56 protein-coding genes (2 of these 56 cut by a window edge) are annotated in these 56866 nt (G+C 63.7%); 10 read left to right on the top strand and 46 right to left on the bottom strand.

Annotation, left to right across the window (positions count from 1 at the left end):
• The 15 genes from B0G82_RS13175 to ndk all read right to left on the bottom strand — a co-directional run.
• A protein-coding gene (locus tag B0G82_RS13175; protein WP_106279507.1) for an adenylosuccinate synthase crosses the window boundary here: on the bottom strand, positions 1-97 show its beginning. The gene continues 1250 nt to the left of window position 1, outside the view; only the first 97 of its 1347 coding nucleotides appear in the window; the start codon lies at positions 95-97; the stop codon falls past the left edge of the window.
• A gap of 202 nt (positions 98-299) precedes the next feature.
• Positions 300-1451 carry an ATP phosphoribosyltransferase regulatory subunit gene (locus tag B0G82_RS13170; protein WP_116140161.1) on the bottom strand — a complete coding sequence of 384 codons (1152 nt, stop codon included), beginning with the start codon at positions 1449-1451 and terminating at the stop codon, positions 300-302.
• Positions 1452-1723: 272 nt separating this feature from the next.
• Positions 1724-1915, bottom strand: coding sequence for a DUF2065 domain-containing protein (locus tag B0G82_RS13165; protein WP_106313426.1), 192 nt, complete (start codon positions 1913-1915; stop codon positions 1724-1726).
• A gap of 44 nt (positions 1916-1959) precedes the next feature.
• Positions 1960-2862 (bottom strand): protease modulator HflC, encoded by a 903-nt coding sequence (gene hflC, locus B0G82_RS13160; protein WP_121307601.1) that lies wholly within the window; start codon positions 2860-2862, stop codon positions 1960-1962.
• 12 nt (positions 2863-2874) lie between these two features.
• On the bottom strand, positions 2875-4275 hold the full coding sequence (gene hflK / locus B0G82_RS13155) for an FtsH protease activity modulator HflK (RefSeq protein ID WP_121307600.1): 1401 nt from the start codon (positions 4273-4275) through the stop codon (positions 2875-2877).
• Positions 4276-4324: 49 nt separating this feature from the next.
• The gene (gene hflX, locus B0G82_RS13150) at positions 4325-5539 is read right to left on the bottom strand and encodes a GTPase HflX (RefSeq protein ID WP_199730082.1); all 1215 of its coding nucleotides are present in this window, start codon (positions 5537-5539) and stop codon (positions 4325-4327) included.
• A 30-nt stretch (positions 5540-5569) separates the two neighbouring features.
• Positions 5570-5806: an RNA chaperone Hfq gene (hfq, locus tag B0G82_RS13145; RefSeq protein WP_006051315.1), complete on the bottom strand. Its 237-nt coding sequence runs from the start codon at positions 5804-5806 to the stop codon at positions 5570-5572.
• Positions 5807-5959: 153 nt separating this feature from the next.
• Positions 5960-7297: a ribosome biogenesis GTPase Der gene (gene der / locus B0G82_RS13140; protein WP_121307599.1), complete on the bottom strand. Its 1338-nt coding sequence runs from the start codon at positions 7295-7297 to the stop codon at positions 5960-5962.
• 457 nt (positions 7298-7754) lie between these two features.
• Positions 7755-8900 (bottom strand): outer membrane protein assembly factor BamB, encoded by a 1146-nt coding sequence (gene bamB, locus B0G82_RS13135; RefSeq protein ID WP_116117690.1) that lies wholly within the window; start codon positions 8898-8900, stop codon positions 7755-7757.
• An 86-nt stretch (positions 8901-8986) separates the two neighbouring features.
• Entirely contained in the window at positions 8987-9616 is a 630-nt protein-coding gene (locus B0G82_RS13130; protein WP_116140153.1) for a tetratricopeptide repeat protein, read from the bottom strand.
• 78 nt (positions 9617-9694) lie between these two features.
• A complete protein-coding gene (hisS, locus tag B0G82_RS13125) occupies positions 9695-11035 on the bottom strand; it encodes a histidine--tRNA ligase (RefSeq protein WP_121307598.1) in 1341 nt (446 codons plus the stop codon).
• Positions 11036-11055: 20 nt separating this feature from the next.
• Entirely contained in the window at positions 11056-12372 is a 1317-nt protein-coding gene (gene ispG, locus B0G82_RS13120; protein ID WP_116140149.1) for a flavodoxin-dependent (E)-4-hydroxy-3-methylbut-2-enyl-diphosphate synthase, read from the bottom strand.
• A gap of 86 nt (positions 12373-12458) precedes the next feature.
• A complete protein-coding gene (locus B0G82_RS13115; RefSeq protein ID WP_121307597.1) occupies positions 12459-13550 on the bottom strand; it encodes a helix-turn-helix domain-containing protein in 1092 nt (363 codons plus the stop codon).
• Between the two features lie 216 nt (positions 13551-13766).
• The gene (rlmN, locus tag B0G82_RS13110; RefSeq protein ID WP_121308681.1) at positions 13767-14918 is read right to left on the bottom strand and encodes a 23S rRNA (adenine(2503)-C(2))-methyltransferase RlmN; all 1152 of its coding nucleotides are present in this window, start codon (positions 14916-14918) and stop codon (positions 13767-13769) included.
• A 160-nt stretch (positions 14919-15078) separates the two neighbouring features.
• A complete protein-coding gene (gene ndk, locus B0G82_RS13105) occupies positions 15079-15504 on the bottom strand; it encodes a nucleoside-diphosphate kinase (RefSeq protein WP_012433533.1) in 426 nt (141 codons plus the stop codon).
• Positions 15505-15796: 292 nt separating this feature from the next.
• On the opposite strand from ndk, the gene B0G82_RS13100 reads away from it, so the two are divergent.
• On the top strand, positions 15797-16495 hold the full coding sequence (locus B0G82_RS13100; RefSeq protein WP_106279488.1) for a Bax inhibitor-1/YccA family protein: 699 nt from the start codon (positions 15797-15799) through the stop codon (positions 16493-16495).
• A 129-nt stretch (positions 16496-16624) separates the two neighbouring features.
• On the opposite strand, the gene B0G82_RS13095 is transcribed toward B0G82_RS13100, so the two are convergent.
• The 9 genes from B0G82_RS13095 to B0G82_RS13055 all read right to left on the bottom strand — a co-directional run bounded on the left by B0G82_RS13095 (position 16625) and on the right by B0G82_RS13055 (position 24787).
• On the bottom strand, positions 16625-17398 hold the full coding sequence (locus B0G82_RS13095; RefSeq protein ID WP_121307596.1) for an MBL fold metallo-hydrolase: 774 nt from the start codon (positions 17396-17398) through the stop codon (positions 16625-16627).
• A gap of 7 nt (positions 17399-17405) precedes the next feature.
• The gene (bamC, locus tag B0G82_RS13090; protein ID WP_121307595.1) at positions 17406-18545 is read right to left on the bottom strand and encodes an outer membrane protein assembly factor BamC; all 1140 of its coding nucleotides are present in this window, start codon (positions 18543-18545) and stop codon (positions 17406-17408) included.
• A gap of 133 nt (positions 18546-18678) precedes the next feature.
• Complete coding sequence (gene dapA / locus B0G82_RS13085) at positions 18679-19605, bottom strand: 4-hydroxy-tetrahydrodipicolinate synthase (protein ID WP_121307594.1); 927 nt, start codon at positions 19603-19605, stop codon at positions 18679-18681.
• 43 nt (positions 19606-19648) lie between these two features.
• Positions 19649-20251: a class I SAM-dependent methyltransferase gene (locus B0G82_RS13080; protein WP_121307593.1), complete on the bottom strand. Its 603-nt coding sequence runs from the start codon at positions 20249-20251 to the stop codon at positions 19649-19651.
• Between the two features lie 17 nt (positions 20252-20268).
• Positions 20269-21471, bottom strand: coding sequence for a tryptophan--tRNA ligase (locus B0G82_RS13075; RefSeq protein WP_106279479.1), 1203 nt, complete (start codon positions 21469-21471; stop codon positions 20269-20271).
• A 6-nt stretch (positions 21472-21477) separates the two neighbouring features.
• Positions 21478-22140 (bottom strand): site-2 protease family protein, encoded by a 663-nt coding sequence (locus B0G82_RS13070; RefSeq protein ID WP_106279477.1) that lies wholly within the window; start codon positions 22138-22140, stop codon positions 21478-21480.
• 47 nt (positions 22141-22187) lie between these two features.
• Positions 22188-22823: an L-threonylcarbamoyladenylate synthase gene (locus B0G82_RS13065; protein WP_121308680.1), complete on the bottom strand. Its 636-nt coding sequence runs from the start codon at positions 22821-22823 to the stop codon at positions 22188-22190.
• Between the two features lie 130 nt (positions 22824-22953).
• Positions 22954-23784 (bottom strand): 3',5'-nucleoside bisphosphate phosphatase, encoded by an 831-nt coding sequence (locus B0G82_RS13060; protein WP_116117699.1) that lies wholly within the window; start codon positions 23782-23784, stop codon positions 22954-22956.
• Between the two features lie 118 nt (positions 23785-23902).
• Positions 23903-24787 carry an alpha/beta hydrolase gene (locus B0G82_RS13055; RefSeq protein WP_116148340.1) on the bottom strand — a complete coding sequence of 295 codons (885 nt, stop codon included), beginning with the start codon at positions 24785-24787 and terminating at the stop codon, positions 23903-23905.
• Positions 24788-25120: 333 nt separating this feature from the next.
• On the opposite strand from B0G82_RS13055, the gene B0G82_RS13050 reads away from it, so the two are divergent.
• The 3 genes from B0G82_RS13050 (at position 25121) to B0G82_RS13040 (ending at position 27248) form a co-directional block, all read left to right on the top strand.
• The gene (locus B0G82_RS13050; protein WP_106279473.1) at positions 25121-25645 is read left to right on the top strand and encodes a gamma carbonic anhydrase family protein; all 525 of its coding nucleotides are present in this window, start codon (positions 25121-25123) and stop codon (positions 25643-25645) included.
• A 55-nt stretch (positions 25646-25700) separates the two neighbouring features.
• A complete protein-coding gene (gene hslO / locus B0G82_RS13045) occupies positions 25701-26651 on the top strand; it encodes an Hsp33 family molecular chaperone HslO (protein WP_012433546.1) in 951 nt (316 codons plus the stop codon).
• A 207-nt stretch (positions 26652-26858) separates the two neighbouring features.
• Positions 26859-27248 carry a hypothetical protein gene (locus B0G82_RS13040; RefSeq protein ID WP_121307592.1) on the top strand — a complete coding sequence of 130 codons (390 nt, stop codon included), beginning with the start codon at positions 26859-26861 and terminating at the stop codon, positions 27246-27248.
• Positions 27249-27384: 136 nt separating this feature from the next.
• Here B0G82_RS13040 and ftsB read toward each other — a convergent pair whose 3' ends face one another.
• From ftsB to B0G82_RS12990, 10 genes are all read right to left on the bottom strand, one after another.
• Positions 27385-27822, bottom strand: coding sequence for a cell division protein FtsB (gene ftsB / locus B0G82_RS13035; RefSeq protein WP_106279469.1), 438 nt, complete (start codon positions 27820-27822; stop codon positions 27385-27387).
• A gap of 107 nt (positions 27823-27929) precedes the next feature.
• Entirely contained in the window at positions 27930-29213 is a 1284-nt protein-coding gene (gene eno, locus B0G82_RS13030; protein WP_012433549.1) for a phosphopyruvate hydratase, read from the bottom strand.
• A 217-nt stretch (positions 29214-29430) separates the two neighbouring features.
• The gene (gene kdsA / locus B0G82_RS13025) at positions 29431-30285 is read right to left on the bottom strand and encodes a 3-deoxy-8-phosphooctulonate synthase (RefSeq protein ID WP_121307591.1); all 855 of its coding nucleotides are present in this window, start codon (positions 30283-30285) and stop codon (positions 29431-29433) included.
• On the bottom strand, positions 30282-31955 hold the full coding sequence (locus B0G82_RS13020) for a CTP synthase (protein ID WP_116140138.1): 1674 nt from the start codon (positions 31953-31955) through the stop codon (positions 30282-30284). The genes kdsA and B0G82_RS13020 overlap by 4 nt, the downstream gene beginning before the upstream one ends.
• Before the next feature lie 232 nt (positions 31956-32187).
• Positions 32188-32991: an alpha/beta hydrolase gene (locus tag B0G82_RS13015; protein WP_116140136.1), complete on the bottom strand. Its 804-nt coding sequence runs from the start codon at positions 32989-32991 to the stop codon at positions 32188-32190.
• A 117-nt stretch (positions 32992-33108) separates the two neighbouring features.
• The gene (locus tag B0G82_RS13010) at positions 33109-35721 is read right to left on the bottom strand and encodes a DNA internalization-related competence protein ComEC/Rec2 (RefSeq protein ID WP_121307590.1); all 2613 of its coding nucleotides are present in this window, start codon (positions 35719-35721) and stop codon (positions 33109-33111) included.
• Positions 35722-35832: 111 nt separating this feature from the next.
• Positions 35833-36621 carry a TatD family hydrolase gene (locus tag B0G82_RS13005; RefSeq protein ID WP_121307589.1) on the bottom strand — a complete coding sequence of 263 codons (789 nt, stop codon included), beginning with the start codon at positions 36619-36621 and terminating at the stop codon, positions 35833-35835.
• A gap of 47 nt (positions 36622-36668) precedes the next feature.
• The gene (gene lolD / locus B0G82_RS13000) at positions 36669-37412 is read right to left on the bottom strand and encodes a lipoprotein-releasing ABC transporter ATP-binding protein LolD (protein WP_106279458.1); all 744 of its coding nucleotides are present in this window, start codon (positions 37410-37412) and stop codon (positions 36669-36671) included.
• Positions 37405-38658, bottom strand: coding sequence for a lipoprotein-releasing ABC transporter permease subunit (locus B0G82_RS12995; protein ID WP_106279456.1), 1254 nt, complete (start codon positions 38656-38658; stop codon positions 37405-37407). Before B0G82_RS12995 ends, lolD begins: the two co-directional genes overlap by 8 nt.
• A gap of 376 nt (positions 38659-39034) precedes the next feature.
• On the bottom strand, positions 39035-39280 hold the full coding sequence (locus B0G82_RS12990) for a hypothetical protein (RefSeq protein ID WP_106279454.1): 246 nt from the start codon (positions 39278-39280) through the stop codon (positions 39035-39037).
• A gap of 133 nt (positions 39281-39413) precedes the next feature.
• Here B0G82_RS12990 and B0G82_RS12985 point away from each other — a divergent pair, with 133 nt between their 5' ends.
• The 5 genes from B0G82_RS12985 to B0G82_RS12965 all read left to right on the top strand — a co-directional run bounded on the left by B0G82_RS12985 (position 39414) and on the right by B0G82_RS12965 (position 46412).
• Positions 39414-40532, top strand: a complete 1119-nt coding sequence (locus B0G82_RS12985) for a regulator (protein ID WP_121307588.1) — start codon at positions 39414-39416, stop codon at positions 40530-40532.
• A 52-nt stretch (positions 40533-40584) separates the two neighbouring features.
• Positions 40585-42291, top strand: a complete 1707-nt coding sequence (recJ, locus tag B0G82_RS12980) for a single-stranded-DNA-specific exonuclease RecJ (RefSeq protein WP_121307587.1) — start codon at positions 40585-40587, stop codon at positions 42289-42291.
• Between the two features lie 260 nt (positions 42292-42551).
• Positions 42552-43656, top strand: a protein-coding gene (gene prfB, locus B0G82_RS12975; protein ID WP_106279449.1) for a peptide chain release factor 2 whose coding sequence is annotated in 2 segments (ribosomal slippage) — positions 42552-42632 and positions 42634-43656 — 1104 coding nt in all. Because the reading frame shifts where the segments join, the coding sequence is not laid out codon by codon here.
• A gap of 160 nt (positions 43657-43816) precedes the next feature.
• Positions 43817-45358, top strand: a complete 1542-nt coding sequence (gene lysS / locus B0G82_RS12970; RefSeq protein ID WP_121308679.1) for a lysine--tRNA ligase — start codon at positions 43817-43819, stop codon at positions 45356-45358.
• Between the two features lie 313 nt (positions 45359-45671).
• Entirely contained in the window at positions 45672-46412 is a 741-nt protein-coding gene (locus tag B0G82_RS12965) for a glycine zipper 2TM domain-containing protein (RefSeq protein ID WP_121307586.1), read from the top strand.
• 126 nt (positions 46413-46538) lie between these two features.
• Here B0G82_RS12965 and iscX read toward each other — a convergent pair whose 3' ends face one another.
• From iscX to B0G82_RS12915, 10 genes are all read right to left on the bottom strand, one after another.
• On the bottom strand, positions 46539-46736 hold the full coding sequence (gene iscX / locus B0G82_RS12960; protein WP_007181290.1) for a Fe-S cluster assembly protein IscX: 198 nt from the start codon (positions 46734-46736) through the stop codon (positions 46539-46541).
• A 15-nt stretch (positions 46737-46751) separates the two neighbouring features.
• Positions 46752-47093, bottom strand: a complete 342-nt coding sequence (fdx, locus tag B0G82_RS12955) for an ISC system 2Fe-2S type ferredoxin (RefSeq protein WP_116117710.1) — start codon at positions 47091-47093, stop codon at positions 46752-46754.
• 151 nt (positions 47094-47244) lie between these two features.
• Positions 47245-49116 carry a Fe-S protein assembly chaperone HscA gene (gene hscA, locus B0G82_RS12950; RefSeq protein WP_121307585.1) on the bottom strand — a complete coding sequence of 624 codons (1872 nt, stop codon included), beginning with the start codon at positions 49114-49116 and terminating at the stop codon, positions 47245-47247.
• A 103-nt stretch (positions 49117-49219) separates the two neighbouring features.
• The gene (gene hscB, locus B0G82_RS12945) at positions 49220-49747 is read right to left on the bottom strand and encodes a Fe-S protein assembly co-chaperone HscB (protein WP_121307584.1); all 528 of its coding nucleotides are present in this window, start codon (positions 49745-49747) and stop codon (positions 49220-49222) included.
• Positions 49748-49915: 168 nt separating this feature from the next.
• A complete protein-coding gene (gene iscA, locus B0G82_RS12940; protein ID WP_028199494.1) occupies positions 49916-50239 on the bottom strand; it encodes an iron-sulfur cluster assembly protein IscA in 324 nt (107 codons plus the stop codon).
• 158 nt (positions 50240-50397) lie between these two features.
• A complete protein-coding gene (gene iscU / locus B0G82_RS12935) occupies positions 50398-50811 on the bottom strand; it encodes a Fe-S cluster assembly scaffold IscU (RefSeq protein WP_007181285.1) in 414 nt (137 codons plus the stop codon).
• 80 nt (positions 50812-50891) lie between these two features.
• Positions 50892-52115: an IscS subfamily cysteine desulfurase gene (locus B0G82_RS12930; protein WP_121307583.1), complete on the bottom strand. Its 1224-nt coding sequence runs from the start codon at positions 52113-52115 to the stop codon at positions 50892-50894.
• A gap of 75 nt (positions 52116-52190) precedes the next feature.
• Positions 52191-52721, bottom strand: coding sequence for a Fe-S cluster assembly transcriptional regulator IscR (gene iscR, locus B0G82_RS12925; protein ID WP_012433568.1), 531 nt, complete (start codon positions 52719-52721; stop codon positions 52191-52193).
• Between the two features lie 134 nt (positions 52722-52855).
• Positions 52856-53353: a low molecular weight protein-tyrosine-phosphatase gene (locus B0G82_RS12920; RefSeq protein WP_121307582.1), complete on the bottom strand. Its 498-nt coding sequence runs from the start codon at positions 53351-53353 to the stop codon at positions 52856-52858.
• A gap of 160 nt (positions 53354-53513) precedes the next feature.
• Positions 53514-53753, bottom strand: coding sequence for a hypothetical protein (locus tag B0G82_RS12915; RefSeq protein ID WP_121307581.1), 240 nt, complete (start codon positions 53751-53753; stop codon positions 53514-53516).
• A 267-nt stretch (positions 53754-54020) separates the two neighbouring features.
• On the opposite strand from B0G82_RS12915, the gene B0G82_RS12910 reads away from it, so the two are divergent.
• The gene (locus B0G82_RS12910) at positions 54021-54590 is read left to right on the top strand and encodes a hypothetical protein (protein ID WP_121307580.1); all 570 of its coding nucleotides are present in this window, start codon (positions 54021-54023) and stop codon (positions 54588-54590) included.
• 224 nt (positions 54591-54814) lie between these two features.
• Here the strand turns inward: B0G82_RS12910 and B0G82_RS12905 are convergent, their stop codons facing one another.
• Positions 54815-56230 (bottom strand): lactate utilization protein B, encoded by a 1416-nt coding sequence (locus B0G82_RS12905; RefSeq protein WP_121307579.1) that lies wholly within the window; start codon positions 56228-56230, stop codon positions 54815-54817.
• Positions 56231-56333: 103 nt separating this feature from the next.
• A protein-coding gene (locus tag B0G82_RS12900; RefSeq protein WP_106279429.1) for a (Fe-S)-binding protein crosses the window boundary here: on the bottom strand, positions 56334-56866 show its 3' portion. Its footprint extends 190 nt past the window's final position; 533 of the gene's 723 nt are visible here — the last part of the coding sequence; its start codon lies beyond the right edge, outside the window; its stop codon occupies positions 56334-56336.

The raw sequence follows: 56866 nt of genomic DNA, 5'->3' as shown, positions 1-56866 counted from the left end.
GCCAGTCGACGATCTTGCCCTTGCCTTCATCACCCCACTGGGTTCCCACGACGACGACGTTACGCCCGGGGTTCACATTCACTGCGCTGGCAGACATGTTGTTTCGTAAGCTGGTTAAAAACGTATTCTACCTATGTTCGCGGAACCTTCCGAATTTTTCCGTTTCCGCTCAACGGTATGCACGTTATGTTGGGTATTGCGAAAGTAGCGCGGCCGATGGCCGCGCCGCGTTTTAACGGCACGTTCGAAGCCGTCTGAGATGCCCTGAGGATCACCCTCGGGCGGGTCTGCCGGAACGCTCAGGCTCGCGCTTCGACGACCCAGTTGCCGTTGCGCTCGACCAACACGCGGTCGAAAGCGAATTCGTCCAGATCGTGTTCATGGCCGGGCAGCGCCTGAATAACGACCTCGCCGGCATCGCGCAACGCGGCGACGCTCACGCGCAGTGCTTCGTCGTGCTGCCACGGCGCGAGAATCGCGCTGCTGCGCGCTTCGACCGGCGAAATCCGCGCCACTTCGCGCAGGTCGAGCGAAAAGCCGGTGGCCGCCCGCGCGCGGCCATACGCCTGGCCCACGTGGTCGTAACGGCCGCCGCGCGCTACCGCATTCGGCACGCCGTCCACATACGCCGAGAACATCACGCCGCTGTGGTAAGCATAGCCGCGCAGATCGGCGAGATCGATCATCACTTCGGCGCCGTCCACCTGGCTTGCGAGGAACGCCAGGTCGTCGAGCGCGCGGGCGATGGCCGGCGCGTTCGGCAAGCGCGCGCGGGCTTCGTCGAGCACCGAGGCGTCGCCGTAGAGCGTGGGCAGCGCGCGCAAGGCGTCGCGGATCACCGGCGTGAGGCTGGCTGTCAGTTCGACGAGGCGCGGCACGTCCTTGCCCGCCAAGGCGTCGTAAAGCGACTGCCCGAGTTCGGCCGCGGCCGGCTCGGCTTCGATCAGCGCCGCGAGCACGCCCGCGTGGCACAAATCGAGGCGCACTTTCGCGAGACCGGCCAGACGCAGCGCGTCGAGCATCAGTTGCTGGATTTCCAGATCCGCTTCGAGGCCCGCGTGACCGTAGATTTCCGCGCCGATCTGGATCTGCTCACGCGTGGCATGCAGGCCGCGCGGACGCGTGTGCGCGACATTGCCCGCATAACAAAGACGCGTCACGCCCTGGCGATTCAGCAGATGCGCGTCGATGCGCGCGACTTGCGGCGTGATGTCCGCGCGCAGACCGAGCGTGCGCCCGGACAGCTGATCGACCAGTTTGAAGGTCCGCAGATTCAGATCGTGGCCGCCGCCGGTCAGCAGCGACTCGATGTATTCGAGCAACGGCGGCATGACCATCTCGTAGCCGTACGAACGGAAACGGTCCAGCAAATGGCGCCGCAATTCTTCGATCTTGCGGGCTTCCGACGGCAGCACGTCGGCAATGTTTTCGGGAAGTAACCAGGTCGACATCGATACAGTCCTACGACGTTGAACACGGCGGCTGGGTGCGCCGGTAAGTGAGAGTGAATGGCGGGCGGCGGCTCGATTTTGGCGGCCATCGCAGGCGTCTGGATTGGCTGCAGCGACCCCATCCGGCTTTTGGCCGCGGGGCGTTGCACGATGCGGCGTTCAGAGCACCGCGGGCAATGGCGGCCGGTCGCACCTGGCCGCGGGTAATTACGGTGATCGCGGATGATCGCACGCCCCGTCGGGCCGCGAGGCCACCGGCAAAACAAGCGCCTTCAGGTCACGACAAACAGCAGGATCAGTCCGAGCACCATCACGATCAGGCCACCCACCCGGATCTGATGCGGCGGCCGTTCCGCTATTTTACGGAACGTGTCGCGCCAGGCGCTCGGAAAAACGAAGGGAAACATTCCTTCGATAATCAGCATCAACGCGATCGCGAGCAGTAACGAGCCGGCTATATCCATGCGAGTTAAAGCGCCGCGATGCGGATGCCGCGGCGTTCCGGTTATCAGGGTTTGCGCGAGGCCGCGGGAGCGTCCGGGGCGGCGCCGCCGGTCGAGCTGCGCATGAAGCGGAAGAACTCGTTGCTCGGATCGACCACGATCACGTCGCCCGGCTTGAAGGTGTTCTTGTACGCCTGCATGCTTTGATAGAACTGGTAGAACTGCGGGTCACTGCCGTAAGCGTCGGCGGCGATCTGCGCTGCCTTGGCATCGCCTTCGCCCTTGATGGTCTGCGCCTGACGATAACCGTCCGCGAGAATCGCCTGTTGCTGGCCGATCGCGTCCTGCCTGATCTTGTCGGCTTCGGCCGTGCCCTTCGCGCGTTCGTCGGCCGCGACCTGCTGGCGCGCGGCGATCATGCGCTTGTAGACCGAGTCCGCCATCGACGCGGGAAAATCGACGCGCGTCAATTGCACGTCGACCACCGACACGCCGAGCGATGCCGCCGCCTTGTCCATCGCAGCGCGCGCCTCGTCGGCGACGGCCTGTTGCCGCGCGAGCGCGTCGGACAGCGTGACCTTCGCGAACGCATCGCCGAGCGCGCCGCGCGACAGCAGCGCGAGCCGGTCCGGCAGGCTCTGCGCATCGCCGCGGGTTTCGGCGAACAGCTTGAGCGGATCGGTCACGCGATATTTGAGAACCGGGTTCGCGAGCAGATCGATTTTGTCGGACGTCACGTAACGGTCTTCGTCCGGCGCGTCGAGCGACTGGATGCGGTTATCGACCAGCGTGACCACTTGCAACGGCGGCGGCAATTTCACATGCAGACCGGGGCCGAGCAGGCTCGGCGCTTCGTCGCCGTGCGAGGACAGCACGGCCATGTGGCGCTGATCGACGACGAACACCATCGACGAAGCGGCGAACAGCACGATGACAACAGCCACGACGAGCGCAATGATCTTGTTCATGATGTGCGCTCCTTATTGAACGTCGTCTTCGCGCATACGGCTGCGGAAGGAGTCGCGTGAACGCAGCGGGTCGCTGCCGGATGCGGCCTGGCTGGCCGGTGCGGCGGAGGCGGCAGGCGCCGAGGCCGCGGAGCCGGTTGCGGAGGCGGACGGTGTAGCCAAAGGCGACGCGGCATTGCTCGCCGCTTGCGGCGCGGCCGCGGCGGTGGCGCCTGCAGCCGCACCTGAGGCGGCGGCAGCGTCGGCGACCCGCTGGCGAGTCTGCTCGACCAGCTTGTCGAGCGGCAGATACAGCACGTTGTTGCCGCTCTTGCTGTCCACGTACACCTTGGTCGTATTCGAATAGATCTGCTGCATGGTGTCCAGGTACATGCGCTCGCGAATCACCGCGGGCGCTTTCGAGTACTGCGCGTAGACCTGCTTGAAGCGCTCGGCGTCGCCTTGTGCCTCGGCCACGGTCTTCTCGCTATAGGTTTTCGCTGCGTCGATCTGGCGCGCCACGTCGGCTTGCGCGCGCGGCAGAAGATCCGCGGCGTAGGCTTCGGCGTCGCGTTTCGCGCGGTCGTTTTCCTGACGGACTTTCGCGGCGTCGTCGAAGGCGGCCTGCACGCGGTCTGGCACCTGCACGCCCTGGATCGTCACGCCGGTCACGGCGAGGCCGGACTGATATTCATCCAGGGATTGCTGGATCGCCGCCATGAGTTGCTGGCGAATTGTTTCGCGATCCTGATAGAGGATGTCATTGGTGCTGCGCGCGCCGACGATGTTGCGCACCGCCGCCTGGGCAGCCTGCATCACGCCCTGATCGGGATCGACGCTGCGAAACAGGTAATCGGTCGGCTTCTTCACCTGGTATTGCACGGCGAAGCGCACATCGACGATATCCGCGTCGTGCGTGAGCATCGACGCGTCTTTCACATTCGCGAGACGCACCACGTTGTTGCGGCCCACTTCCACCTGGCGGATCTGGCCGATATTGACGAGCTCATGTGCTTCGAACGGATACGGCAGACGCCAGTGCACGCCCTGTCCCGCCGTGTAGCGATACTTGCCGAACTGCATCACCACACCGGCCTGGCCGTCCTGCACGACGAACACGCCGCTGCCGAGATAAATGGCCAGCAGCACGCCGATCACGATGCCCACGCCGATCCGCGCGCTACGACCGTTGTCGGGACGCCCGCCACCCGCACCGCCGCCCTTGCGGCCGAACACCCGGCTCAAACGACGGTTGAAATCGCGCCACATCTCGTCGAGATCGGGCGGTCCCTCGCCGTCTTTGTTCGGCGGACGCTTCGGCTCGTTGGGACGTTGCCGGTCGCCATTGGCGTCTCCCCGGCCCCAGCGCGGATCGTTCAGTGACAGCATGGCGCGCATGCGCACCCAGATACTCCGCTCGTTGTAATCGTTCACCTGTGTTCGTTCACCAGAGTAGACAGCGGGTCAGTGCAATTGGAACGGGTCAGTGCCCGAGTTCTGGGACCTTGCGGTCGTCGCGTGGTGCTGCCGACCGGTCCTCTTCCGAGAGATCGACCAGCGTTTCGGGAAGAGGTTCGGCAGTTGCGATTTCAGCGATGGCTGCGCGCAATGTGTCCAACCCTTGCCCCGTGCGCGCGCTCAAAAAGACGCGCGAAATATTACCATACTCGTCCCTTTCAACCGCGTCCCCACGGGCCGCCAACTCCGGCACCGCGTCGATCTTGTTGAAGACCAGCACCTGCCGGATCGTGTCTGCACCGATTGCGTGCAATACCTCGTTCACCTGATCGATCTGGTCGAGCCGCACCGCGCTCGACGCATCGACCACGTGCAGCAGCAGGTCGGCGTGAATGGTTTCCTCGAGCGTGGCGCGAAACGCCGCCACCAGCTGGTGAGGCAGTTCGCGGATGAAACCGACCGTATCCGACACCACCACCTGCCCCGCTTCGTCGCCGAGATAGACGCGCCGCGAGGTGGTATCCAGGGTCGCGAACAACTGGTCCGCAGCGTACGCCTGAGCCTTGGTGAGCGCGTTGAAGAGCGTGGACTTGCCCGCGTTCGTGTAGCCGACCAGCGACACCGACATGGTCTGATTGCGGCTGCGCGCGCGGCGCTGCGTGCCGTGCTGACGACGCAGCTTTTCGAGTCGCGTCTTGAGCGCCTTGATGCGCTCGCCGATCAAACGACGGTCGGTTTCGAGCTGCGTTTCGCCAGGGCCGCGCAAACCGATACCGCCTTTTTGCCGCTCCAGGTGAGTCCATGCGCGGATTAGCCGCGTCGACAGATACTGCAGTTGCGCGAGCTCCACCTGCAGCTTGCCTTCATGGCTGCGGGCGCGTTGCGCAAAAATGTCGAGGATCAGACTGGTGCGATCGATCACGCGCCGATTAAGCGCCTGCTCCAGATTGCGCTGCTGCGCAGGCGCCAGAGCGTGATTGAAAATAACGAGTTCAATGTCATTCGCCTCACACGCAAGACGCAGTTCTTCGGCCTTGCCGCTGCCGACGAACATCTTGGCATCGGGACTGGACCGGCGCCCGGTGAGGGTGACTATGGGATTCGCGCCCGCGCTTTGCGCGAGCAGGCTGAGTTCTTCCAGGCTGGCTTCGAAATCGATCTTACCGAAGTCGATGCCGACAAGCGCTGCATTGATCAAATTGGAGGGTATCAAAGTGAGGCGGCCGGAAGTAATCGCCAACGGGCGACGCTACGCCGGCCGCGACGGGGGTTAGGACTGTTCAGAATCCGGGTGGAAATTCACCGGACGGGCTGGCACGACTGTCGAGATTGCGTGCTTGTAGACCATCTGGGTGACCGTATTCCGGAGCAACACGACGTACTGGTCGAACGATTCGATGTTCCCTTGAAGCTTGATGCCGTTGACCAGATAGATCGACACCGGCACATGCTCTTTACGCAGTGCGTTCAAAAACGGGTCTTGTAACAATTGCCCTTTGTTGCTCATAGCAAACTCCGTATTTTTTTGCAGGTTGACTGAATTGACGCGGAAGAAAAAGAGATCCAGCGTCAACCGCTACACTATAGCCGATTTTCATTTTTGCGCGGGAGGCTTGGCCAGGCGGCCAAAGCCAGCACACACGCGGGTTTCAGCCTAGGTCTAGCCTTTATCCGCGTAAGGGTTCGTCGACGATCTGAACTCTATGCGCAATGGAGTCCCAGTCAGCTTGAAAGTTTCCCTGAAGCGGTTTTCCAGATAGCGTTTGTACGTTTCGGTGATCGCGTCGAGCGCATTACCGTGAATCACGATGATCGGCGGATTCTGTCCGCCCTGGTGCGCGTAACGCAGTTTCGGGCGCACCGGACCGCGTCGGCGCGGCTGCTGGAATTCGACGGCATCGATCAACGCGCGCGTGAGCTTCGGCGTCGGCAGCTTGGCCATGGCGGCTGCGTAGGCGTCGTCGACTGAGCGCATCAACGGGCCGATCCCGGTTTTTTCCGCGGCGGAAATGAAGTGGAATTTGGCGAAGTCGAGAAATTTCAGTTTGCGCTCGAGGTCCGCTTTGGTGCGGTCGCGCACATGCGGATCGAGACCGTCCCACTTGTTCACGCCCACCACCAGCGCACGGCCCTGCTCCACCACGAAGCCGGCAATGTGCGCGTCCTGCTCCGAAATGTCCTGGCGCGCGTCGAGCAGCAGGATCACGACGTTGGCGTCGGAGATCGACTGCAGCGTCTTCACCACCGAGAATTTCTCGATCGCTTCGAACACTTTGCCGCGGCGGCGCAAACCGGCGGTGTCGATCAGCGTGTACGGCTTGCCGCCGCGTTCGAAATCGACATAGATCGAATCGCGCGTGGTGCCCGGCATGTCGAACGCGATCACGCGCTCTTCGCCCACCAGTGCATTGATCAACGTCGACTTGCCGACATTCGGACGTCCGACGATCGCGATCTTCACGCCGTGCGTCTGCTTCTCTTCGTCGCTTTCTTCCGGCTGGCCGGCGTAGGCGACTTCGAGCGCCTCGTTGATCATTTCGGTGACGCCGTCGCCATGCGCCGCGGAAATCGCGCGCGGGTCGCCGAGGCCGAGTTCGTAGAAGTCGGCGGCGACGTTGCTGTACTTCATGCCCTCCGCCTTGTTGACGACCAGGAAAATCGGCCGGCCGACCTTGCGCAGATAGTCGGCGATCGACTTGTCCTGCGGCGCGAGGCCATTGCGACCGTCGACGATGAACACGACGATATCCGATTCCTCGACCGCCTGGCGGGTTTGACGCGCCATTTCATGCAGGATGCCTTCTTTCGCGACCGGCTCGAAGCCGCCGGTGTCGACGACCAGATACGGCCGGTCGCCGGCGCGCCCCTCGCCGTAATGGCGATCGCGGGTGAGACCGGGCAGGTCGGCAACCAGCGCGTCACGCGTGCGCGTGAGCCGGTTGAACAGCGTGGATTTCCCCACATTGGGGCGCCCGACGAGGGCAATAACGGGTTTCATCAGATGTTGTTCACGGTGAAACGCGGGATCGAAATCGACCGGCCGCGTAGCGACGCCATGCGGCCGCTACACGGCAGCGTTTGACGAAAATTATCACGAATTCGGCCAGCCCCGGATGTGCTGTCAATATGCACGCCCGGGCGGACGGGGGTTTGGCTGTATGGGCGACGCCAGCGGGCCGCCAGATTCAGTCTTGATTGCTCGACGGCTCGCACGCCGGTTCGAAACCGATTCTGTGCGGTATTGGCGAACCTGCCGTCGAAGGTGATGCCGCAAGCACTCACCGATGGCCACGTGGGCCCGCGCGCCATATCTGATCCGACTTGCCGGACCAGCCAGTCCGGCGGAATTCTTTTACTTACTCTGCCCTGCCACTACAACTCGAACTGCACCTCGGTAAAAACGCGCGCGGCCGGCGAAGCCGGCCTGCGCGCCAGACAGCGATTGCTGCGCGCGATCAGCGCGGGCGGTAGCCGTACAAATCGCCGTCGTGCGTCAGCACCACCAGCGTTTCGCCGGCGAGCACCGGCGCTGCGGTGATCGGGCTGCCGTCGGTCTTCACGCGCGCGACCAGCGTGCCGTCGTCGCGGGACAGGAAGTGCACGTAGCCCTGATAGTCGCCGAGCACCGCGGCGTGACCCAGAATGAACGGCACGCTCAGGTCGCGGTTCTTCAGCTTGTCGTTCTTCCACAGCGGCGCGCCGCTGTTGGTATCGAACGCCGACACCACCGACCAGTCGTCCGCCGCGACCACGGCGCGCTCATCCTGCGCCAGACCGCTCGTGCTCGAAAACGCCTTTTCCCACACGGCGCGGCCCGAGTTCGCGTCGAAGCAGCCAATCTGGCCCTGGAACGTCACGGCGCAGGTTTCCGAACCGACCAGCGTGGGCGGACCGGTCACGTCGTTGATGCGCTCCACTTCCGTCACGCCCTTCGGATAGGACACCGGCGTTTGCCAGTAGTTGTCGCCCGTTTGCAGGTTGATCGCCGCGAACGCGCCGCCGGGGAAACCGGCCAGCACGGCCGCGTCACCCGCGAATGTCATGCCCGACGACACGCGTAGATTGAGCGGCACCGCGCGATTGCGGTAGTTCCACTTCTGCTCGCCGGTTTGCGCGTTGAACGCGGTGATCTGACCGTCGACCGTACGCACCACCACGAGGCCGTTGCCGACGAGCGGCGGCGAGATGATTTCGCCCGGCGCCTTCGCGGTCCAGAGTTGCTTGCCGTCCGCGCCGAGCACGTAGACGTCGCCCTTCAGGCCGCCGACCGCGGTGAGTGTGCCGTCGCTGCCGACGCCTGCCGACAGGTCGTCGTGCAGTTTGACGCGCCAGACGTCCTGACCGGTCTGCGCATCGATCTTCGCCACCGAACCGTTCGCGCCGGCCGCGTACACCGCGTTGCCCACCGCAACCGGCGAGAACAGGTAACGGCCTGCCTTACCGACGCTCGCCTTCCAGGCCTGCTGCACGTCGAGCACGGGTTTGAACTCGGTGAGCGGCGTGGGCACGCGGCGCTCGTCTTTCGTGGATGAGCAAGCCGCCATGGTGAGCACGGTCATCGCACAGGCAACGGGCACAGCGTAACGTTTCAGCAGATTCATCGGTGGACGAAGCATTCAGGAAATTAGTTAAAAGAGACCGGTTGGTCGTTGCACACGGCGCTGATTGGGGCGCTCATGTGCGGCGATCAGCCGCCCAGCGCGTCCAGCTTGAACTGAATCAACTGGCGTGCAGAGCTATCGTTTTTCGACAGCGAGTCGAGCGCGAGCTTGTAGGCTGCGCGTGCATCGTCACGCTTGCCTTGGGCGGCGAGCAGATCGCCGCGGCCGTTCGCCACGATGCCTTTGAACGCGTCGGACTGCGGTTCGGCGAGCAATGCGAGGCCCTGATCGTAAGCCTTGTCGTCGAGCAGCAACGAAGCGAGACGCAACTTGGCGATCTGCTTGAACTCGTCATCTTTCGCGTGATCGATGGTCCATTGCAGTTGCGCCTTCGCGGCGGATTCGTCGCCCGCGGCGTACAGCGCCTTGGCGGCGCCCAGCGCGGTCATTTGCGCATACGCGGTGCGGCTGAACTTGTCTTCCATGTCGGTGGCGACGCGCGTGATCTTCGCCTTGTCGCCCGATACCACGGCTTGCTGCACCTGGTCATACAGCACGGCGGCTTCAGCCGCCTGGCGCCGTTGCCAGAAATTCCAGCCGTTCCAGCCGGCGGCGGCCACCAGTGCCACCAGTACGATCCATGTGGTTGCATTGCCCCACTGCGTCCACCATGCCTTCAGACTTTCAATCGATTCTTGTTCGTCGTGGTAACTCATTGCCCGGCGATTTCCTCTTTCTTGCTACGTGTGCGTGTCGAATCCGATTGAAAACCAACCAGCTCGACGACATCGCGATCAGTCGTCGCCGTCTTCGGCGGTTGCAACCATCGCATTGATTAGAAATTCGGTCAAGTCTTCGGCCGGCACGTTTTGTTGCTCGTTTTTACCGCCGTTAGCATTTGTATCGCGCAGCGGTTTGACGCCGACCGTGCCGTTGGCGATCTCGTCTTCGCCGAGCACCACGGCGAAGGCCGCGCCGCTTGCGTCGGCACGTTTCATCTGCGATTTGAAGCTGGCCGGTTGACCGTCGGCGCTGCAATGCAGGATCACGTCGAGACCGGTGTCGCGCAAACGCTCGGCGATGATAAAGGCCTGCTCGCGTGCCGCGTCGCCCTGATGGACCACGTACACGTCACAACCTTCGTCTTCCGGCACGAGTTGCTCTTCCTTCAGCAACTCGAGGATCCGCTCAATGCCCATTGCCCAACCGCATGCCGCCGTCGGCTTGCCGCCAAGCTGCTCGATCAGCGGATCGTAACGGCCGCCCGCCGCGACGGTACCTTGCGCGCCGAGCTTGTCGGTCACCCATTCGAACACGGTCAGATTGTAGTAATCGAGACCGCGCACGAGACGCGGATTGATCTTGAACGGGATGTTGTTCGCCTTCAGAATGCGCTGCAAACCTTCGAAGTGCGCGCGCGATTCTTCGCCGAGAAAATCGATCAGCTTGGGCGCGTTCTGCGCGACTTCCTGCATGGCCGGATTCTTCGTGTCCAGCACGCGCAGCGGGTTCGTGTAGAGACGGCGCTTCGCTTCTTCGTCGAGCACGTCCATGTGCTTTTCGAGGTACGCGATCAATTCCACACGATGCGCCGCGCGTTCATCCGCGAGGCCCAGCGAGTTGATTTCGAGCTTGATGCCCATTAGCCCGAGGTCGTCCCACAAACGCTGGCACATCATGATGATTTCAGCGTCGGCATCCGGACCGGCAAAGCCGAGCGCTTCCACGCCGACCTGATGGAACTGGCGATAACGGCCGCGCTGCGGACGCTCGTGACGGAACATCGGACCGATGTACCACAGACGCTTCGGGCCGTCGTACAGCAAGTTGTGTTCGATCGCCGCGCGCACCACCGCTGCCGTGTTTTCCGGGCGCATGGTCAGATTTTCACCGTTCAGTGCGTCGGTAAAGCTGTACATCTCTTTCTCGACGATGTCGGTCACTTCACCGATACCGCGCTTGAACAGTTGCGTATGCTCGATGATCGGCGTACGAATATTCTGGTATCCGTACGAACGCAGCATGGACTTGACGGTCGTTTCGAAAAATTCCCACAGCCCGGCTTCCTGCGGAAGGATGTCGTTCATGCCCTTCACGCCGGAGAGCTTTTCGAGCTTTTTCTTCTGTTCAGTCATCTGTATTCGAGAGCCGATATTTAGTTGGCTACCGTGGCGCGGCCATAGCTGCGCTCGACGTAGTCACTCACGATTTGCTGGAATTCTTGCGCAATGTTATCCCCGCGCAGCGTCTTCACCTTTTCGCCGTCGATGAACACCGGCGCGGCCGGGTTCTCGCCCGAGCCCGGCAGGCTGATGCCGATATTCGCCTGCTTCGACTCGCCGGGACCGTTGACGATGCAGCCCATCACCGCGACGTGCATCTTTTCGACGCCAGGATACTGATCGCGCCAAACCGGCATCTGCGTACGCAAATAGGTCTGGATTTGCGACGCCAGTTCCTGGAACAGCGTGCTGGTGGTGCGACCGCAACCCGGGCACGCGATCACCATCGGCGTGAACGAGCGCAGACCCATGGTCTGCAAAATTTCCTGGCCGACGATCACTTCGCCGGTGCGCGAGGCGCCCGGTTCCGGCGTGAGCGAGATGCGGATCGTGTCGCCGATACCTTGCTGCAGCAACACGGACAACGCCGCGGTCGAGGCAACGATGCCCTTCGAACCCATGCCCGCCTCGGTCAAGCCGAGATGCAGCGCGAAGTCGCAACGGCGCGCGAGTTCGCGGTACACGGCGATCAGATCCTGCACGCCGCTGACCTTGCACGACAGAATGATCTGGTTGCGCGACAGACCGAGTTCGACCGCCCGCTCCGCCGAGCCGATCGCCGACTGGATGAGCGCTTCGTACATCACGCTTTGCGCTTCCCACGGCGTGGAACGCGCGGCGTTCTCGTCCATCATCTTCGCGAGCAGATCCTGATCGAGGCTGCCCCAGTTGACGCCGATACGCACCGGCTTATCGTACCTGGCCGCGGCTTCGATCATCTGCGCGAACTGCGTGTCGCGTTTCGCGCCGTGACCCACGTTGCCCGGATTGATCCGGTACTTGGACAGCGACTCAGCGCACGCGGGGTAATCGCGCAACAGCAAATGGCCGTTGTAATGGAAGTCGCCGACCAGCGGCACCGACACGCCCATGCGGTCGAGCTGCTCGCGCACGGCCGGCACCGCCGCAGCTGCTTCCGGCGTGTTCACCGTGATACGCACCAGTTCCGAGCCGGCTTGCGCCAGTTCCTTGATCTGGATGGCGGTGCCGATCGCGTCCGCGGTGTCCGTATTGGTCATCGACTGGATGCGCACTGGCGCGTCGCCGCCGATGGTAACGAGCTGGCCGCCCCAACGGACGTCCACCGCGTGCGACTTGCGCCGCGGTGCCTGGCCGCCGAACACCGGCTCGTTGGAAACGATCTTGCTACTGGATTGGGATTGAGCTTCGGATTGCATCGAAAAACCCATTTACGCCGCATGCGCCACACAAAAGACGTCGCGCCTGAATTGAAAAAGCGCCGCGGACCGGTTGGCCGCGGCGCATACCGTATCTGTCAAGGCAGCGCGAAACGCGCCACGTTGCCCTTGGCCGCCGCATATTTCGCGGGATCGACCGGCTGGCCGTCGAGCGTCAGCGAGTCGAGGCCGGCCCTGTTGCCGAGCGTGACCTTGAAAGGCGCTTCGCCCGTTACTGCCTTGGTATCGCCTGCGTGCACGAGGCCGGAGAACACTTCCTTGCCATCTTTGCCACGCACGCTGAACCAGCTATCCTGCTTCACGCTCAACGCGACGGTCGACTGACCCGCAGCCGGCGTCACCGTAGCCGCCGGTGCGCTCGCGCCCGGCGCCGTTGTTACAACCGGCGCTTGCGAGCCCGTCTTGGGCGCAGCCGTCATCGCGGTTACTGCTGGCGCCGACGACGGTGCCGCACCCGTGGCGAGCGGCGCGGGCATCGGCGTAGCCGACGCTGCATTCTCCGCTGCCGCCTGCGTATCCGGCGCTGAAGCAGCCTCTTCCGCAGTCGCTTCCGAACCTGCCGATTGGCCCTGCGCCACCGCGCCCGATGCGCCGGTTGCGCCGCCAGCGGCACCGTTCGCGCTCGCTTTCAAGCGCGCCAGCCAGGCCGACGAATCGCCGCCATTGGTGTGCCACATGCCGAGCGCGATCACCGCGACGATCACCGCCGCCACGCCCCACAGCCACGAGCGGCTCTTTTGCCCACTGCCGCCCAGCGAGAGCGACACCTTGCCCCGCGGCAAATCCCGACCCGACGACGCCGGCATCGACAGATCCGGCGCGGGCACTCCCTTTTCGCGGCGCAGTGCCGCCGTGAACGGCGTGGGATCCGCACCGAGCATTTTCGCGTAGCTGCGCACCACGCCCAGCGCGAAGGTCGTATCCGGCAAGTGGCTGATGTCGCCCGATTCGAGCGCGCGCAACTTGGTGACGGACACTTTCAAACGCGCCGACACGTCGTCGATCGTCCAGCCTTTCGATTCACGCAATTGGGTCAAGCGCGCGCCAACCGCCGCCAACGAATCCATGCCCGGCTGCACAACAGGCTGCACCGCCGCCCGTGCGATCGCCGCCGGATGGCTTTCGTTCGTGTCTGTGTCCTGCGGCTGCGGGTGCTGCGGCTCACTCATCCCAAATCCTTTCGCGTCGATTCTTTTTCACTCGTGCGAGCCGGACGGGCTAAAGCCTCACGTCCGAATCGCAGACCGTTTATAACAAAATGTGCGGCCTTGTGCGCCGCTTCCGATCGCTTCTGCAAACTTTCTTTTCAATCGACGCCGGCACGGCAGGTTGTCGCGCGTTCGCGGAGCTTCTCCGAACGCGGGCGCCCTGCCTTCCCCGCGCGATTACACGGCGCGAACCTCGATCACCTTGGCTGCCTTCCCGGTGCGCTCAGCGAGGCGGGTGCGGTCTTTCACCGCGCCGGCCAACTGACCGCAGGCAGCATCGATATCATCGCCGCGTGTCTTGCGCACCGTAGTGACGACGCCCGCGTCCATCAATACTTGTGCAAACCGCTTGATCTGTTCCGGTTTCGAGCGGATGAGGCCCGATTCGGGGAACGGATTGAACGGAATCAGGTTGAATTTGCACGGCACGTCGCGCGTGACCGCGAGCAATTCGCGCGCTTGCGCTTCGCTGTCGTTCACGCCGTCGAGCATGCAATATTCAAACGTAATGAAATCGCGCGGCGCGACCTTCAGATAGCGCTGGCAAGCCGCCATCAGTTCGCGCAGCGGGTACTTCTTGTTCAGCGGCACGAGCATGTCGCGCAGCGGATCGCTAGGCGCATGCAAGGAGACCGCGAGCGCGACCGGCAGATCGGCACCGAGCCGGTCCATCATGGGCACGACGCCCGAGGTGGACAGCGTGACACGGCGGCGCGACAGGCCGTAGGCGTTGTCGTCGAGCATCAGGCGCATGGCCGGCACGACCGCGTCGTAATTGAGCAGCGGCTCGCCCATGCCCATCATCACGACGTTCGTGACGACCCGCTCGCCCTTGCCGTCGCCACCCGTGGCGCGCCCGCCGTCCACGCCGCGCGACGCGCGCAGTGCGAACTCGGCCATGCGCAACTGGCCGATGATTTCAGCGGTGGTGAGATTGCGGGAGAAACCCTGCTTGCCGGTCGAACAGAAACGGCAGTTGACCGCGCACCCGGCCTGCGACGACACACACAGCGTGCCGCGCGTTTCTTCGGGAATGTAGACGGTTTCAACCGCGTTGCTGTTGCCGACGTCGATCAGCCACTTGCGTGTGCCGTCGGTCGAAATATTGTCGCTGACGATGCCCGGCATCGAGATCGTGGCGCGCCCCTTGAGCTTTTCGCGCAAGGACTTCGCGAGATCGGTCATGCCGTCGAAGTCGGCAGCGTTGTATTGGTGAATCCAACGCTGCAATTGTTTGGCGCGAAACGGCTTCTCGCCCAGGCTGTCGCAGTAAGCGACAAGCCCTTGGGCGTCGAGGTCGAGAAGGTTGACGGTGGGACTGCTCGTCATATCGAATCCTGCCATTTCAGTGCGAGACTGCGTTCATGCAACAAGCTGCATGAACGCAATGCCGTTCGCGCCCATTCCTGCTGCTTTTACCTTACTACTTTGCCGGGCGATTCGTGCGATAAATCCGGTCGGCTGCACGAATCGCGCACGGGAGTTCTGCTTAGCGCGAGTACACGTTCACTTGCGGGAAGAAGAACGCGATTTCAACGGCAGCCGTTTCAGCGGCGTCCGAACCGTGCACCGCGTTCGCGTCGATGCTGTCGGCGAAGTCGGCGCGGATCGTGCCCTTTTCCGCCTTCTTCGGGTCCGTTGCACCCATCAGATCACGGTGCTTCAGGATGGCGTTCTCGCCTTCCAGCGCTTGCACGACGACCGGGCCCGAGATCATGAAATCGACGAGGTCCTTGAAGAACGGACGTGCAGCGTGCACAGCGTAGAACTTCTCCGCGTCGGCGCGCGACAGGTGAACCATGCGCGAAGCCACGATCTTCAGGCCAGCGTTTTCGAAACGGCTGTAGATCTGGCCGATCACGTTCTTGGCCACTGCGTCCGGCTTGATAATCGACAGGGTGCGTTCGATCGCCATAAAAACTCCAAAAAATTAAGAGGTTACAGATTCAAATGAATCCGCTATTGTAGCATGTTCCCGTGTATGATTGCGATTGAACCCTTACAGCGTTGAAAGACTCCAAGCAGGAGTTTCCGAATACTGGTAGCGTAGGCGGTGCGGTATTTTCAGGGTATTGAAACTCCCCGCTCGCGCGCCAATCTTAAGGATGAGAGCGCTGCTGGCGGCGGGAAATCCTACCGGCGCCGCACCACTTGCTACAACCCGCTTCACAACCATACGCATCACGCTTCTGAGGTAAGGAGAGACCATGAACGAACATCCGTATAGCTTTGGCCGCAATGGCGCGGTCAGCACGGTCGAAACGCGTAACCGCGTGCTACGGAACACCTACTGGCTGCTCGCGCTGTCCATGATTCCGACAGTGCTGGGCGCGTGGGTGGGCCTCACCACCGGTTTCTCGCTGTTCGCCGCCACGAGTCCCGCCATGAGCATGCTGGCGTTCTTCGCGATCGCCTTCGGCTTCATGTTCGCCATTCAGAAGACCAAAGACAGCGCGGCCGGCGTGTTCGTGCTGCTCGGCTTCACGTTCTTCATGGGCCTGATGCTCTCGCGCATCCTGAGCTTCGTGCTCGGTTTTTCGAACGGCCCGTCGCTGATCATGCTCGCCTTCGGTGGCACTGGTGTGATCTTCGCGTCCATGGCAACCATCGCCACGGTCAGCAAGCGCGACTTCTCGGGTCTCGGCAAATGGCTGTTCATGGGCGTGATCGTGCTGCTGCTCGCGTCGGTCGCGAACGTGTTCCTGCATCTGCCGGCGCTGATGCTCACGGTGTCGGTCATGGCCATCGTGATCTTCTCGGCCTACATGCTGTTCGACGTTCAGCGCGTCGTGAATGGCGGTGAAACGAATTACATCACCGCTACCCTCGCGATCTACCTGGATCTGTACAACGTGTTCGTGAATCTGCTGGCGCTGCTCGGCATCTTCGGCGGCAATCGCAACTAAGCCTGATTCGGGGCGCGGCGTTCGAAACGCCACCGCCCTGAAAGACAAAGCCCATAACGAGCAATCGTTATGGGCTTTTTTCATGGCGCCGCGGTGTCTGCCGCGCGCAAATCCAGCGTCAGACGCGCGTCACACGCTCAGCCACGCAAACCCCTCATCTTGGGACGCCACCACCACTTCCGTCGGCGCCGCGCCCAGCACACTGGCCATCGCCGCCTGCGCCAGTTCCGGCAGATTGTTCTGCTGGCTCAAATGCGCGGCAACCAGATGGCGCAATCGGGACCGATCGAGCGAGGCGAGAATTTCAGCCGCCGCGTCGTTGTTCAAATGCCCATGATTCCCGCCGATGCGCGCCTTCAGCGACTGCGGATAGCGGCTGCCCGCCAGCATCCTCACGTCGTGATTGCATTCGAGCACCAGCGCGTCGCAGCCACTCAGCACCGAGCTGATATGCGGCGTGGACGTGCCGACATCCGTCAGCACGCCGAGCCGGCTCGCGCCGTTCGACAGCACGTATTGCAGCGGCTCGCGCGCGTCATGCGGAACGGTGTAGGGAAGAATGCTGAGGTCGCCGATCGCCACCGTTTCGTCGCCCCACAGCACCTGCAGGTCGATATCGGCCTCGTCGGCGCCCACCGCGCGGGCGGTGCCCCAGCTCATGTACAACGGAATCGACCACTTGCGCGCCAGCGTCAGCGCGCTGCCAATGTGGTCGCTATGTTCATGCGTGACCAGTATCGCGTCGAGACCCTCGACGCTCGCGCCGAGCCGCGTTAGACGCCGCTCGACTTCCCTGGCCGAAAAACCGCAATCGAGCAGTACACGTGTGGTGGTCGCCCCGCTTTGCGCTTCCACCAGCAACGCATTGCCTTCACTGCCGCTACCGAGACTCGCGAACCTCACAGTCCGCTTAGTTCAGTTGCGCGTGCAGCAGCGTCACGATGCGCTGCGCGTCGGACGAATTGTCGACCTGCCCGTTCGCCGTCAGCACCGCCACCTGCGTCACCGTGTCGCCCTTCGAACGCACGTTGACGAGGAATTCCTGGCTCGGCTTCTTCGACGAATTGCCGCTGTAGAACAGCTTGCCGAGCAGCCCTTCCTTCTTCAGTTCCTGCATCGAGTCCGCATAGCGGACGTAGTAGATGCCCTTCGCGCGATCGCGGTTGTCGACGGTAAAGTTGGTGCGGTCGAGCGCGAGGCCCACGCGCAGCCACGCGCGATCGAACGACTCAGGCAGGTCGAGCGTGGATGCGCCCGCGCTCTGGTCGATCGTGGCCGGCGCAACCGCTGAGCGCGCGTCGGTCAGCAGTTGCTTCGATTGCGCTTCGGTCAGGCCGAACTTCTGCATCAGCTTGGTGAGGAACAGGGCCTCGAGCGCCGGATCGCGCGGGCGCTCTTCCCAACGCGACGACGTCTTGTCCTGCCCCGTCAACACTTCCTCCATGGCGCTGTGCGTAATGGAGATGTCGGTCGTGTCGCCCGGCGCGCGCGACACGAGTGTGCGGAAGCTGTCACGCGTGCCCGACGAATATGCGAAATCGATGACCTTGCCCACCGTGCGGCGGAACCAGTCGTCCGGAATGTTGGCGCGGTTTTCCGCCCAGTCGGTCGTCATGATGCCGGTGGCCGGCGCGTCGGTCTTCAGCGCGAAGCCGTTTTCCTGCCAGAACTCCTGCAACTGCGGCCAGAGCTGATCCGGCGAGCGGCCGTCGACGACCAGCCAGCGGCGATCGCCATCACGTTCGATGTGCATGCCGAGCGGATCCTGCGCGTTCGGCTGGCCTTCGGTCGTATTGCCGGCGGCCGTCACCGCGCGCTTCTGCGCGCCGCCCAATGCCAGATTGGCCGGCGGCGCGACATACCGCTCGTCGGTCTTGGTGGTGCTCAAATCGTTTGGAACGGCGAGCGGCGGCGCGCTGCCCGCACCCTTGTAGTTGACGCGGTCGGAAGCAAACCAGTCGTTCAGCGTGTCACAGCCGGCGAGCGTCGTGAGGGCAAGCGCCAGCGCCGCCATGCGGGTTGCGTGGAGGGAAAGTGCGGAACGTTTCATGAGGTCCTTCGTGATGCTGGAACGCGGTGCCTTGGTTCTGTGTGCCGGGAACGTGGGCTGGATCGACGTCGGTTAAGGGAGTGCCGGTGGCAGGCTTTCGTTAGCGCTACTGGGTGCCGCGGACGCTATCCGCCTAGCCCAGCAGGCCCGCTTCGCGCAGTGCGGCGCGCACCACTTCGTGGTATTGCGCGTCGAGCGGCGTGAGCGGCAGGCGGATTCCGCCCTGCACACGACCCAGTTGCTGCAGTGCCCATTTGGCCGGAATCGGATTCGATTCGATGAACAGGTTCTTATGCAGCGACAGGAGTTTCAGATGAATTTCACGCGCGGTCTTCGCATCCGCGGCCAGGGCGGCCTTGCAGAGCTCGCTCATCGCGCGCGGCGCGACGTTGGCGGTGACCGAAATATTACCGTGGCCGCCCAGCAGCATCAGCGCGATCGCGGTGGGATCGTCGCCGCTGTAGATGCCGAAGTGCGCCGGCGCCGACTTGATCAGATGCGCGGCGCGATCGATATTGCCGGTCGCCTCCTTCACACCGATGATGCCCGGCACCTGCGCGCAACGCAGAATGGTTTCGTTGCTCATGTCCGCAACGGTGCGGCCCGGCACGTTATACAGAATCACCGGCAGATCGACGGTTTCGGCGATCTTCGCGAAGTGGCGATAGATGCCTTCCTGCGTCGGCTTGTTGTAGTACGGCACGACCTGAAGCGTGGCGTCGGCGCCGACTTCCTTGGCCTGCCGGGTAAGTTCGATGGCTTCCGTCGTGGAGTTGCCGCCCGAGCCCGCGATCACCGGAATCCGGCCCGCTGTATGCTCGACTGCGGTCTTGACCATCAGCACGTGTTCTTCGACCGACAGCGTGGCCGACTCGCCGCTCGTGCCGACCACCACGAGAGCGTTCGTGCCCTCCGCGACGTGCCAGTCGATCAGTTTGCGAAACGCCGGCAGATCGAGGCCGCCGTCTTCGAGCATCGGGGTGATGATGGCAGGAATGCTGCCGCGAATCTGAACGCCGGTGTTACTGCCTTGGTTGCCGCTGTGGTTGCCGTTAGTCATGAAACGCCATGAATTTGATCAGGTAAACCGCGATTGTAGCGGATTAGCCAGCCAACTCGTAACAAGGCGGGGGTGCCGCCTGCGCGGGGTCGACTGAGCGCTCCGCCTCCAGAATTGCGCAGATCCGCTGGACGTAGGCCGGGCGCGGCTGCGCGAGAAAACCGTCCTGAAAAGCGACGACCCGGAGCCGGCCGCGCACGCGGTCGAGGAGCTCGCCCGGCGCCAGCAGAAACGCCGGATTAGAGGGTTTGCCGACGCTTTCGTTTCCTTGCGCGAAGGTCTCGTAAACCAGTACGCCGCCGGGCGCGAGCGCGTCCAGAAGCTGCGGAAAGAGCGGCCGGTGCAGGTAATTCGTCACCACGACGGCGGCGAATTTTGCGTCGGCCGGCAGAGGCCACGCGGCGCCTTCGAGATCGGCCTGGAGCGGAGTGATGAGCGGCTCGTCGCGCAGCGCGTCGAGCGCCGCCGCGTCGCGGTCGATGGCGGTCACCCGACGCCCAAGCGACGCGAAGAAACGCGCATGCCGCCCCGCTCCGGACGCGACGTCGAGCACAGCGCCGCCCTTCGCGACCAGATGCGCCCAATCGCGCACCCACGGCGACGGCTCGCCCAATCCATGCACGGCGGCAGCAGCGGAAACACTCATGAGATCAGCGCCGCTCGTCAGTTGTACGAGAGCCCCATGGCTTCGCGTACGTCGCGCATCGTTTCCGTGGCGAACCGGCGGGCCTTGTCGCAACCGTCGGCAACGATCGCGCGCAACAGCGACGGATCGTCCATGTACTTCTGCGCGCGCTCGAGCATGGGCTGCTGCTCGCGCAGGATGCCTTCGATCACCGGCTGCTTGCACTCGAGGCAACCAATGCCGGCCGTGCGGCAACCCTTCTGCACCCATTCGTGGGTGGCTTCGTCCGTGTAGACCTGGTGAAGCTGCCAGACCGGGCATTTGTCGGGGTCGCCCGGATCGGTGCGGCGCACGCGAGCCGGATCGGTCGGCATGGTGCGGACTTTTTTCGTGATGGTCTCCGCATCTTCACGCAGGCCGATCGTATTGCCGTACGACTTCGACATTTTCTGGCCATCGAGACCCGGCATGCGCGACGCTTCCGTCAACATCGCTTGCGGCTCGACCAGAATGATCTTGCGCGAACCTTCGAGGTAGCCGAACAGGCGCTCGCGGTCGTTCATCGACAGGCTCTGCGACTCCTGCAACATGGCGCGCGCCTGTTCGAGCGCTTCGTCGTCGCCTTCCTGCTGGTAAGCGTTGCGCAGCTCGTGGTACAGCTTGGCGCGCTTGCCGCCGAGCTTTTTCGCGGCGTCGTTGGCCTTCTCTTCGAAACCCGGTTCGCGGCCGTACAGATAGTTGAAACGGCGCGCGATTTCGCGCGTCATTTCAACGTGCGGCACCTGGTCTTCGCCAACTGGCACGAGCGAGCCGCGATACAGCAGAATGTCCGCCGCCATCAGCACCGGATAGCCGAGGAAGCCGTAAGTGGACAGATCCTTGTCCTTCAGCTTCTCCTGCTGTTCCTTGTAGGTCGGCACGCGTTCGAGCCAGCCGAGCGGCGTGCTCATGCCGAGCAGCAGCGCCAGTTCGGCATGCTCGGGCACTTTGCTCTGAATGAACAGCGTGGCCTGCGCCGGATCGATGCCGGAGGCCAGCCAGTCGATCAGCACGTCCCAGACATTCTTTTCGATCACTTCGGGCGTTTCGTAGTGCGTGGTCAGCGCATGCCAGTCGACCACACAAAAAAAGCACGGGTACTCGGACTGCAGCCGCACCCAGTTTTTCAGCACGCCGTGATAGTGGCCGAGGTGCAACGACCCGGTGGGCCGCATGCCGGAGAAGATACGGTCTGGGAACATGGTTATCTAGAAAAGCGAAACAAGGGGAGTCAGAATGGCGGTGATCGCGCTATAGCCGATCGTGACCAGCGGGTTCAGCCAGTATCGCGTGAGCGTGCCCGTCATGACCAGCGCCATCACGATGAAAAACCCGTACGGTTCGAGGCGCGACAGCGTGATGGACTGCCGCGGCGGCAACAGCGCCATCAGCACACGGCCGCCGTCGAGCGGCGGCAGCGGAAACAGGTTGAGCACGCCGAGCACGAGGTTCACGCCGACGCCCGCGCCTGCCATGCGCGTGAAGAACGGCTCGTCCACGTTCATGACCGCGAGCGCGACGCCGAACAGCCCCCAGATCACCGCCTGCACGAAGTTGCAGGCCGGGCCCGCGGCTGCGACCCACAGGCTGCCCCAACGCGGATTGCGCAGGTTGCCGAAGGCGACCGGCACCGGTTTGGCGTAGCCGAACATGAACGCGCCGCTCGTGGCGAAGTACAGCAGCAAGGGAATCGCGATCGTGCCGAGCGGATCGATGTGCCGCATCGGATTGACGGAGACGCGGCCGAGCACATAAGCGGTATTGTCGCCGAGCCAGCGCGCGACGTAACCATGGGCGGCTTCGTGCAGCGTGATGGCGAAAATCACCGGCAGCGCGTACACCGCAATGGTTTGTATCAGGGAAGAATCCATAACTCGTTATTGTAACAACGCGATTGCGTGCGTCTGTCCGCTTTCACTCATGCCGTTTCTTCGAGGCCGAACGGCGCCAGCGAGCCACGCCCCGGCCGCACCAGCACCGGTTCCGCGCCGGTCAGATCGATCACCGTGGACGGCTCGCACGCGCACGGACCGCCGTCGATCACCAGATCCAGTTGCTTCTCGAGGCGCTCGCGGATTCCTTCGGGGTCATTCAACGGCTGGGTTTCGCCCGGCATGATCAGCGTCGAGCCGAGCAGCGGCTGGCCGAGTTCTTCGAGAATCGCCAGCGTGATCGCGTGATCCGGCACGCGCAGCCCGATGGTCTTGCGCGACGGATGCGACAGGCGCCGCGGCACTTCCTTGGTCGCTTGCAGGACGAACACGTACGGACCCGGCGTCACCGATTTGATGAGCCGGTATTGGCGGTTGTCCACCATCGCGAAATTGGCGAGCTCCGACAGGTCGCGCACCAGCAGCGACAGCAACTGCTTCTCGTCGAGTCCGCGAATGCGCCGCAGACGCTCGACCGCGTCCTTGTCGTCCAGATGGCAAGCGAGCGCGTAGCTCGAATCCGTCGGCAACGCGACCACGCCGCCATCGTTGATGATCTGCACGGCCTGCTTGACGAGGCGCGGCTGCGGGTTATCAGGATGAAGCCGGAAGTATTGGGACATGGCGGCTAACGTTGGCTCACGGATGGAAAGCGGACGGTCGGCAAAGCGGGCTGCGGCTGAGCGTCGGCCGAAAATATGCGCCTTGCCCGGCCGCTTTTCGTCGACGACGTGCCGCGACGGCACGGCGCGCTCACAGCCAGCGTTCCCAGACGGGCTTCAGATCGGCGGGCAGCGGCGGCAGCGTGCCGAGATCGACGCGGCCTTCGCCGGGGGCGTGGAAGTCGGACCCGCGCGACGCCTCGAAACCGAAACGGCGCGCGACATCGGCGTATTCACGGTACTGATCCGGCGTGTGGCTGCCCGTCACCACCTCGATCGCCTTGCCGCCGAGATCGATGAACTCGGCAAAAAATGCGTCGAATTCGACCGGCGAATAAGCGTAGCGACCCGGATGCGCAATGATCGCTTCGCCGCCGGCGGCCTGGATCCAGCCGACCGCGTCGGCCAGCTTGGCCCAGCGGTGCGCCACGTAGCCCGGTTTGCCGTCGCCGAGAAAGCGGCTGAACACGTCCTGCGTGGAACTGGCGTAGCCGCTTTCCACCATGAAACGCGCGAAATGCGTGCGCGAAATCATGTCCGGATTGGACACGTATTTGAGCGCGCCCTGATAGGCGTCGGGAATGCCGAGCGTGGCGAGTTGCTCGCCGATCGCCTCCGCCCGCGCGGCGCGGCCGTTGCGCGTACGCGCGAGGCCGTCGATCAGGATCGAACTGGTCGGATCGATCCCCAGCCCGACGATGTGAACCGTGCGCGACGCCCACGTGACCGAAATCTCGACGCCGCTCAGATAGTCCATGCCAAGCGCCTCGGCGGTGCTTCGCGCTTCGTGCTGGCCGCCCAGCTCATCGTGATCGGTCAGCGCCCACAACGTCACGCCGCCCGCATGCGCGCGGCGCGCGACGTCGGCCGGCGCGAACTGGCCGTCGGAAACGGTGGAGTGACAGTGGAGGTCGGCGTTCATCGTCGTCTTGAAAAGGTTCTGCGCTCATTTTACTGCAACGCAGTAAGCGGACGCAGAGCTATCTCACAACGGACGCCCCGAAGCGGCCGCCTCGGAACCCGAGGACTTCTCGAAAGCGCTACGCGCAGAATCCCTCGATCAACGCGGCCACCTGCTCCGGCTGGTCGTGATGCACCATGTGCCCCGCTCCGTCGATGATTTTCTCGCGCCAGTCGGGGAACGCCTGAAAACGTGCCTTGAATTCGTCGAGTGGAATCTCGCCGGCAATCTGCGCGAGGGTCGGCGAATTGGCGGCTTCCACGTGCAGCACCTTCGCGCTTACCTTACGCCAGGTCGCCATCACTTCGTCGAGACGGTACAGCGCCGGGCCGCGCAGCTTGTGCGCGGGATCCGCGAGCAGCATGAAGCGCCCTTCGCCGTCCGGCTTCGACCAATGCTGCGCGAGAAACTGCGCGCGCTGCGGATCGAGGCGCGGATTGGTCTTGATCAGGCGCGCGGCGACGTCGTCGAGCGACGCGTAGCGCTTCAGTTGCGGCGGATCGCGCAACTCGTCGAGCCAGTTGCGCAGGCGCCTGGGCGCTTGCGCCGAATGCGACGGCGCAAGACCGAAGCCTTCCAGATCGACCACCCGCCGCACCCGCTCCGGCCGCACGCCCGCATACACGCAGGCGATGTTCGCCCCCATGCTGTGGCCGACCAGATTCACTTCGCCGGCCGGCGCGTAGTGATCGAGCAACGCGTCGAGATCGGCCAGATAGTCCTGAATCCAGTAGTTGCCGCCGCCGTGCTCCGCCACCGGCCAGTCCGACAGGCCAAAACCGCGCATATCCGGCGCCAGCACCTGCCAGTCGCCGCCCAGCGCATCCACGACGAACTGGAACGACGCGGCCACGTCCATCCAGCCGTGCAGCATGAAGAGCATCGGCGCATCCGGATTGCCCCAACGCCGCACATGCAGGCGGATACCGCGCACGGCGACGAATTCAGACTGGGAAGTGTTCATGAACGGCACGTCCAAAAAACGAATGGTCGTTCGATTATAACGAGATAGCCCGCCTATGCGCGGGCCGGATGGTGAAGTAAATCTCAATCGCCGGACAAGAGCGGCGCCAGGACGCTGTCCGCATCGCATCCGCGCGGACCTTGCCGCGAGCCGCGAAGCGAGCACCTCGTGGCCGGGCCAAGCGGCTCAACCACACAACCGTTTACAATACCCGATTCGACCATCCAACGCGCCCGATGCGCCAGCGAGGCCGGACAGCCCGCTGAGACCAACCGTTCCGGGCAATCCGGCGCCCTGTCCAGCGCGCGCAGCGACCGATCAAGAGGAGACACCGTGACCATTTACAAGCTTGGCGAAGCCGCCCCAACCATCCATGAAAGCGTCTTTGTCGCGGATTCGGCGAGCATTATCGGCAACGTGACACTCGGGGAGAACGCCAGCGTCTGGTTCGGCGCGACGATTCGCGGCGACAACGAGCCGATCACCATCGGCGCCGCCAGCAACGTGCAGGAAAACGCCGTGCTGCATACGGACCCCGGTTTTCCGCTCACGATCGAGCCGAACGTGACAGTCGGCCATCAGGTCATGCTGCATGGCTGCACGATCAAGGAAGGTTCGCTGATCGGAATTCAGGCCGTGGTCTTGAATGGAGCGGTAATCGGCCGCAACTGTCTGGTCGGAGCGGGCGCCATTGTCACCGAGGGCAAGGTGTTTCCCGACAATTCGCTGATTCTCGGCGCGCCCGCCAAGGTGGTGCGCGAACTGACCGAGGCGGATATCGCCAACATGCAGCGCGGCGCGGCAGTTTATGCCGAGCGCCGCGAATACTACAAGGCGCAGCTCGTGCGCATCGGCTAACCAGCCGGCGCGCGCGGCGCGGCATCACGCTGCGTCATTTGACCGAGGAAAAGTTGTGAGCGACCAGTTGCAAAAATTCATGTTCAGCGCGGCGCCAGTGCGCGGCGAGATCGTTTCCCTGCGCAATACGTGGCAGGAAGTGCTGACGCGCCGCGACTATCCGGCGCCGGTGCGGACGGTTCTGGGCGAAATGATGGCGGCGTGCGCGCTGCTGTCGGCGAATCTCAAGTTCGACGGCACGCTCATCATGCAGATTTTCGGCGACGGCCCGGTCAAGATGCTAGTGGTGCAATGCGGCTCCGACCTGTCGATGCGCGCCACCGCCAAGCTGTCCGGCGAGGCGGCCAACGTGATCGGCGAGACGGCCAGCATGGTCGACCTGCTCAACGCAAGCGGCCACGGCCGCTGCGTGATCACGCTCGACCCGGCCAGCAAGCAGCCCGGTCAGCAGCCGTATCAAAGTATCGTGCCGCTGTCGGGCGTGGACGGCCCGCTCAACTCCATGGCCGAAGTGCTCGAACATTACATGCATCACTCGGAGCAGCTCGACACGCGCCTGTGGCTCGCGGCGAACACCGAGCGCGCGGTCGGCATGCTGCTGCAAAAGCTGCCGGGCGACGGCGGCATCGTGCCCCATCCGGGCGATCTGGACGCGGACACGTGGGAGCGCGTCTGCACGCTGGGCGGCACGATGTCGCAAGACGAACTGCTGAAGGAAGAACCGGAAACGATCTTCCGGCGCCTCTTCTGGCAGGAAAACGTTCAGCATTTCGAACCGGCCACGGCGCGCTTCGAGTGCACGTGTTCGCGCGAAAAAGTCGGCGGAATGCTGAAGATGCTGGGCCGCGAGGAAGTCGACGGCGTGCTCGAAGAGCGCGGCCATGTCGAGATTCATTGCGAGTTCTGCAACCAGCGTTACGAGTTCGATCCGGTCGACGTGGCGCAACTTTTCGTCGCCGAGGCGCTCTCACAAGGTGTGACGCCCGCGGCTGAACAGCGGCACTAAACGGCTCGCCGGCGCGCGGATTGCATACGCGCCGAACGGCGGTCATCACGCCTGTATCACGCCCCGTATCACGGCAGCAAAAAATACCGCGCCGCCCGCTGCCTTTTCAGGGCCCGGGCGGCGCAGTATCTTTGATCATTGCGTTGAATCATTGGCGGTGCGCGCGGCGCATGATTTGCTTAGGCATCCGACCGATGGAGATCGAACATGAACCATCCTACTTCGTTAATCCGGCTGCTGTGCCGTGCGCGCACTGTCGTTGCGCTGGCTGTCGTCGTCGGCAGTGGCGCGCTGGCGGGCTGCATGATGGACCCGCCGGGCCCGTCGCCGATTTATAGCCGGCTGCCCGCCGACCAGTCAGGCATGGCCGCCACCGCCCAACCGCTGACGCCTGAAGAACGCCAACGCTATGACGCGATCGACCGCCAGGTGATGGCCGAGCAGAATCAGGCGATTGCGGCCGACAACGCAGCGCAAGCCTGGTCGCGTTACTACACGCCGCCTGTCAGCGTGTACGGCAGCTATTACGGCGGTGGTTGGGGACACGGCTGGGGTACGGGTATCGGCGTCGGTTACGGGCCGTATTGGGGCTGGTGAGCGCCGGCAGGCTCTGATGTGCACTGCGGAAATCGCGGCGCGGCGCGCGGCGGCGAGGGTCAAAGAAAAAGGCACGGTTCTCACCGTGCCTTTATTGCATCCGTCGTACTGAACCGTTGCCGCGCTACGGCGACGCTTAGTGCGCAGGCTTCTTATCTTTGGCAGCAGCCGCCTTGCCGCCATGCTTGCGATCCGGCTTCGCGCGCGACTCCGGATTCGGCACCACATGCAGCGGCGCCGCCGACATCTCGCCCCGTGTGGAGGTCGTGACCGAAGGCGTGTTCCCCGACGGCAACGGCGCGTTCGGCGAGACGAACTGCACGAACACCTCGCCGTCCTTCACCATGCCCATTTCATAACGCGCCCGCTCTTCGACGGCGGACGTGCCGTTCTGCAAGTCCTGCACTTCGCCTTGAATGCGTTCGTTGCGCAGTTTCGAATCGGCATTCTTTTGCACCTGCTGCGCCAGTTGCTGCTGCAACTCGTGCACGCGCAACCAACCGCCGTGCCCCCACCAGAGCGGGTACTGGATCAGCGCCAGTAGAACGATCAGGACAGCAGTGACAAGCCGCATGAAGTAAGCACAATAAATACACGCCGCCCTGCGCTATACGCAGGGCGGCGGGGTCAATCAGAAACGAAGGATAACCGGCTCATCGGTCAGCGCCAGCACACCAGCCATTAGCGCAGATTGTAGAACGCCGACTTGCCAGGGTAGCTGGCGATATCGCCGAGGTCTTCCTCGATACGCAGCAACTGGTTGTACTTCGAGATGCGGTCCGAACGCGACAGCGAACCCGTCTTGATCTGACCGGCATTCAGGCCGACCGCGATATCCGCAATCGTCGAATCTTCGGTTTCGCCCGAACGGTGCGAGATCACTGCGGTGTAACCGGCGCGCTTGGCCATTTCGATCGCCGCGAAGGTTTCCGTGAGCGTACCGATCTGGTTGATCTTGATCAGGATCGAGTTGGCGATGCCCTTCTCGATGCCTTCTTTCAGGATGCGCGTGTTGGTGACGAACAGGTCGTCGCCCACCAGTTGCACCTTCTTGCCGAGCTTGTCGGTCAGCGTTTTCCAGCCGGCCCAGTCGCTTTCGTGCATGCCGTCTTCGATCGACACGATCGGGAACTTGTCGGCCAGGTTCGCGAGGTAGTCCGCGAATTCCGTGGACGACAGTTGCAGGCCTTCGCCGGCCAGTTGGTACTTGCCGTCGTGGTAGAACTCGCTCGCCGCGCAGTCGAGTGCCAGCAGCACGTCTTCACCGGCGCGGTAGCCGGCTTTCTCGATGGCTTGCAGAATGGTCGACAGGCATTCGTCGTTGCTGCCGAAGTTCGGCGCGAAGCCGCCTTCATCGCCCACTGCCGTGCTCATGCCGCGATCCGACAGGATCTTCTTCAGCGCGTGGAACACTTCGGCGCCGCAGCGCAGCGCTTCGCGGAAGGTCGGCTGGCTAACCGGCACGATCATGAATTCCTGGATGTCCAGGCTGTTGTTGGCGTGCGCGCCGCCGTTGACGATGTTCATCATCGGCACCGGCAGTTGCATCGCGCCCGAGCCGCCGAAGTAGCGGTACAGCGGCAGGCCGGCTTCTTCAGCGGCAGCCTTCGCGACGGCCATCGAAACAGCCAGCATTGCGTTCGCGCCAAGGCGCGACTTGTTGTCCGTGCCGTCGAGTTCCAGCAGGGTCTTGTCGAGGAAAGCCTGCTCGGAAGCGTCGAGGCCCATGATCGCTTCGGAGATTTCGGTGTTGATATGCTCGACAGCCTTCAGCACGCCCTTGCCGCCGTACCGGCCGGTTTCGCCGTCGCGCAGTTCGATTGCTTCACGCGAACCCGTCGACGCGCCCGACGGCACCGCGGCGCGGCCCATCGTGCCCGACTCGAGCAGCACGTCGCATTCGACGGTGGGGTTGCCTCGCGAATCGAGAATCTCTCGACCGATGATATCTACGATAGCACTCATGGTTTCCTCAAGAAATGACGTTGAATTCTTTACTGTGACACTGTATCTGGCGCCTGACGATCCGGAGTCAGCGCTTCATCGCTCACTTCGGGTCCCGTGCAGAGCACCGGTCTCCCCGGCAAACTACCTGCGCGCAGATACGTTCGACGACCATTGCGTGCATTCGCCGCGTGCCACGATTGTGCGTACCGTTCGTGACACGCCGTGAACGCCTGAATCAGTTGAAGTTGCTTTCGAGGAACGGCGCGCGCTTGACGGCCTGATCGAGCGTAACCAGCGTCTCGAGCAGATCGGCCATGCGATGCAGCGGCACGGCGTTCGGACCGTCCGACTTGGCTTCAGCCGGATTCGGGTGCGTCTCCATGAAGAGCCCCGACACGCCCACCGCCACCGCGGCACGCGCCAGCACCGGCACGAACTCACGCTGGCCGCCCGAGCTCGTGCCCTGCCCGCCCGGCAACTGCACCGAGTGAGTGGCGTCGAACACGACCGGCGCGTTGGTTTCGCGCATGATCGCGAGCGAACGCATGTCCGACACGAGGTTGTTATAACCGAACGACACGCCGCGCTCGCACGCCATGAAGCGGTCTTCCGACAAACCTGCTTCACGCGCGGCGTCGCGCGCCTTGTCGATCACGTTCTTCATATCGCCCGGTGCGAGAAACTGGCCTTTCTTGATGTTGACCGGTTTGCCCGAACGCGCACAAGCGTGAATAAAGTCCGTTTGGCGGCACAGGAAAGCCGGCGTTTGCAACACGTCGACCACCGAAGCGACCTGCTCGATCTCGTGCTCGGCGTGAACATCGGTCAGAACCGGCAGACCGAGCTGACGCTTCACTTCCGACAGAATCCGCAAGCCTTCGTCCATGCCCAGACCGCGGAACGACTTGCCGCTGCTGCGGTTGGCCTTGTCGTACGACGATTTGTAGATGAACGGAATATTCAGCTTTGCGCAGATTTCCTTCAGCCGGCCGGCTGTGTCGATCGTCATCTGTTCGGATTCGACGACACAGGTGCCTGCGATCAGGAAAAACGGCTTGTCGAGCCCGATTTCGAAATCGCCCAGTTTCATGCTTTCTCCCCGACTGCGACCGGCGCTTGCGCCTCGTGATGCGCAAGCGCTGCTTCGACGAACGACTTGAACAGCGGATGCCCGTCACGCGGCGTGGACGTGAATTCCGGGTGGAACTGCACGCCGACAAACCACGGGTGCATGCTGCGCGGCAATTCCATCATTTCCGGCAGATCTTCGCTCGGAGTACGGGCGCTGATGATAAGGCCGCCGGCTTCGAGTTGGGGCACGAAGCGGTTATTGACTTCATAACGGTGGCGATGGCGTTCGTTCACGTCCTTGCCATAAATCTCTTCGGCCATGGTGCCGGGCTTGATCGGGCAACGTTGCGAACCGAGGCGCATCGTGCCGCCCAGATCCGACTCTTCCGTGCGCTTCTCGACGCGGCCTTCGCGGTCGTACCATTCGGTGATCAACGCGACCACGCGGTTCGGCGTTTCCTGATCGAACTCGGTGCTGTTCGCGTCTTTCAGACCGACCACGTCGCGGGCGAATTCGATCACGGCGAGTTGCATGCCGAGGCAGATGCCGAGATACGGCACCTTCGCTTCGCGTGCATAGCGGATCGCGGCGATCTTGCCTTCGGTGCCGCGACGGCCGAAGCCGCCCGGCACCAGCACGGCGTCCAGATGCTTGAGGCTTTCGACGCCTTGCGTCTCGACCTCTTCCGAATCGATGTATTCGATGTTGACCTTGGTCGACGTATGCATCGACGCGTGGCGCAACGCTTCGATCAGCGACTTGTACGACTCGGTCAGATCGACATACTTGCCGACCATGCCGATCGTCACTTCGTGCTTCGGGTGCTCCAGCTTCTCGACGAGGTCGGACCACATGGACAGGTCCGCGGGCTTCGGCGCGAGCTTGAGCTCTTCGCAGATGATCGCGTCCAGACCCTGATCGTGCAGCATCTGTGGAATCTTGTAGATGCTGTCCGCGTCCCACACGGAGATCACGGCGTCTTCCGGCACGTTCGAGAACATGGAGATCTTGGCGCGCTCGTCGTCCGGAATGCGGCGGTCGGCACGGCACAGCAGCACGTGCGGCGAGATGCCGATTTCGCGCAGCTTCTGCACGCTGTGCTGCGTGGGCTTGGTCTTCAGTTCGCCAGCCGTGGCGACCCAGGGCACCAGCGTGAGGTGCACGAAGCACGCGCTGTTGCGGCCCATGCGCAGGCTCATCTGACGCGCGGCCTCAAGGAACGGCAGCGATTCAATATCGCCTACCGTGCCGCCCACTTCGACAATGGCGACGTCCGGCTCACCGCACGTCGCGGAAGCCGCGCCGCGTTCGATGAACGCCTGGATTTCATTCGTGATGTGCGGGATGACCTGCACCGTCTTGCCGAGATAATCGCCGCGACGTTCCTTGCGGATCACCGATTCGTAAATCTGGCCCGTGGTGAAGTTATTGGCCTTGCGCATCTTCGTGCTGATGAAGCGCTCATAGTGGCCGAGGTCGAGGTCGGTCTCCGCTCCGTCTTCCGTCACGAACACTTCGCCGTGCTGAAACGGGCTCATCGTGCCGGGGTCGACATTGATGTAGGGATCGAGCTTGAGGAGGGTGACTTTAAGACCGCGCGATTCGAGGATCGCGGCGAGGGAAGCGGCGGCAATACCCTTGCCGAGGGAAGATACTACGCCGCCGGTGACGAAAACATATTTGGTCATCGCTGGATGCTCGCGGGAAAAACGGATTATACCGTAAAGCAGGGCCCCAACCCCAGCAAAATCCTGGCGGCATCCACACGTGCGCGCGCCGTGGCGGCGGCCGTTGCCGTGATGGGATCACGCACCGTTTCCTGCGGCGCGTGCCGGCGCGGCGCGCCATGGCCGGCGTCGCGATGCATGGCTGATGCGGCCGCCGTCGCCGTCCGCGCCAACGTCGGCGCGTGCGTTCGTGTCAGCCGCGCTGCTCCAGTTCATGCAACATGCTCTGCACCGCGCGCGCGGTTTCGACGGGTTTTTCCATTGGGTAAAGATGACTGCCCTCGATCCATTCCACATGGCCGCCGGTCGCGCGGCGGGTGGCGTCGAGACCGGCCTGGCGGATTTCCTTCGAACGCGTGCCGGCGATGAAGCCCACCGGCACCGGCGCGCCCCGGGCGAGCCGCGAGCCGAGCGTGTGCGGCAAGGTCTTGTAGATCTGATATTCGGTACGACGGTCGAAGGCCAGCGAGCGCGAGCCGTCGGGCGAAGTCTGCGGAATGCCGAAGTCGATGTAGTCGGACAGCATGCGCTCGTCCCAGCGCGCGAACGCGGGCTTCGAATGGAAATGGCGCCACGCTTCGTCGCGGCTCGCCCACTGGGTGCGTCGCGTACGGGTCGCGGCCGCGGGCGAGAGCCGCTCGTCAAGGCCAGTCCATTGCGACACGCGCAGCATGCTGCTGCGCCAGCCGGCGATCACCGGCGAATCGAGCATCACCACGCCTCGCACCCATTGCGGCTTCTTGAGCGCGGCCATCAGCGAAAGATAGCCGCCGAGCGAATGCCCCACCAGCCACACCGGCTGCTCATACGTTTTGCGGATGTCGTCGAGCAACTGTTCGACCAGATGCGGCCAGTCCTGCGTCACCGGAAAGCGCGCGTCGTGGCCAATCCGTTCGATGAAGCGCAGTTCGTAGTCGTCGGCAAGCTCGGCGAAGATCGTGCGGTAGGTCGATGCCGGAAAGCCGTTCGCGTGCGAGAAGTGAATGATGTTTTTCAACTGCGGCTGTCTCCGTTCTGTTCTTGCGTTCGGGGCGCGGCACGCACCTGCGTGCAGTCAACACGCCCCGCGCGCGTTTCTTCTATCTGCGCGGCCGGCGCCTCACCCAATAACCGGTCAGCGATCCATCCAGTAGCGGCGCTGCGTGTCGCGATAGCGCTCGAGCGTGACCGTGGCGGTGCTGCCGGCGGCCTGATTCGTCTCGCCGCCCGGGCTCACCTCGACCCGCACCGCACCGTCCGTATCGCTGCGCCCGAGTTCGATCCGCCGCGCCTTGTAGCGCTCGAACACACCCGCATTCGGATGATGAAAACGGTTGCGATAGCCTACCTGAAATAGCGCGATGAGCGGGTCGATAGAGTCGAGGAACGGCTCGGTCGACGAAGTCTTGCTGCCGTGATGCGGCACGACCAGCACCTGCGCGCGCAACGCCTCGCGATCGCGTGCGAGCAGAACGCGTTCGACGGGCGCCTCGATGTCCGCCGTCAGCAAGGCCGTCATGCGCGGTGGCAATGTGTGGATACGTCCGGACGGCGGGCTCGCCGCAACCGGCAACGTGCTGACGCGCAGCACGCAGCAATGCGCATTCGGCTTGCCTTGCAGCGGACCGGCGTCCGGCCAGAGCATCGCGAACTCCACGCCGTCCCACTGCCAGCGCTGACCCGCCGCGCACGACAGCGTCCCGGCGCCGTGTTGCCTCGCGTTCGACCACAGCGCATTCGACGGTGCCAATGCCGCCACCATTTGATGCACCTCGATCGCGTCCAGCACGGCTGGCGCGCCGCCCGAGTGATCGGAGTCGGCGTGGCTCACTATCAACGTATCGAGCGCCGTCACGCCATGCGCCTGTAAAAACGGCACGACCACCCGCTCGCCCGCGTGAGTCGATTCCGGACCCGGTCCGGTATCGAACAGCAAAGTGTGATGCGCCGTTTCGACCAGCACCGAAGTGCCCTGGCCGACGTCCAGCGCGGTCAAACGGAAACTGCCGTGCGGCGGTCCGGACGGCGCGGGTATCAGCAGCGGCATCCACGTCAGCGGCGCGGCCCAGCGCAGCGGCCAGCCGCGCGGCGCCAGACACCAGAGCACGCCCACTGCCGCCGCGGCCAGCGTCCATGGATCCGGTTGCGGCAGACGCCAGAGCGTCCAGGCAGGGCCGGAAAGCGCTTGCAAGCCCACGGTCAGCAGCGCCAGCAAAGCGTGTGCGGCATGCCAGGCGTACGCGTCGAGCGACGCCGGCAACGCGACACCCGCCAGCACCGCGGGCGTGACCAGCAGGCTCACCCACGGAATCGCAAAGGCATTCGCAAGCGGCCCGATCAACGGAATCTGCGCGAACCAGTAGACGGTCAACGGCGCGAGCGCGACCGTCACGGCGAACTGCACCTGCGCGGCACTGCGCAGCCGCGCGCCGGCATCGCGCAAACGGCGGCGCAAGATAGAAGCCAGTCTCGACGAGCGGCTCGCCGCCGCGCCATCCTCGGCTGTTTCATCGCGATGCTGCTCGTGATCCTTCACATGCGGCCGTCCCGACATGGCGAACAGAATCGCCCCCACCGCGCAGAACGACAACCAGAATCCCGCCGACACGACCGCCCACGGATCGATCACCAGCACGAGCCCCAAGGCCCACGCGAGCACCGCCGAGCGCGCTACATTGCGCCCGCTGATAAAAGCGAGCGCGACGACTCCCGCCATCCACAGCGCGCGCTGCGCCGGCACATTGAAGCCAGCCAACGCGGCATGCAGCGCGGCGAACAGCGCGCCGCCCGTCACCGCGACGACTTGTGCCGGCAGCCGCAACGGCCAGTTGCGGCCGATCCATCCGGAGCGTCGCCACAACGCGCCCGCCAGCCAGCCCGCAAGGCCCGCGACGAAGCCGATATGCAACCCCGAAATCGCCACCAGATGACTCGTGCCCGTGCCACGCATCAGCAGCCAGTCCGCGGCGCTGACTTCGTCCTGCGCGCCGATGGCAAGCGCCACGACGATCCCCCGATGCGGCGCGTCGGCGAGCACCGTGTCGATCCGCTCGCGTAACGCGGCGCGCCAGCCGTCCACCGTGACGCCGACGCCGCGTGCCCTGCCAGGCAATCGCACGGCATGAGCCGGGGCGCTCACATAGCCGGTGGCGCGCACGTTGCGCGCGAGCAGAGTCGCTTCAGCGTCGCGCACGCCGAAATTGGCATTGCCGTGCGGGCGTTTGAGCCGCACGGTCAGCCGCCAGCGCGAACCGGGTTCGAGCAAAGGCGGCGGCGCATCTTCGGCGATCCACGAGAGCTGGATCACGCGCGGAAAAGCGTCGATTGGCGCTTCAGCCGACTCGACGTCGAATAGAAAACGCGCGCCGTTTTCATCGCGTGACGGCAAGCCTTTGATACTGCCGACGACCTCGATATCGCGCCCTTCCCATTCGTTCGGCAAGCTCACCGCGAGGCGCAGGTCCGCGCGTATGGCTGCGTAGCCGAAGCCCACGCACGTTGCCGCGCACCACACGGCGCTCCAGCCTGCGAAGGAGCGCACGCGCCGGCCAAAGCGGATGCGTTGCAGGAGCGATGCGAGGGTCGCCGCACACGGGTGCCGGCTATCCTCGCCCAAACCCCACACCGCCACCACGACCGCGGCGCAAGCCAGCAACACCAACCCGCACAACACCGTCCAATCCGGCAACGCCGCCTGCCGTTGCAGCGCGATCACGCCCAACGCAAATCCACACCACCATGCCCGCATCCGCCCTCCGCCAGCAATCGCCGGACGATGGAACACCCGGCGCGCAGGCGTGAGCGAGCCCGCCAGGCGTGGGTATCGCCCGGCGCGAACCACTCAGACCATCGGGCTTAATTATGCAGAGGAAAGTGCCAGCCGAGGCAGCGCGGCGAGCGCGTTAGCCGTTGTGCCTAGGGCGGCTTCGTCGGCGGCCATGCCGCGTAGCTGTGCGAGGCCCGCGCCGATTGCGGGAATCTGCTCCGGCGTGTTGCGCTGCTTGTAGATCCACGACGGCGCGATGTCCGGCGCATCGGTTTCGACGACCAGCGCGTCGAACGGCAACTGTTCGGCGAGACGGCGGATTTGCCGAGCGCGTTCGAAAGTCAGATTGCCGCCGAAGCCGAGATGCATGCCCTGATCGATATACGCCTGAGCCTGCTGAAAACTGCCGTTGAACGCATGCGCGATGCCGCGATGAATCTGATGCCGCCGCAGACCCTTGATCACCTGATCCTGCGATTTGCGCACATGGCAAATCACCGGCAGATCGAATTCACGGGCGAGCTGCAGTTGGCCGTTGTAGAAGAATTGCTGGCGCGCGTCGTCGAGACCGTCGACAAAATAATCGAGTCCGATCTCGCCGATGCCGACAAACCGCGGATCATCGAGACTCGCCTCGATTTCCATGCGCAGCAGATCGAGATCGCTGTCTTGCGCGCCCGGCGTGAACAACGGATGGATACCGAGCGCATACGCGCCGCCGTCGACCCGCTGTGCCAGTTCTCGCACCGCCGCGAAGTTCTGCCGGCCGATCGCCGGAATCACGATGCGCGCGACACCCGCGCGGTGCGCCGCCGCCGCAACTTCCGCGCGGTCGGCGTCGAATTCCGATGCGTCGAGATGACAGTGCGTATCGATCCACATGACATGCCTCGCTAACGGCGCAACATCGGCAAACGAAGGCCGGCCATTTAAACCGGCACCGGCGGCTCTTCGTGCAGCACACCGTCGCGCAGCCGCATGATGCGGTCGCAACGTCCCGCGAGTTCGGGATCATGCGTGACGATCACGAAGCTTGTGTCGAGCGTTTGCGACAGTTCGAGCATCAGGTTGAAGACGGTGTCGGCGGTGCCGCCGTCGAGATTGCCAGTCGGTTCATCGGCCAGCACGCAGGCGGGTTTCGTCACCAGAGCGCGCGCAATCGCAACGCGCTGGCGTTCGCCGCCCGACAGCTCGCCCGGCCGATGCTTCGCGCGATGTCCCATGCCGACGCGCTCCAGTACCGCGAGCGCCTCGCGGCGCGACGCTTCGGTCGTCATGCGGCGAATCCGCAGCGGCATCGCGACGTTATCGAGCGCGGTGAATTCCGGCAGCAGATGGTGGAACTGATACACGAAACCCAGCGCGCGATTGCGCAAGTCGTTGCGTTCGCGCTCGGAGAGTTTGGTGAACGGCTTGCCCATCACCGAGACATGGCCGGCGCTCGGATCGTCGAGGCCGCCGAGCACGTGCAGCAGCGTGCTCTTGCCCGACCCCGACGCGCCGACGATCGCCAGCTTCTCGCCGCGCCGCACGCTCAGCTCGGTGTTGTTGAGCACCGTCACGTTCAGACCGCCCTGCACGAACGACTTGGAAATGCCGGTTGCTTCCAGCACGTAGGGATGCGGTACGGTGTCGGAAGAAGCCATGGATAGGTTAGCGGAACGGTCATTCATAGCGCAGTGCCTCCGCGGGACGGACTTTGGCACCACGCCAGCTCGGGTACAACGTGGCCAGTGCGGACATCACGAAGGCGATCACGCCGATTCGCGCGACGTCGGCCGGAACCAGTTCGGACGGCAGTTCGCTGATGAAATACACCGACGGCGGCAGAAACTGCACGCCGAGCAGATGCTCGATCATGGGCACGAGCCACGGAATGCTCCACGCGATCAGGCAGCCGAGCGCGACGCCGGTCGCCGTGCCGATAAAGCCGATCGTCACGCCCTGCACCACGAAAATCTTCATGATCGAGCCGGGCTGCGCGCCGAGCGTGCGCAGAATCGCGATGTCGGCCTGCTTGTTGGTCACGGTCATCACCAGCGACGAGACCAGATTGAACGCCGCCACCGCGATGATCAGCGTGAGGATGATGAACATCATGCGTTTTTCGATCTGCACCGCGGAGAACCACGTCTTGTTCTGCTGCGTCCAGTCGCGAATGTATAAATCGCCGGACAGCGTGCGCGCAAGCTGATGCGCGACTTCCGGCGCGCGCTGCATGTCGGTCAGGCGCAGCCGCACGCCGGTCGGCGCGGGCAGCCGGAACAGCGCCTGCGCGTCCTTGATGTTGATCAGGGCGAGCGTGCTGTCGTATTCGTAGTGCCCCGACTCGAAGATGCCCACCACCGTGAACTGTTTCAGCCGGGGCAGCATGCCGGCGGGTGTGATGGTGCCTTCGGGCGCGACCAGCGTGATCTTGTCGTTGACCGTCACACCGAGATTGGTGGCGAGGTCGGCGCCCAGCACGATGCCGAAATCTCCCGGCACCAGCGCGTTCAGACTGCCGCCTTTCATCTCCTTACCAATGTCGGATACCTGCGGCTCCAGCGACGGCTCCACGCCGCGCAGCGCCACCCCGCTCACCACGTCCTGGCGCGTGAGTAAGGCCTGCGCTTCGACATATGGCGCCGCGCCGATCACTTCCTTGTTCTGGCGGGCTTCCTTCGCGGTCAGCTCCCAGTTGGGCATCGAGCCGGTCGGCGAAAAGATTTCGACGTGCGCGAGCACCGACAGCATGCGGTCGCGCACTTCTTTCTGAAAACCGTTCATCACGGATAACACGACGATCAGCGCCGCGACGCCGAGCGCGATGCCCGACATCGACACGAGCGCGATGAAGGAGATGAAGCCGTTACCGGTCGTGCGTTTGCCGGCGCGGGTGTAGCGCCAGCCAATCTGCCATTCGTAGGGAAATTTCAAGCGAATCCTTTTCTGCGTTTTTCGGCTTTGTGCCGCGCACGAAGGCGTGATGCGCCTCTCGTGCGGCCCGAGCGTCGTGATCATTGGTGTCGTTGCGACGCGGATGGTTCCGGGACGGCGCGCCGTTGCGTAGCAATGCGCGCGCCACCGCGGTGCGCGGCGCCTGGGAGGCATGGTTCTGCCGTTGCCGACATCGCTGCCACCACTAATCACGCGCGAAGTTTGCCATACAATGCGGCCCGCTCGCGCAATGGCAGTGTGGACCGGGCTCTGGACAGAAACGCCGCCGCGCGGGCGCTCACGCAGACCCGGCGGCTGCCGTCGTGAAACGGACCGGCTTTGCCGTGCCGGGCCCGAGGCGCGACGGCGCTTGCATCTAGCGCAGGTTGTAACGCCCGCGCAGCTCGTTGATGATGCCCGCGGCGGCACTGTTGGCGGCGTCACGCACGTCGGCGTCCTTGCGGTCGCGGTGCAGATGACTGATGTCCCAGTTGCAGCCTGTCTCGTCGTCCACCGTTTCGTGAAAGCCGGTCGGGATCCAGCCGGCGGTGGCCGGGTTTGCGTCGAGCGCCTTGACGACCAGTGCTAGCAATTCCTGCTCGGTTTTGAGTTCACGCGACATGCCGGTCTCCTCGTCATGTGCGCGGTGCCGCCGCGCGCGGCTGCTGCTCCGGCGGCGAACCCGGAGGTCCGCTGCCGCCAAGCTTCGTCGAGCGGATGCTGATGGTCGGAATACTCGCACTCTTTGCCCTACAATGCGCAGCATCATGCTCGCCAACCGTCTCCATCTTCTCCTGCCCTTCGCGCTGCCCGCCGCAGCGGACGCCTCCACCGCCCTTCACGACATCCGCAGTCCGGCCCTCGACCGGCTGATCGCGCGCGCGACGCTGGTGGAGCGCGTGGTCGGTGAAGACTTTCAGCGCACGCTGCCGCACGAGCGCTGGGTGGCGCGCCAGTTCGGCGCGCTGCCCAGCGGCGCGGCAGCCGCCGACGAAGCGCCGCTCGCGCCCTACATGCTGCGCGCCGACGGCGGCGAACCCGGCACCGCGACATGGGCCTGCGTGCAGCCGGTACACGTGCGCATCGCGCACGATCATCTGGTGCTGATCGACCCGGCCTCGCTCGACCTGTCCGACGAAGAAGCCGGCGCGCTGCTCGCCGTCGCGCGGCCGTTGATCGAGGAACTCGGCGTGCGTATCGAAGCGCCGCGGCCGGCGCGCTGGTATCTGTCGGGCGACGGCTTCGGCACGCTCGCCGGCGCGTCGCCGTTGCGCGCGAGCGGGCGCAACATCGAAATCTGGCTGCCACACGAGGCGCATTCCGGCGAACGTTCGCGCGCGTGGATGAAGCTGCAGAACGAAGTGCAGATGGCGTGGTTCGAGCATCCGGTCAACGAAGCGCGCGAGGCGCGCGGCCTGCCGGCCGTCAACTCGATCTGGTTTCACGCGCAGGGCGCGGTCCAGCCGATACGCAGTCCGTTCGCACGCGTGTTCTCCGATGCAGCCGCTACGCGCGGTCTTGCGCTGACCGCCGGAGTCGCGGCCGGCACGCCGCCGGCCTCGGTCGGCGCACTGGCGTCGCTCGCGGGCAGTGCGAACGGGGTCACGCACGCGGGCGCGAGCATCACGCTGGTCGAACTCGATCCATTCTCCGCGCCCTACATCGAGCAGGACTGGGCGCGCTGGAACGACGCGTTCGCCGCCATGCAGACCGACTGGTTCGAACCGGCGCTCGCCGCGCTGCAATCCGGCGATCTCGCCGAACTCGGCCTGACCTTGTGCGGCGACACCGGCTCGGTCACGCTCTCGGTCACGCGCGGCGACCTGCGTAAATTCTGGCGGCGGCGTGTGCTCGCCTCGCTCTTCATCGAATAATTGATTGAATGACTCAACGAATAATTCAACGAATGACCCACGGCCTCTCCGAATGACTCGAATCGTTACGCGCGCCTGTTCTCCCGTCGACGCCGAAATCCTCACGCGCCACGGCCTGCATCCGGTGCTCGCGCGCCTGTACGCATCGCGCGGCGTGTGCATGCCTGACGAAATCGAAACCGGCCTCGCGCGGCTCGTGCCGCCGGTCGCGCTCAAGGGTTGCGAAGACGCCGCCGCCTTGCTCGCCGACGCGATCCAGCAGAACCGCCGCATGCTGGTGGTCGCCGACTACGACTGCGACGGCGCCACCGCCTGCGCGGTCGCCGTGCGGGGCCTGCGCATGTTCGGCGGCCGGATCGAGTATCTGGTGCCGAACCGTTTCGAGTACGGCTACGGCCTGACGCCGGAGATCGTCGCGCTGGCGGCCCGCAATACGTCGGGCAAACCGGATCTGCTGATCACGGTGGACAACGGCATCGCCAGCGTCGACGGGGTGGAGGCGGCCAACGCGCTCGGCATCGACGTGCTGGTTACCGATCACCATCTGCCCGGCGACGAACTGCCGGCCGCGCGCGCGATCGTCAATCCGAATCAGCCGGGCTGTACGTTCCCGAGCAAGTGCATCGCCGGCGTCGGCGTGATGTTTTACGTGCTGCTGGCATTGCGCGCGGAATTGCGCCGCCGTGGCGCCTTCAACGACGCGTTGCCCGAACCGCGCCTCGACGGCCTGCTCGATCTGGTCGCGCTCGGCACGGTCGCGGACGTGGTCAAGCTCGACGGCAATAATCGCGTGCTGGTCGCGCAAGGTTTGCAGCGCATCCGCAAAGGCAAGATGCAGCCGGGCATCGCGGCATTGTTTCGCGCCGCCGCGCGCGACGCCCGCAATGCATCGGGCTTCGACCTCGGCTTCGCGCTCGGGCCGCGCCTGAACGCGGCGGGACGGCTGTCGGACATGTCGCTCGGAATCGAATGCCTGACTACCGACGACATCGGCCGCGCATGGGATCTGGCGCAACAACTGGACACGATGAACCGCGAACGCCGCGAGATCGAAGCCGGCATGCAGCAGCAGGCGCTCGAAGATCTCTCGGCGATCAATCCCGATGGCGCGACCACCATCACGCTGTTCAATCCGAGCTGGCATCAGGGCGTGATCGGCATCGTCGCCGGGCGATTGAAGGAAAAATTCCACCGGCCCTCATTCACCTTTGCGCTCGCCGACGACAGCGGCCAGACCGTCAAAGGTTCGGGCCGCTCCATCTCGGGCTTCCATCTGCGCGACGCGCTCGACCTGATTTCGAAGCGCGAACCGGGCCTGATCGTCAAATTCGGCGGTCACGCGATGGCTGCGGGCCTCACGCTCGCCGCCGCCGACGTGCCGCGCTTCACCGCGGCGTTCGAAGCGGTCGGCCAGGAATGGCTCTCCGAAGACGCGCTCTCGCGCACCGTCGAAACCGATGGCGAACTGGAAGACGCGTACTTCACGCCGCAATTCGTCGAAATGCTCGACGCCGCCGTGTGGGGCCAGGGCTTTCCGGCGCCGGTGTTTTCGGGCGAGTTCGACATCGCTTCGCAGGCGCTCGTGAAGGACAAGCATCTGAAACTGCAACTGGTGCGCGGACGCCAGCGTTTCAACGCGATCTGGTTCAATCACACCGACACCCTGCCCGCGCGCACCACGGTCGCCTATCGCCTCGCAAGCGACACGTGGAACGGCGTCTCGCGCGTGCAACTGATCGTCGAGCACGCGGCGAGCTAAGGTGGTCAACTGAAAAGCCCGGTTGAACCGGGCGCGTTGCAATCGCGAACTGGAGCGCAGACTTCACGCGACGAATGCAGCCGATGAGTCGACGCCGGCGCGTCAGGCGACCTGCGGACCGCGCCGGCGTCGCCGCACCGAAAACCTCGAAAATCTCCGCAAAATCAACCGCCAACACGCGCCGGATCGCTCAACAGCCTCCGGCGCGGCGTGCCGATCGGCTATAATTTCCCCTTTTTACGAAGCTATAAAAGATCGACATGGAAGCGGAACGTCTCAACGCGATCGAAGCCTCACTGGCGGACCTGCGCAATCGCGCGGACTCGCTACGGGGGTATCTTTGACTACGACGACAAAGCACTGCGTCTAATCGAAGTGAACCGGGAACTCGAAGACCCGGACGTCTGGAACGACTCGAAGCACGCCCAGGCTCTCGGCCGGGAAAAGAAGCTGCTCGACGACACCGTCGGCAAACTCACGTCGCTCGATAACGACCTGCGCGACGCGCAGGACCTGTTCGACATGGCCCGCGAGGAAGACGACGAGGAAACCCTCCTCGCCTGCGAAGCCGACGCGCAAGGCATCGAACAGCGGGTCGCCGACATGGAATTCCGCCGCATGTTCGCAAACCCGGCGGATCCGAACAATGCCTTCCTGGACATCCAGGCCGGCGCCGGCGGCACCGAGGCGTGCGACTGGGCGTCCATGCTGCTGCGCCAGTATCTGCGCTACTGCGAGCGCAAGGGCTTCAAGACCGAAGTGCTGGAACAGACCGACGGCGACGTTGCCGGCATCAAGAACGCCACCATCAAGATCGAAGGCGAATACGCGTACGGCTTCCTGCGCACCGAAACCGGCGTGCACCGCCTCGTGCGCAAGTCGCCGTTCGATTCGTCGGGCGGCCGTCATACGTCGTTCTCGTCGGTGTTCGTGTACCCGGAAATCGACGACTCGATCGAAGTCGACATCAACCCGGCCGATCTGCGTATCGACACGTACCGCGCGTCCGGCGCGGGCGGTCAGCACATCAACAAGACCGACTCCGCAGTGCGTATCACGCACATACCGTCGGGCATCGTCGTGCAGTGCCAGAACGACCGTTCGCAGCACCGCAACCGCGCCGAAGCCATGGCCATGCTGAAATCGCGCCTGTACGAAGCGGAAATCCGCAAGCGTCAGGAAGAGCAGGACAAGCTCGAAGCCGGCAAGACCGATGTGGGCTGGGGTCATCAGATCCGCTCGTACGTGCTGGACAACAGCCGTATCAAGGATTTGCGCACCAACGTCGAAATCAGCAATACCAAGAGCGTGCTCGACGGCGACCTCGATCCGTTCATCAGCGCCAGCCTGAAACAGGGCGTCTGAGCGCAACCGGCGCGGCGTGCAAGGCCGCGCCGCGGCTTCGCCTCTGGTTCATCGCTGCTTCGCTGTTCCTCGCTGTTTCCTTACACCGCCTGAGGTTTTTTACTGACTGGCCACCCGCATGCGCGCCACGCCCCTGCGGGCCACCGAATATCAGATCACCATGACCGAACCGACCCAGCCCAATGCGGCCCAGCCTAACGTCGTGCCCGAGGTGGACGACAACAAGATCATGACCGAGCGCCGCGAAAAGCTGCGCGAACTGCGTGAGCAAGGCGTCGCCTATCCGAACGATTTCCGTCCCTCGCATCACGCCGAAGATCTGCAATCGCAGTTCGAACACTCCGACAAGGAAGCGCTCGAAGCGAATCCGCTCGAAGTCGCGATCGCCGGCCGCATGATGCTCAAGCGCGTGATGGGCAAGGCAAGCTTTGCGACCGTGCGCGACGGTTCGGGTCAGATCCAGTTCTTCATCACGCCCGCCGACGTCGGCCAGGAAACGTACGACGCCTTCAAGAAGTGGGACATGGGCGATATCGTGGCGGCGCGCGGCGTGCTGTTCCGCACCAACAAGGGCGAACTCTCGGTGCGCTGCACGGAACTGCGTCTGCTGTCGAAGTCGCTGCGTCCGCTGCCGGACAAGTTCCACGGTCTCGCCGACCAGGAAATGAAGTATCGGCAGCGCTATGTCGATCTGATCGTCACGCCGGAAACGCGCAAGACTTTCGTCGCGCGCACCAAGGCGATTTCATCGATCCGCAACTTCATGGCGAAGGCCGATTTCATGGAAGTCGAAACGCCGATGCTGCACCCGATTCCGGGCGGCGCGGCGGCCAAGCCGTTCACCACGCACCACAACGCGCTCGACATGCAGATGTTCCTGCGTATCGCGCCGGAGCTGTATCTGAAGCGTCTGGTGGTCGGCGGCTTCGAGCGCGTGTTCGAGATCAACCGTAACTTCCGCAATGAGGGCGTGTCCGTGCGCCACAATCCGGAATTCACGATGATCGAGTTCTACGCGGCGTACACGGATTACAAGTGGTTGATGGATTTCGTCGAGCAGTTGATCCGTCAGGCGGCCATCGACTCGCTCGGCACCGCCACGATCACGTATCAGGGCCGCGAGCTCGATCTGGCCAAGCCGTTCCATCGACTCACGATCACGCAGGCGATCCAGAAGTACGCGCCGCAATACACGAACGAGCAACTGGCGGACAGCGCCTTCCTGCGCACCGAGCTGAAGAAGTTCGGCGTGGATGCATCGCAGCCGCAGTTCCTGAACGCGGGCGTCGGTTCGCTGCAACTCGCGCTGTTCGAGGAAACCGCCGAGTCGCAATTGTGGGAGCCGACATACATCATCGACTACCCGGTCGAAGTGTCGCCGCTCGCGCGCGCGTCGGACGCGCAGCCGGGCATCACCGAGCGTTTCGAGCTGTTCATCACGGGCCGCGAGATCGCCAACGGCTTCTCGGAGCTGAACGATCCGGAAGACCAGGCCGCGCGCTTCAAGAAGCAGGTCGACCAGAAAGAGGCCGGCGACGAAGAAGCCATGTTCTACGACGCGGATTACATTCGCGCGCTGGAATACGGCATGCCGCCGGCCGGCGGTTGCGGGATCGGCATCGACCGTCTGGTCATGATGCTGACGGACAGCCCGAGCATCCGCGACGTCATTCTGTTTCCGCATCTGCGCCGCGAAGACTGAGACTTGCGTTGTTCAAGGCATGTGCAAACGCCCGGCTCCATGCCGGGCGTTTTTCTTGCTGCCTGCTGTGTCCCGCGGCCGCCCGACGGTTTGTAACCAGCGGTAAAAACTGCAGGCCGTGCGATGATACGACTGCCGACGTTCATCGCGCTCGCGCTGGCCGGAAGCGGCGCCTCGCCGCGTCACGCGGCTTTGATGCGGCACCGGCGCGATGATTGCCTGGAAATCGTTACAAATTGAAACCCTCGCGGAATCGATTTATCCGACACTTTGTCTTACTAAAAGTCGACTCTGTTGAAGACGGAGGCCAAAAATGGACAATCCCAACACGCAACCGACCACGCAATCCGCGCAACCCGCGCCACAACGCCGGATTCACCCGCTCGTCGCCACCGCTGCCGGCGCGGTGATCATCGCCAGCCTCGCCGCCACGGCGGCCGTCACTGGCTTGTTTTCGAAGGCGTCGGGCACCGGCGCGCAAAACGATCAGACGCAAACGGCGCAGGTCGCCACCCAGACCACGCCACCGGGCGTAGTCGATTCGGCGGCGCCCGCGAATCCGGCGGCGCAGCAACAAGCTGCCCAGCAGCAGGCTGCGCAACAGCCGCAACCCGCAGCCGCCCGGGCGCAAGCCCCCGCACAGCAGCCGCAATACGCGCAGCAGCAACAGGCGCAGGCGGCACCTAACTATGCGCAGCAACCGCCGCCGCAACCCGCATACTGCTCGACTTGCGGCACGGTCGAGGCCATCTCGGCGGTACGTCAGGAAGGTCATGGCACAGGCATCGGCGCGGTCGGCGGCGCAGTGGCCGGCGGCGTGGTCGGCAATCAGTTCGGCAGCGGCAATGGCCGCACCGCGATGACCGTTCTCGGTGCGCTCGGCGGCGGCCTTGCCGGGAACTCAGTCGAAAAACATATCCGCAGCACCACGTCGTATTCGGTGCGGGTGCGCATGGAAAGCGGCAAAACGCGTTACTTCACTTACCATGAAGCGCCGCCGTTCCAGCAAGGTCAGCGGGTCCGGGTTCAGAATGGCACGCTCGTGGCGAGCTAACCGCGCACAGGTTGAGTTTGCGCCAGACGCAAAAAAGGCGATTCCATCTGGAATCGCCTTTTTTCTTTTGCCGCAACCGGGAAGCGCGACCAGATGGCTGACCGGTGCCGGAAAATTCAGTGACGCTCAGTAATCCGCGTCTTCAATCCATGCAGCCTGAATCGCCTCGAGGATCTTTTCGTTCGACCGGTTAGGATCGTCGTCGAATCCTTCCAGCTCGGTGACCCAACGGTGCAAGTCGGTGAAGCGCACCTGTTGCGGATCGATGTCCTGGTGCTTGTCAGTCAGGGCCATCGCGATGTCTTGCGTATCGGTCCACTTCATGGCTGCATCCTCCTGTTAGTGATTTTCCTTCGCGTGATTGATCGAGTAGCGAGGGATTTCGACAACCAGATCCTGCTCAGCCGGCACCAAGGCCTGGCACGACAGGCGCGAGGCCGGTTCGAGCCCCCACGCCTTGTCCAACAGATCGTCCTCGTCTTCCTCCGATGGCGTCAAGGCGGCGAAACCCTCACGCACGATCACGTGACAGGTCGTGCAGGCGCACGACTTCTCGCACGCGTGCTCGATTTCAATGCCGTGTTCGAGCAGGCTGTCGCAGATGCTCTTGCCGGGCACGGCATCGATCACCGCGCCTTCCGGGCACAGTTCGACGTGAGGCAGCACAACGATTTGAGGCATACATTTTCCGTTTGGGTCTGCGGCACGGCGGCCGCAAACAGGCTCCGTACCATTTTACTGGCGCCGCGCGGACTTTTTAAGTCCGCGCGGCGCGATTCGGTTTTTTGCGGCGGCCTCCTGCAAGTCAAGGCCGCCTGCCGCTAGCGCAGGCTCAGATCTCGTCGAGCTTGCGACCGGCGAGCGCGCGGCGAATGCCTTTGTTCATCCGGCGGGCGGCGAATTCGTCGGTGCCTTCGGCGAGCGTTTTGGTGGCGGCTTCGATCGTGTCGACGTCGTCGCTTTGCGCGACGTTGCGCAATGCATCGAGGAGCTTGTCGAGTTCGGCGCGCTCGCTGTCGTCGAGCAGTTCGGCGTCGGCGGCCAGGGCGGCGTCGGTGGCTTCCAGGAGACGGCGCGCTTCGACTTGCGCTTCGCGCAGCGCACGCGCGCGCATGTCGACTTCAGCGGTCGAGAAACTGTCTTCGAGCATGCGGGCGATGTCGTCATCGGCAAGACCGTAGGACGGCTTGACCACCACCGACGCTTCCACGCCCGAGCCCTGCTCGCGTGCGAACACGGACAGCAGGCCGTCCGCGTCCACCTGATAGGTCACGCGAATGCGTGCCGCGCCGGCGGCCATCGGCGGAATGCCGCGCAGCTCGAAGCGCGCGAGCGAGCGGCAGTCGCTGACGAGCTCGCGCTCGCCTTGCACGACGTGGATCGCCATGGCCGTCTGGCCGTCCTTGAAGGTCGTGAAATCCTGCGCTCGCGCGACCGGAATCGTCGAATTGCGCGGGATGATCTTTTCGGTCAAACCGCCCATCGTCTCGACGCCGAGCGAAAGCGGAATCACGTCGAGCAGCAGCCACTCGTCGCCGTCCGCACCGCGGTTGCCCGCGAGCAGATCGGCCTGGATCGCGGCGCCCAGCGCGACCACTTGATCGGGGTCGAGATTGATCAGCGGCGGCTGGCCGAAAAACGCCTCGACCGCGCGGCGAATCACGGGCATGCGCGTCGCGCCGCCGACCAGCACCACGCCCTTGATTTCCCTGGTCGTGACTTTGGCGTCGCGCAGCGCTTTTTTCGTCGGGCCGAGCGTGCGCTGCACGAGTTCCTGCGTGAGGGCTTCGAAAGTGGCTTCGTCGATCGTCAGATCGAGCTGAGCGCCGTTCGAAAGCGTAGTCTGTAGCTTCGCACTCGGCGCGTCGGACAAGGCCTCCTTGGCCTCGCGGACGCTGTCCAACAGCAGGCGTACATCTTCCGGCGCGAGCGTTTGCGGCGCGATGCCCGCCTGCTCCAGCACATGGCGATACAGCGCGTGATCGAAATCGTCGCCGCCGAGCGCGGAATCGCCGCCGGCCGCGAGCACTTCGAATACGCCCTTGGTGAGCTTCAGAATCGACAGGTCGAAGGTGCCGCCGCCGAGGTCGTACACGGCATACAGCCCCTCGGAACCGTTGTCGAGGCCGTAGGCAATCGCGGCCGCGGTCGGTTCGTTCAGGAGACGCAGCACATTCAGGCCGGCCAGACGCGCTGCGTCTTTCGTCGCCTGCCGCTGGGCTTCGTCGAAGTAAGCCGGCACCGTGATCACCGCGCCGACCAGTTCGTCGCCGAGCGTGTCTTCGGCGCGCTGGCGCAGCGTCGCGAGAATTTCGGCCGACACTTCGACCGGGCTCTTCACGCCGTCGACGGTGCGAATCTGCACCATGCCGGGCGCGTCGATGAAATCGTACGGCGCGTTTTCGGCGCCCTCCACTTCCGCCTTGCCGCGCCCCATGAAGCGCTTGACCGAGACGATCGTGTTGCGCGGATCGCTCGCCGCCTCAGCCTTGGCCGTGCGGCCGATACGTCGGCCGCCTTTTTCGAGGTAGCGCACCACCGAGGGCAGCAGCGCATGGCCGTCTGCGTCGGGCAGCACGTCGGGCACGCCGCTGCGCACGGCGGCGACGAGAGAATTGGTGGTGCCGAGATCGATACCGACCGCCAGACGCCGCTGGTGGGGCGCCGGCGCCATGCCGGGTTCGGAGATTTGCAGTAGGGCCATCTGGATCTTCTCGGGGCCGCTCGGCCCCGTCCTGAATTTTCGCGTTGCTGGATGAAATGCTACGGCTCTTCTGGCGGGCATCGCCGCATTCGTGGCGCGCCCGCTAGTTCTCGAGCCGCTCGATCTGCGTGCCGATTTCCGACGCCACCCGTTCGATGAACATCAACTGCCGCACTGCCTCGCCGGCCGCCTGATTCGCGCCGCTATCGAGCAACGCGCCGAGCTTGTCGAAACGCATGCGTTCTTCGTCGCGCAGTTCGGTGAGCAAGGCGTCGAGCGCGTCGACGTTCTTCGCCGCGGCCGCGTCTTCGATGCCTTCGCGCCATTCCATCTGCTGCATGAGAAACGCCGGCTCCATCGCCGTATTATTCTCCGCCCCCACGTCGAGGCCACGCAGATGCAACAGATACGTGGCGCGCTTCAGCGGATCGCGCAGCGTCTGGTACGCCTCGTTGGTCCGCGTCGCCCATTGCATTGCAATGCGCTTTTGCGCGTCGCCGGCCGCCGCGAAGCGGTCCGGATGCACTTGCGCCTGGACCGTGCGGTAGGCGTGATCGAGCGCGGATGCGTCGAGCGCGAATTGCGCCGGCAGATCGAACAGGTCGAAGTGGCTGTCGTTCAGCGAGGCCATCGGATAAAAGAAGTCCGTTCAGGAAAGCGCACCGGAGTGCAGTCTAAAAGCGCGGTCTTGCGACGAATGAGCGGCGGTACATGCAGCACCGGCACAGGCGAATTCGCGCATCAAATTAAAAAGGCGGCCCGCGCCGCCTTTGATCCGCTGCACGCGGAATGTCCCGATTTACACGCGGAACGATTCGCCGCAACCGCATTCGTCCTTCACGTTCGGGTTGTTGAACTTGAAGCCTTCGTTCAGCCCTTCACGTGCGAAGTCGAGTTCGGTGCCGTCGATATAAGCGAGGCTCTTCGGGTCGACAATGATCTTCACGCCGTTGCAATCGAACACTTCGTCTTCGGGCGCGAGTTCATCCACGTACTCGAGCTTGTAAGCCAAGCCGGAGCAACCTGTTGTACGCACGCCGACGCGCAAGCCGACGCCTTTACCGCGCCGGGTCAGATACTTCTGGACGTGCTGTGCTGCCTTTTCGGTCAACGTAATTGCCATAGCGTTTCTCATTGCGCAGTGCGTGCCGGTCATACCTCTACCTGCTCACGCGCTGCTACCCTGCCTGCGTCAAATATCGTTCGTGCCGGACGACCGGCGTTAATTCGCGCCGTCGTCCGTTTCGATTTACCTGAAACCGCGCCGCAACCGCCGCTTGATCAAGCGTGCTGCTTTTCGTCCGCGACGACCGCTTCACCGTGGCGTTGCTTGTAGTCGGCGACCGCTGCCTTGATCGCGTCTTCCGCGAGGATCGAGCAGTGGATCTTCACCGGCGGAAGCGCCAGTTCTTCGGCGATCTGCGTGTTCTTGATCGACATGGCTTGATCGAGTGTCTTGCCCTTCACCCATTCGGTGACGAGCGAGCTCGATGCAATTGCCGAACCGCAGCCATACGTCTTGAACTTCGCGTCTTCGATGATGCCGTCCGCGCCCACGCGGATCTGCAGCTTCATCACGTCGCCGCACGCCGGCGCGCCGACCATGCCGGTGCCGACTGCATCGTCGTCTTTCGCGAAGGAACCGACGTTGCGCGGGTTTTCGTAGTGGTCCAGAACCTTGTCGCTATAAGCCATGATGACACTCCTTGATTCGTTTCAACCTGCAATTCGTGCAGTTAGCAATTCGATAAATTCGACGTTGTCCAAACGGCGCGTCAGTGCGCTGCCCACTGGATAGTCGAAATATCGATCCCGTCCTTATGCATTTCCCACAGCGGCGACAAATCGCGCAGCTTCGAAATCTTGGTCTTCAGCAGGTTGATCACGTAGTCGACGTCCTGTTCGGTCGTGAAGCGGCCCACCGTGAAGCGGATCGAGCTATGCGCCAGCTCGTCGTTACGGCCGAGCGCGCGCAACACATACGACGGTTCCAGCGAAGCCGACGTACAGGCCGAGCCCGACGACACCGCTACATCCTTGACCGCCATGATCAGCGATTCGCCTTCGACGAAATTGAAGCTGATATTCAGGTTGTGCGGCACACGCTTTTCCATGTCGCCGTTCACATACACTTCTTCCATTTGCGACAGGCCGCGCAGCAGACGATCGCGCAGCATGCGGATGCGTTCGTTTTCCGTCGCCATTTCTTCGCGCGCGAGACGGAACGCTTCGCCCATGCCGACGATCTGATGCGTGGCCAGTGTCCCCGAACGCATGCCGCGCTCGTGACCGCCGCCGTGCATCTGCGCTTCGATGCGGATACGCGGCTTGCGACGCACGTACAGCGCGCCGATGCCCTTCGGACCGTAGGTCTTGTGCGCCGAGAACGACATCAGGTCGACCTTCAGCTTTTGCAGGTCGATTTCGATCTTGCCGGTGGCTTGCGCCGCGTCGACGTGGAAAATGATGCCCTTTTCACGAGTGATCTCGCCGATCGCCTCGATGTCCTGGATCACGCCGATTTCGTTGTTCACCGACATGACCGACACCAGAATCGTGTCCGGGCGCAATGCCGCCTTGAATTTTTCAAGGTCGATCAAGCCGTCGTCCTTGACGTCCAGATACGTGACTTCGAAGCCTTCGCGCTCGAGTTCGCGGCAGGTGTCCAGCACGGCCTTGTGCTCGGTCTTCACCGTGATGATGTGCTTGCCCTTGCTCTTGTAGAAGTGCGCGGCGCCCTTGATGGCCAGGTTGTCCGACTCCGTGGCACCCGAGGTCCAGATGATTTCGCGCGGATCGGCGTTCACCAGCGCGGCGACATTCTCACGCGCTTCTTCGACTGCGCGCTCCGCCGCCCAGCCATACGAGTGGCTGCGCGATGCGGGATTGCCGAACTGCTCGCGCAGATACGGAATCATCTTGTCCACCACGCGCGGATCGATCGGCGTCGTCGCGCTGTAGTCCATGTAGATGGGCAGATGGAGAGTGTCGTTATTCATCAATTGCTCCGGGGACGTCATGTGCTCTGGCTTCTGGGTTTCTTATCAGGCTGCGGTGACTGCTCGATACCGCGCCTAGGAACCGGCCATGTTGAAAACTGAATTCGGCCCTTTCGGCGCCACGCGGACGGGTTCGACCGCCGGCGCTTCGTTGCGCCTGTCGCGTATCACGGCCGGCGCGCCTTCCCGCGAGCGCTGCTGATCGACCAGATCCTTCAGGGACACCGAATCGAGGTACTCAACCATTTTCTGGTTCAGCGTGGACCACAACTCGTGCGTCATGCAGTGGCCGTCGTGCTGTTTGGTGCCCTCGCACGAGCCCTTGCCGCCGCATTGGGTGGCGTCGAGCGGCTCGTCGACCGCGATGATGATGTCGGCCACCGTCACGTCTTCAGCGCGGCGGGCCAGATTGTAGCCGCCGCCCGGTCCGCGCACGGACTCGACGATTTCATGACGACGCAGCTTGCCAAACAGCTGCTCGAGGTACGACAGGGAGATGTGTTGGCGCTGGCTGATACCCGCAAGCGTCACCGGGCCCTGCTCCTGGCGCAGTGCCAAGTCAATCATCGCCGTGACGGCGAAACGGCCTTTCGTGGTGAGTCTCATATAGTGTGGGAACCGCAATTCTCGACAAGTTTTGTCAAGTATAAATACATGAGCGATTTAGTCAAGTATCCCTACCGCGATTTGGGTCATTTGCTTAATTGCTGAATAAGCCCGGCGCGCGCTCTCGCCGAACTCTATGAAAGCAATTGGGGACGCAGCGCCGCGATGAGGCCGCGGCAGGCGACTTCACATTGATCCAGCACTTGCTCGAAACCTTCCGCGCCGCCGAAATACGGATCGACGACTTCGCGGGCGCCGCTCCAGCGGGCGTCTCCTTCGGGAACAAATTCCATCAGCAGGCGAATCTTGTCGCGTTGCTGCGGCGGGCAGATCTGACGCAACGCGACGATGTTTTTGTCGTCCATGGCGATCAGCAGATCGAAGCGGTCGAAATCCGCCGCGGCGATCTGACGGCCGCGCAAGCCGGCGAGCTCATAGCCGCGCCGGCCGGCCGCCTGCTGCGCGCGCTCGTCCGGCGGCTCGCCAATGTGCCAGTCGCCCGTTCCAGCGGAGTCGATCACAATGCGTTCCGCGAGCTTCGCCTCGCCGACCAGATGACGCATCACACCTTCCGCGGTCGGCGAACGACAGATGTTCCCGAGGCAGACAAAGCAGATGGATACGGTTTTCATCGAGGGCTTTTTCGGGCGCGTGAGGCGCGCAGGCAGACTGTTAATAAATGTTGCCGCGATTATACAAAGCTGGCCGAAATCTCGCCGGGAGCCGGGGCGCGGCTGTCGCGAGCGTGGCAGTAGGTACAGCGGCCTATCCCGGTCGCGCTCAATATCGTGCTTACGACGCTTCCGCCACCGGCATCGCCGTGGCGGCGCGCATCGGTTTGGCCGGCAACGTCGAGGCGTCGTCGATCATGCCGTACGAAACGGCACGCGCGAGTTCGGCCGTCAACTGGTCGGCCGCGAGCGGAGCTTGCGGGGCGCGCGACGCGGCGTTGCCACAAATATGCAGATAAGCAGCCGCAGCGAGCGGCAAAACGATGGCGAGGGGCCAGTACACCGATATTGTCTTTTTCATGATGTCGATTCTTCCGATTGGGGCAGTTGAGTTCGTTAACCACTATGCCCAGTCGAAATCTTATAGAAATTCACAATCGGGAAAAACCCACTGGCGCGACATAGAGCGTTGCTCTGGATGGAACAGTGAATTCACGTTTCGGTGCGCACGACGTTCCGCACGGGTCATGGCACAGAAAATAAATCCTTACAAACACATACAAAGCTCCTGCGACGGATGGCGATAATAGCGGTCTTATAGAAACAAAATCCAGCATCGGTCGATCACATGAAACGCTTTGGTTTTGCACCACTCGCCTGCCTCGCTGTCGCCACTCTGCTCGGCGGCTGCGCGGTCTATCCGGACGGCACGCCCATGTATAGCAATGGCTACGGCGGCGGCTATAGCGGCTATGACAATTACGATGGCTACGCCCCCGGTGTGCCGGTCGTGCCGCAAACCAACGTATACATGGGCTATAGCGACTACTACGGCCCCGGCTACTACAACAACGGGCCGGGGCGCTATTACGGACCCGGACCCGGCTACGGCGGCTATCCCGACCGGGGCCGGCCGAACAACGGCAATTATGGAAACAACGGCAATCACGGCGACAACGGCGGCTGGCACGGTCAGCCGAACGGCGGATCGCACGGCGGACCGCCGCCGCAGGGCGCTGTCGGTGGCCCGCGCGGACCGAGTGGATCGAATGCGCCTCGACCGGGGGCTGGCAGCCCGCCTCCGCCACCACCCCCGCAGCAGCAGGCCGGTGGCGGAGGCGGTCACGGCAGCGGCAACAACGGCGCGCCCGTGCGAGGCGTGCCGGGTCGCCAGTCGGGCCAGATGACGGACCACTGATCTGGACGAACCGCATGGTTGTCGCGCGGTACGCATGCGCTGATGCGCACGCGTACCGCGCTCTGATTTTTTGTGGCCGCTACGTGAGGGTCGCTTCAGCGATATCACGCAGACGGCATTGCGGTTCGGCGCGAGACGAGACAGCGCGATACCGGAACCACCGGGTCGCTTAATGCCGAGCGAATAGAAAAAGACGATAGCAATGTCGGCCCACCGACGCTTGCTCAGCCAATATGGCTGCGCTGCGCCGCGTACAACTCCCTAAACGTTCGGCCGACCGGAGCGGGCATATCCCGCGTATTGGTCCAGCCCGCGCCGCCCAGCGGCAGTTTGGCGATCGACCGGTTTCTCCCGCCCATGCGTTCCAGCACACGCACCGCCAGCTTGGTGAAAAGCGCGTAAGCGTCCGGATGCAGCGCCAGAAAACCCCACACGGCGAGTGCCATGCGCTCTTTCCACGGTCGCAGACGCCGCTCCACCTGCTTCTCGCGCAGCTTTCGCAACAGGTCGGATAGCGGAATGCCCACCGGGCACACGCTATTGCACTCGCCGCACAAGGTCGCGGCCTGCGGCAAATCCAGCGCTTTGTCGATGCCGACATAGCTCGGCGTCAATACCGAACCCATCGGGCCGGGATACACCCAGCCGTACGCATGGCCGCCCACCTTCTGATACACCGGGCAATGGTTCATGCACGCGCCGCAGCGGATGCACCTCAGCATGTCCTGGAAGTCGCCGCCGATCAGCCCCGTGCGCCCGCCGTCGACGAGCACCACGTACATATGCTCGGGGCCGTCCTGGTCGCCCTCGCCGCGCGGCCCCGTCAACAGGGAAAAATAGTTCGAGGTGGTCTGCCCGGTCGCCGAGCGCGGCAGGAGACGCATCGCCGTGGCCAGATCTTCGAGTGTGGGCAGCACTTTCTCGATGCCCGTCACCGCCACATGCACGCGTGGCATCACGGTGCACATGCCCTCGTTGCCCTCGTTCGTGACCAGCACGACCGAGCCCGTTTCCGCCACCACGAAATTGCCGCCCGTCACGCCCATGTCCGCGGTCATGAAATGCGGACGCAGCATCTCGCGGGCTTCGCGCGTCATATCGGTGATTTCGGTCAGGCGTGGCCGGTTGTGAGTCTTCGCGAACAGGTCGGCGATCTCGTCCTTATCTTTATGGACGACCGGCGCGATGATGTGGCTCGGTGGCTCGTTGTCGTTGATCTGCAGGATGTACTCGCCCAGATCGGTTTCGATGGATTGCACGCCCATCTGCCCGAGCACTTCATTCAGGCGCATTTCTTCGGTGACCATCGACTTGGTCTTGATCACCTTCTTCACCTCGTGCCGGCGCGCAATGTCGCCGACCAGCCGCGCGGCCTCCTGGGTCGTCTCCGCGAACAGCACCGTCACGCCGCGCCGGGCCGCTTCGCGCTCGAAGGTTTCCAGCCACACGTCGAGATTTTCCAGCGCGCGATTGCGACGCTCCTTCAGCGCGGCGCGCGTGGCGGGAAAATCGATCGCGGTCATGGCCGTGGCGCGAGCCGACACGAACTTGGTCGACAGCTTGGTGAGGTTCTGCTGCAGGCGCTGGTCGGCGAGTTTCTGACCGGCGCGTGCCTTGAATTGCATCGATTGGACTTGCATAGCGGCCTTGGGCGTAATCAGGCAATACGGACGAAGCGCGAGCGGATACGGGTCAAGCGCGCATATCTGGACGAAGAAGACGGCGGCAGTACGACAGCCCGCGTTATACGTCGCCGGCCAGCACCTGCGCGATGTGCAGCACGCGCGTGGTGGCGTCGCCGGTACGCCGCAGACGGCCTTCAATATTCAGCATGCAGCCGAGGTCGCCTAGCACCACCGTGCCAGTACCGGCCGCCCGAATATTCGCGCACTTTTCGTCGACGATCGCCGTGGAGATGTCTCCGTACTTGACCGCGAACGTGCCGCCGAAGCCGCAGCAATGCTCGCAATCCTTCATCTCGTTCACCGTCACGCCGACTTGCGCCAGCAAGGCGCGCGGCTGCGCCTTCACGCCGAGCTCGCGCAGCCCGGAGCAGGAATCGTGATACGTGACCTGCCCCGCGAACTCGCCCGGCTGCAATTGCACCTTGGCCACGTTGACAAGGAAATCGGTCAGCTCGAACACCTTGGCGCGCAGCCGGCCGAAGCGGTTCATCAGTTCCGGGTCGTCGGCGAAGAGGTCGCCGTAATGCGCGCGGATCATGCCGCCGCACGAACCGGACGGGACCACGACGTAATCGAACTGCTCGAACTCGC

It is taken from the genome of Paraburkholderia sp. BL17N1, assembly GCF_003634175.1.
In the GTDB taxonomy this organism is placed as follows: domain Bacteria; phylum Pseudomonadota; class Gammaproteobacteria; order Burkholderiales; family Burkholderiaceae; genus Paraburkholderia.
This window is presented reverse-complemented; position numbering and strand designations above follow the sequence as displayed.

What these genes read in the sequence shown, in the direction of transcription:
- B0G82_RS13170 (WP_116140161.1), bottom strand. Translation starts at nt 1,451, where the DNA reads ATGTCGACCTGGTTACTTCCCGAAAACATTGCCGACGTGCTGCCGTCG.
- B0G82_RS13165 (WP_106313426.1), bottom strand. Translation starts at nt 1,915, where the DNA reads ATGGATATAGCCGGCTCGTTACTGCTCGCGATCGCGTTGATGCTGATT.
- hflC (WP_121307601.1), bottom strand. Translation starts at nt 2,862, where the DNA reads ATGAACAAGATCATTGCGCTCGTCGTGGCTGTTGTCATCGTGCTGTTC.
- hfq (WP_006051315.1), bottom strand. Translation starts at nt 5,806, where the DNA reads ATGAGCAACAAAGGGCAATTGTTACAAGACCCGTTTTTGAACGCACTG.
- der (WP_121307599.1), bottom strand. Translation starts at nt 7,297, where the DNA reads ATGAAACCCGTTATTGCCCTCGTCGGGCGCCCCAATGTGGGGAAATCC.
- bamB (WP_116117690.1), bottom strand. Translation starts at nt 8,900, where the DNA reads ATGAATCTGCTGAAACGTTACGCTGTGCCCGTTGCCTGTGCGATGACC.
- B0G82_RS13130 (WP_116140153.1), bottom strand. Translation starts at nt 9,616, where the DNA reads ATGAGTTACCACGACGAACAAGAATCGATTGAAAGTCTGAAGGCATGG.
- hisS (WP_121307598.1), bottom strand. Translation starts at nt 11,035, where the DNA reads ATGACTGAACAGAAGAAAAAGCTCGAAAAGCTCTCCGGCGTGAAGGGC.
- ispG (WP_116140149.1), bottom strand. Translation starts at nt 12,372, where the DNA reads ATGGGTTTTTCGATGCAATCCGAAGCTCAATCCCAATCCAGTAGCAAG.
- B0G82_RS13115 (WP_121307597.1), bottom strand. Translation starts at nt 13,550, where the DNA reads ATGAGTGAGCCGCAGCACCCGCAGCCGCAGGACACAGACACGAACGAA.
- rlmN (WP_121308681.1), bottom strand. Translation starts at nt 14,918, where the DNA reads ATGACGAGCAGTCCCACCGTCAACCTTCTCGACCTCGACGCCCAAGGG.
- ndk (WP_012433533.1), bottom strand. Translation starts at nt 15,504, where the DNA reads ATGGCGATCGAACGCACCCTGTCGATTATCAAGCCGGACGCAGTGGCC.
- B0G82_RS13100 (WP_106279488.1), top strand. Translation starts at nt 15,797, where the DNA reads ATGAACGAACATCCGTATAGCTTTGGCCGCAATGGCGCGGTCAGCACG.
- bamC (WP_121307595.1), bottom strand. Translation starts at nt 18,545, where the DNA reads ATGAAACGTTCCGCACTTTCCCTCCACGCAACCCGCATGGCGGCGCTG.
- dapA (WP_121307594.1), bottom strand. Translation starts at nt 19,605, where the DNA reads ATGACTAACGGCAACCACAGCGGCAACCAAGGCAGTAACACCGGCGTT.
- B0G82_RS13080 (WP_121307593.1), bottom strand. Translation starts at nt 20,251, where the DNA reads ATGAGTGTTTCCGCTGCTGCCGCCGTGCATGGATTGGGCGAGCCGTCG.
- B0G82_RS13075 (WP_106279479.1), bottom strand. Translation starts at nt 21,471, where the DNA reads ATGTTCCCAGACCGTATCTTCTCCGGCATGCGGCCCACCGGGTCGTTG.
- B0G82_RS13070 (WP_106279477.1), bottom strand. Translation starts at nt 22,140, where the DNA reads ATGGATTCTTCCCTGATACAAACCATTGCGGTGTACGCGCTGCCGGTG.
- B0G82_RS13065 (WP_121308680.1), bottom strand. Translation starts at nt 22,823, where the DNA reads ATGTCCCAATACTTCCGGCTTCATCCTGATAACCCGCAGCCGCGCCTC.
- B0G82_RS13060 (WP_116117699.1), bottom strand. Translation starts at nt 23,784, where the DNA reads ATGAACGCCGACCTCCACTGTCACTCCACCGTTTCCGACGGCCAGTTC.
- B0G82_RS13055 (WP_116148340.1), bottom strand. Translation starts at nt 24,787, where the DNA reads ATGAACACTTCCCAGTCTGAATTCGTCGCCGTGCGCGGTATCCGCCTG.
- B0G82_RS13040 (WP_121307592.1), top strand. Translation starts at nt 26,859, where the DNA reads ATGAACCATCCTACTTCGTTAATCCGGCTGCTGTGCCGTGCGCGCACT.
- ftsB (WP_106279469.1), bottom strand. Translation starts at nt 27,822, where the DNA reads ATGCGGCTTGTCACTGCTGTCCTGATCGTTCTACTGGCGCTGATCCAG.
- eno (WP_012433549.1), bottom strand. Translation starts at nt 29,213, where the DNA reads ATGAGTGCTATCGTAGATATCATCGGTCGAGAGATTCTCGATTCGCGA.
- kdsA (WP_121307591.1), bottom strand. Translation starts at nt 30,285, where the DNA reads ATGAAACTGGGCGATTTCGAAATCGGGCTCGACAAGCCGTTTTTCCTG.
- B0G82_RS13020 (WP_116140138.1), bottom strand. Translation starts at nt 31,955, where the DNA reads ATGACCAAATATGTTTTCGTCACCGGCGGCGTAGTATCTTCCCTCGGC.
- B0G82_RS13010 (WP_121307590.1), bottom strand. Translation starts at nt 35,721, where the DNA reads ATGCGGGCATGGTGGTGTGGATTTGCGTTGGGCGTGATCGCGCTGCAA.
- B0G82_RS13005 (WP_121307589.1), bottom strand. Translation starts at nt 36,621, where the DNA reads ATGTGGATCGATACGCACTGTCATCTCGACGCATCGGAATTCGACGCC.
- lolD (WP_106279458.1), bottom strand. Translation starts at nt 37,412, where the DNA reads ATGAATGACCGTTCCGCTAACCTATCCATGGCTTCTTCCGACACCGTA.
- B0G82_RS12990 (WP_106279454.1), bottom strand. Translation starts at nt 39,280, where the DNA reads ATGTCGCGTGAACTCAAAACCGAGCAGGAATTGCTAGCACTGGTCGTC.
- B0G82_RS12985 (WP_121307588.1), top strand. Translation starts at nt 39,414, where the DNA reads ATGCGCAGCATCATGCTCGCCAACCGTCTCCATCTTCTCCTGCCCTTC.
- recJ (WP_121307587.1), top strand. Translation starts at nt 40,585, where the DNA reads ATGACTCGAATCGTTACGCGCGCCTGTTCTCCCGTCGACGCCGAAATC.
- lysS (WP_121308679.1), top strand. Translation starts at nt 43,817, where the DNA reads ATGACCGAACCGACCCAGCCCAATGCGGCCCAGCCTAACGTCGTGCCC.
- B0G82_RS12965 (WP_121307586.1), top strand. Translation starts at nt 45,672, where the DNA reads ATGGACAATCCCAACACGCAACCGACCACGCAATCCGCGCAACCCGCG.
- iscX (WP_007181290.1), bottom strand. Translation starts at nt 46,736, where the DNA reads ATGAAGTGGACCGATACGCAAGACATCGCGATGGCCCTGACTGACAAG.
- fdx (WP_116117710.1), bottom strand. Translation starts at nt 47,093, where the DNA reads ATGCCTCAAATCGTTGTGCTGCCTCACGTCGAACTGTGCCCGGAAGGC.
- hscA (WP_121307585.1), bottom strand. Translation starts at nt 49,116, where the DNA reads ATGGCCCTACTGCAAATCTCCGAACCCGGCATGGCGCCGGCGCCCCAC.
- hscB (WP_121307584.1), bottom strand. Translation starts at nt 49,747, where the DNA reads ATGGCCTCGCTGAACGACAGCCACTTCGACCTGTTCGATCTGCCGGCG.
- iscA (WP_028199494.1), bottom strand. Translation starts at nt 50,239, where the DNA reads ATGGCAATTACGTTGACCGAAAAGGCAGCACAGCACGTCCAGAAGTAT.
- iscU (WP_007181285.1), bottom strand. Translation starts at nt 50,811, where the DNA reads ATGGCTTATAGCGACAAGGTTCTGGACCACTACGAAAACCCGCGCAAC.
- B0G82_RS12930 (WP_121307583.1), bottom strand. Translation starts at nt 52,115, where the DNA reads ATGAATAACGACACTCTCCATCTGCCCATCTACATGGACTACAGCGCG.
- iscR (WP_012433568.1), bottom strand. Translation starts at nt 52,721, where the DNA reads ATGAGACTCACCACGAAAGGCCGTTTCGCCGTCACGGCGATGATTGAC.
- B0G82_RS12920 (WP_121307582.1), bottom strand. Translation starts at nt 53,353, where the DNA reads ATGAAAACCGTATCCATCTGCTTTGTCTGCCTCGGGAACATCTGTCGT.
- B0G82_RS12915 (WP_121307581.1), bottom strand. Translation starts at nt 53,753, where the DNA reads ATGAAAAAGACAATATCGGTGTACTGGCCCCTCGCCATCGTTTTGCCG.
- B0G82_RS12910 (WP_121307580.1), top strand. Translation starts at nt 54,021, where the DNA reads ATGAAACGCTTTGGTTTTGCACCACTCGCCTGCCTCGCTGTCGCCACT.
- B0G82_RS12905 (WP_121307579.1), bottom strand. Translation starts at nt 56,230, where the DNA reads ATGCAAGTCCAATCGATGCAATTCAAGGCACGCGCCGGTCAGAAACTC.